Source organism: Paraburkholderia sp. WS6 (assembly GCF_030464835.1).
Classification (GTDB): Bacteria; Pseudomonadota; Gammaproteobacteria; order Burkholderiales; family Burkholderiaceae; genus Paraburkholderia; species Paraburkholderia madseniana.
This window is the reverse complement of sequence record NZ_JALQCK010000034.1, coordinates 57,672-106,568: the sequence shown is the minus strand read 5'-3', so window position 1 is coordinate 106,568 and position 48,897 is coordinate 57,672. Positions and strand designations below refer to the sequence as shown.

The 48,897-nt window shown below is 62.1% G+C and carries 34 protein-coding genes (1 of these 34 cut by a window edge); 20 read left to right on the top strand and 14 right to left on the bottom strand.

What is annotated here, in order from left to right:
• Nucleotides 1-665: 665 nt before the first annotated feature.
• A complete protein-coding gene (locus tag M0D64_RS31800) occupies nucleotides 666-1,649 on the bottom strand; it encodes a helix-turn-helix domain-containing protein (protein WP_266260702.1) in 984 nt (327 codons plus the stop codon).
• A 324-nt stretch (nucleotides 1,650-1,973) separates the two neighbouring features.
• Between M0D64_RS31800 and M0D64_RS31795 the strand changes: the two genes are divergently transcribed.
• Both M0D64_RS31795 and M0D64_RS31790 read left to right on the top strand, forming a co-directional pair.
• Nucleotides 1,974-2,750: an SDR family NAD(P)-dependent oxidoreductase gene (locus M0D64_RS31795; RefSeq protein ID WP_266260701.1), complete on the top strand. Its 777-nt coding sequence runs from the start codon at nucleotides 1,974-1,976 to the stop codon at nucleotides 2,748-2,750.
• 68 nt (nucleotides 2,751-2,818) lie between these two features.
• Entirely contained in the window at nucleotides 2,819-4,357 is a 1,539-nt protein-coding gene (locus M0D64_RS31790) for an amino acid permease (RefSeq protein WP_154559523.1), read from the top strand.
• 128 nt (nucleotides 4,358-4,485) lie between these two features.
• On the opposite strand, the gene M0D64_RS31785 is transcribed toward M0D64_RS31790, so the two are convergent.
• Complete coding sequence (locus M0D64_RS31785; RefSeq protein ID WP_266260700.1) at nucleotides 4,486-6,429, bottom strand: hypothetical protein; 1,944 nt, start codon at nucleotides 6,427-6,429, stop codon at nucleotides 4,486-4,488.
• 853 nt (nucleotides 6,430-7,282) lie between these two features.
• Between M0D64_RS31785 and M0D64_RS31780 the strand changes: the two genes are divergently transcribed.
• Nucleotides 7,283-8,368 (top strand): glycosyltransferase family 4 protein, encoded by a 1,086-nt coding sequence (locus M0D64_RS31780; RefSeq protein WP_168435629.1) that lies wholly within the window; start codon nucleotides 7,283-7,285, stop codon nucleotides 8,366-8,368.
• A gap of 25 nt (nucleotides 8,369-8,393) precedes the next feature.
• On the opposite strand, the gene M0D64_RS31775 is transcribed toward M0D64_RS31780, so the two are convergent.
• The 4 genes from M0D64_RS31775 to M0D64_RS31760 form a co-directional block, all read right to left on the bottom strand.
• Complete coding sequence (locus M0D64_RS31775; protein ID WP_266260699.1) at nucleotides 8,394-10,784, bottom strand: PIG-L family deacetylase; 2,391 nt, start codon at nucleotides 10,782-10,784, stop codon at nucleotides 8,394-8,396.
• 152 nt (nucleotides 10,785-10,936) lie between these two features.
• Nucleotides 10,937-11,389 carry a GDP-mannose mannosyl hydrolase gene (locus M0D64_RS31770; protein ID WP_154559520.1) on the bottom strand — a complete coding sequence of 151 codons (453 nt, stop codon included), beginning with the start codon at nucleotides 11,387-11,389 and terminating at the stop codon, nucleotides 10,937-10,939.
• A gap of 67 nt (nucleotides 11,390-11,456) precedes the next feature.
• Nucleotides 11,457-11,603, bottom strand: a complete 147-nt coding sequence (locus M0D64_RS31765; protein ID WP_266260698.1) for a hypothetical protein — start codon at nucleotides 11,601-11,603, stop codon at nucleotides 11,457-11,459.
• Between the two features lie 180 nt (nucleotides 11,604-11,783).
• Complete coding sequence (locus M0D64_RS31760; protein WP_266260697.1) at nucleotides 11,784-14,090, bottom strand: hypothetical protein; 2,307 nt, start codon at nucleotides 14,088-14,090, stop codon at nucleotides 11,784-11,786.
• 810 nt (nucleotides 14,091-14,900) lie between these two features.
• On the opposite strand from M0D64_RS31760, the gene M0D64_RS31755 reads away from it, so the two are divergent.
• The 9 genes from M0D64_RS31755 (at nucleotide 14,901) to M0D64_RS31715 (ending at nucleotide 27,345) form a co-directional block, all read left to right on the top strand.
• Nucleotides 14,901-15,887, top strand: coding sequence for a helix-turn-helix domain-containing protein (locus tag M0D64_RS31755; RefSeq protein WP_154559532.1), 987 nt, complete (start codon nucleotides 14,901-14,903; stop codon nucleotides 15,885-15,887).
• Nucleotides 15,888-15,989: 102 nt separating this feature from the next.
• The gene (locus M0D64_RS31750) at nucleotides 15,990-17,579 is read left to right on the top strand and encodes a sugar phosphate nucleotidyltransferase (RefSeq protein ID WP_266260696.1); all 1,590 of its coding nucleotides are present in this window, start codon (nucleotides 15,990-15,992) and stop codon (nucleotides 17,577-17,579) included.
• Nucleotides 17,580-17,636: 57 nt separating this feature from the next.
• The gene (locus tag M0D64_RS31745; RefSeq protein WP_266239576.1) at nucleotides 17,637-19,022 is read left to right on the top strand and encodes an undecaprenyl-phosphate glucose phosphotransferase; all 1,386 of its coding nucleotides are present in this window, start codon (nucleotides 17,637-17,639) and stop codon (nucleotides 19,020-19,022) included.
• Nucleotides 19,023-19,095: 73 nt separating this feature from the next.
• Nucleotides 19,096-20,235 carry a polysaccharide biosynthesis/export family protein gene (locus M0D64_RS31740; protein ID WP_266260695.1) on the top strand — a complete coding sequence of 380 codons (1,140 nt, stop codon included), beginning with the start codon at nucleotides 19,096-19,098 and terminating at the stop codon, nucleotides 20,233-20,235.
• 49 nt (nucleotides 20,236-20,284) lie between these two features.
• Nucleotides 20,285-22,519 carry a polysaccharide biosynthesis tyrosine autokinase gene (locus M0D64_RS31735; RefSeq protein WP_266239577.1) on the top strand — a complete coding sequence of 745 codons (2,235 nt, stop codon included), beginning with the start codon at nucleotides 20,285-20,287 and terminating at the stop codon, nucleotides 22,517-22,519.
• Between the two features lie 78 nt (nucleotides 22,520-22,597).
• Nucleotides 22,598-23,716 (top strand): GDP-mannose 4,6-dehydratase, encoded by a 1,119-nt coding sequence (gmd, locus tag M0D64_RS31730; protein WP_266260694.1) that lies wholly within the window; start codon nucleotides 22,598-22,600, stop codon nucleotides 23,714-23,716.
• Nucleotides 23,717-23,721: 5 nt separating this feature from the next.
• Entirely contained in the window at nucleotides 23,722-24,681 is a 960-nt protein-coding gene (locus M0D64_RS31725) for a GDP-L-fucose synthase (RefSeq protein WP_154559513.1), read from the top strand.
• A 113-nt stretch (nucleotides 24,682-24,794) separates the two neighbouring features.
• A complete protein-coding gene (locus M0D64_RS31720) occupies nucleotides 24,795-25,937 on the top strand; it encodes a glycosyltransferase family 4 protein (RefSeq protein WP_154559512.1) in 1,143 nt (380 codons plus the stop codon).
• Nucleotides 25,938-25,992: 55 nt separating this feature from the next.
• Complete coding sequence (locus M0D64_RS31715; RefSeq protein WP_266260693.1) at nucleotides 25,993-27,345, top strand: glycosyltransferase WbuB; 1,353 nt, start codon at nucleotides 25,993-25,995, stop codon at nucleotides 27,343-27,345.
• Nucleotides 27,346-27,376: 31 nt separating this feature from the next.
• Here the strand turns inward: M0D64_RS31715 and M0D64_RS31710 are convergent, their stop codons facing one another.
• Nucleotides 27,377-27,874, bottom strand: a complete 498-nt coding sequence (locus tag M0D64_RS31710; RefSeq protein WP_171926925.1) for a hypothetical protein — start codon at nucleotides 27,872-27,874, stop codon at nucleotides 27,377-27,379.
• A 176-nt stretch (nucleotides 27,875-28,050) separates the two neighbouring features.
• Here M0D64_RS31710 and M0D64_RS31705 point away from each other — a divergent pair, with 176 nt between their 5' ends.
• Both M0D64_RS31705 and M0D64_RS31700 read left to right on the top strand, forming a co-directional pair.
• Nucleotides 28,051-28,671 carry a putative colanic acid biosynthesis acetyltransferase gene (locus M0D64_RS31705; RefSeq protein ID WP_171926926.1) on the top strand — a complete coding sequence of 207 codons (621 nt, stop codon included), beginning with the start codon at nucleotides 28,051-28,053 and terminating at the stop codon, nucleotides 28,669-28,671.
• A 229-nt stretch (nucleotides 28,672-28,900) separates the two neighbouring features.
• A complete protein-coding gene (locus M0D64_RS31700; protein WP_171926927.1) occupies nucleotides 28,901-30,643 on the top strand; it encodes an FAD-dependent oxidoreductase in 1,743 nt (580 codons plus the stop codon).
• 49 nt (nucleotides 30,644-30,692) lie between these two features.
• On the opposite strand, the gene M0D64_RS31695 is transcribed toward M0D64_RS31700, so the two are convergent.
• Nucleotides 30,693-31,910: a glycosyltransferase gene (locus tag M0D64_RS31695; protein ID WP_266239581.1), complete on the bottom strand. Its 1,218-nt coding sequence runs from the start codon at nucleotides 31,908-31,910 to the stop codon at nucleotides 30,693-30,695.
• The gene (locus M0D64_RS31690; RefSeq protein WP_266260692.1) at nucleotides 31,907-33,400 is read right to left on the bottom strand and encodes an O-antigen ligase; all 1,494 of its coding nucleotides are present in this window, start codon (nucleotides 33,398-33,400) and stop codon (nucleotides 31,907-31,909) included. The genes M0D64_RS31695 and M0D64_RS31690 overlap by 4 nt, the downstream gene beginning before the upstream one ends.
• Before the next feature lie 282 nt (nucleotides 33,401-33,682).
• Between M0D64_RS31690 and M0D64_RS31685 the strand changes: the two genes are divergently transcribed.
• Nucleotides 33,683-34,831: an acyltransferase gene (locus tag M0D64_RS31685; RefSeq protein WP_266260691.1), complete on the top strand. Its 1,149-nt coding sequence runs from the start codon at nucleotides 33,683-33,685 to the stop codon at nucleotides 34,829-34,831.
• 11 nt (nucleotides 34,832-34,842) lie between these two features.
• Here the strand turns inward: M0D64_RS31685 and M0D64_RS31680 are convergent, their stop codons facing one another.
• Nucleotides 34,843-36,033 (bottom strand): glycosyltransferase, encoded by a 1,191-nt coding sequence (locus tag M0D64_RS31680; RefSeq protein WP_266260690.1) that lies wholly within the window; start codon nucleotides 36,031-36,033, stop codon nucleotides 34,843-34,845.
• Nucleotides 36,034-36,382: 349 nt separating this feature from the next.
• On the opposite strand from M0D64_RS31680, the gene M0D64_RS31675 reads away from it, so the two are divergent.
• Together M0D64_RS31675 and M0D64_RS31670 are read left to right on the top strand one after the other, a co-directional pair.
• Nucleotides 36,383-37,636, top strand: coding sequence for an oligosaccharide flippase family protein (locus tag M0D64_RS31675; RefSeq protein ID WP_266260689.1), 1,254 nt, complete (start codon nucleotides 36,383-36,385; stop codon nucleotides 37,634-37,636).
• A complete protein-coding gene (locus M0D64_RS31670; RefSeq protein ID WP_266260707.1) occupies nucleotides 37,636-38,715 on the top strand; it encodes a glycosyltransferase in 1,080 nt (359 codons plus the stop codon). Before M0D64_RS31675 ends, M0D64_RS31670 begins: the two co-directional genes overlap by 1 nt.
• Before the next feature lie 47 nt (nucleotides 38,716-38,762).
• On the opposite strand, the gene M0D64_RS31665 is transcribed toward M0D64_RS31670, so the two are convergent.
• The 3 genes from M0D64_RS31665 to M0D64_RS31655 form a co-directional block, all read right to left on the bottom strand.
• On the bottom strand, nucleotides 38,763-39,614 hold the full coding sequence (locus M0D64_RS31665; protein ID WP_266260705.1) for a hypothetical protein: 852 nt from the start codon (nucleotides 39,612-39,614) through the stop codon (nucleotides 38,763-38,765).
• A 233-nt stretch (nucleotides 39,615-39,847) separates the two neighbouring features.
• Nucleotides 39,848-40,417: a hypothetical protein gene (locus M0D64_RS31660; RefSeq protein ID WP_266260688.1), complete on the bottom strand. Its 570-nt coding sequence runs from the start codon at nucleotides 40,415-40,417 to the stop codon at nucleotides 39,848-39,850.
• Nucleotides 40,418-40,703: 286 nt separating this feature from the next.
• The gene (locus tag M0D64_RS31655) at nucleotides 40,704-44,291 is read right to left on the bottom strand and encodes an indolepyruvate ferredoxin oxidoreductase family protein (protein WP_266260687.1); all 3,588 of its coding nucleotides are present in this window, start codon (nucleotides 44,289-44,291) and stop codon (nucleotides 40,704-40,706) included.
• A 98-nt stretch (nucleotides 44,292-44,389) separates the two neighbouring features.
• Here M0D64_RS31655 and M0D64_RS31650 point away from each other — a divergent pair, with 98 nt between their 5' ends.
• Together M0D64_RS31650 and M0D64_RS31645 are read left to right on the top strand one after the other, a co-directional pair.
• Nucleotides 44,390-45,295 (top strand): LysR family transcriptional regulator, encoded by a 906-nt coding sequence (locus M0D64_RS31650; protein WP_154559499.1) that lies wholly within the window; start codon nucleotides 44,390-44,392, stop codon nucleotides 45,293-45,295.
• Between the two features lie 229 nt (nucleotides 45,296-45,524).
• Nucleotides 45,525-47,411, top strand: a complete 1,887-nt coding sequence (locus M0D64_RS31645) for an alpha/beta fold hydrolase (protein ID WP_266260686.1) — start codon at nucleotides 45,525-45,527, stop codon at nucleotides 47,409-47,411.
• Nucleotides 47,412-47,427: 16 nt separating this feature from the next.
• Here the strand turns inward: M0D64_RS31645 and M0D64_RS31640 are convergent, their stop codons facing one another.
• Nucleotides 47,428-47,949: a phosphatase PAP2 family protein gene (locus M0D64_RS31640; protein ID WP_266260685.1), complete on the bottom strand. Its 522-nt coding sequence runs from the start codon at nucleotides 47,947-47,949 to the stop codon at nucleotides 47,428-47,430.
• A 630-nt stretch (nucleotides 47,950-48,579) separates the two neighbouring features.
• Between M0D64_RS31640 and M0D64_RS31635 the strand changes: the two genes are divergently transcribed.
• Nucleotides 48,580-48,897: the start of a sigma-54 dependent transcriptional regulator gene (locus M0D64_RS31635; RefSeq protein ID WP_266260704.1), read on the top strand. It continues 1,290 nt past the right edge of the window; only the first 318 of its 1,608 coding nucleotides appear in the window; its start codon is at nucleotides 48,580-48,582; its stop codon lies beyond the right edge, outside the window.

Sequence of the window (48,897 nt, the reverse complement as noted above, 5' to 3'; positions counted from 1 at the left end):
AATCCGTGTTCTCGCACATTCCGCGTTAGTGACAAAGGACTCATCAGCTCCCACTTCGCACTACGTGCGTCGCGGACGGGTATGCATGGGAAACCATGGGCTTCGGTTGAGGTATGTGGGGGCCATCGGCTTCGCCTCGGCGACGCGCCTCCTCACTTATGAGCGAACTCCACTTCAAATGAAATTTCGACCAGTCCCACTTACACTCGCAGCGGCCATGCAATGACGAGTCACGGCGCCGGGCAAAACGCAAGAGCTCGAGCCCAAAAGCCCAAACGCGAGAGCACAAATGCAAGAGCACAAACGTGTGGGCGCGTGTGAGCTAAAACGTAGCGGGTGGTTTTGAGAAGTACTCTTCGGCGCGCGTAGCGCCGCCGGAAGTATGACGCCCTTGTCACTGGCGCATGCAGGTGCACGAACCCAGATTCCAGATGCACCACTACCCGTAGCAGACCACGGTGCCCACTTAGCAGTAGCGGTTTGAGCTGCTTTCTTTTGCCTACTTTTCTTTGCAGCCGGCAAAGAAAAGCAGGTGCCGCCCCGCACAGGGGCAACGCTAATAGACCACTAACAATTCAAGGAAAGGCACTAAAGCCAGATCAAGGAAAGGCCAACACCCTAGGACCACTGACAAAAAGCGCCGCACAGGCAAAAAAACGCCATTTTCAACCCGCACGCCCCCTACTGCGCCGCCAAGTCTCCGACGGCAATTCCTCAAACTGCCCCCGATACTCGTTCGAGAAATTCCCAAAATGCCAAAACCCCCACCGCGTAGCGACTTCAGTCACCGAAGCAGAACCTCGCAACTCACGCCGCACGTGATCGAGCCGAACAGCCCGTATATACGCTGAAGGATTCACCCCAAGCGTATCCTCAAACGCATACTGCAAAGTGCGCCGACTCGCGCGAAACCGAGCACATAGCTCGGCCACTGACAGCGGGCAATCCGGCGACTCTTCCACCAGCTCACGAACGCTGCGCACAAGTTGCCAGTTCCGCGCGGTACGCGCTTCGACATTCCCATGTGGATCCGCATCCCGCACTCCTTGCAATACCTCGGCAAGACCAAATATCACCGACTTCTCGAACGCCGCCGCCACGCCGCCATCATCGAGCAACGTCGGCGTCGCAGCCACGGCGTCAAGCAATTGCTTCAGCACCTCGCGAAAGCCCTGCAAGCGGACAGGATCGACATTCAACACACCAGGCCTCGCGCCCAGCCGCAACCCAATTTCATCGAGCTGCGAGCGCAGTAAGCGATCGCCAATCGCGCCAGGTTCGATCTCCAGATTCACCACCAGATGCGTGTCAGGCGATAAAAACTCGAACCCGCCATCGCCGGAAAACACATGCAGGCCGTCACGGTGACTCGTCTGCCCGCACAGCAGCGCATGCCCTTCGAGTTGAAATGGAACGCCCACGGCGAGCTTGGACCGCGCCACCTGGCCGCGTTGATAGACCGTGCGGTTCAGCCGCTCCACCAACACCCGCACGCCGCCCGCGGCGAACGAACTCACCGAGCCGTCGAAGGCGCCGCGCGAAATCTGGCAATAGCTTTGGTTCCACGCGTCGAGCAACATCGCCTGCTCGTCGATGTTCCGGCAACAGCGAATCTCGACGGCGCTGCTTGTCTGATTGACCGGCTGCATAGCTTCTCCCGATTCTACTGGCGCTCCCCGAAAAGCCTCGTGCCGGTCAGTGTATGCGAAAAAAAATTTACGTCGCAGTGTTGGAGCGACCCATCCGGGCCACTCATGCGGCTTCCTGCGCCATGTCCGCGCAGGTCACGAACACGGCGACCGCCAGATACGGCAAGCATTCAGGTCCAGATGTAATGCATTTGTCAGAAATCCGGATTTTTACGGGATTTTTACGTTTTTGCCAATTTTGGATAGTCGCCGCTTTTTGCCGCCCCTACTTTGTGCACAACGCAATGCAACACAACGCACTGGACACTGGAACGGGAGTCACGCATGAGCAGATCGGCAGGCAGGCTGGGAGGCAAGATCGCAATCGTGTCAGGCGGCGCGACCGGCGCGGGCGGCGCGGCGTCGCTGCTATTCGCGCAGGAGGGCGCGCAGGTCGCCGTAGTCGATATCAATACCGATGCGGGCGAGGAAGTCGTGACGCGAATCCGCGCGGCAGGTGGCACAGCCGAACTGTTTGCCGCCGATGTATCGAAGCGCGCAGCCGTGGACGCCGCCGTGGCAAACATCATGGCGCGCTTCGGCCGGATCGACGTGCTGTTCAACCACGCCGGCAGCATCGTCGTGAAGCCGTTCGTCGATACCACCGACGAAGATTACGACTGGCTCATGAACGTCAACGTGAAAAGCATGTTCATGATGACCCGCGCGGTGCTGCCCCACATGCTCGCCGCGGGCGGCGGTTCGATCGTGTGCACCGCGTCGATCTCGTCGGTCGCGGCCACGCCGCTCGAAGTGCTGTACTGCACGACCAAAGGCGCGTGCGCCATGTTCGCGCGTTCGATTGCCGTCGAGTATCGCGACCGTGGCATTCGCTGCAACGCCGTATGCCCCGGTTTCATCGATACGCCGCATGGGCGCCGCGAAATTAGCGCGCTCGCGAAGTATGGCTTCGATGCGAGCGAAGCGGCGCTGTCGGTGCAGCAGGGCCGTCTGTGCGCGCCGGAAGAAGTCGCGCGCGCTGCGCTCTTTCTCGCCAGCGACGACGCCAGTTTCGTCAACGGCGCACATCTGTACGTGGATAACTGCTTTACGGCTGCGTGAGCCGGTCCTTCGTCGCGCGGTCACGCCAGTTTGCCGCTTCGTCATAACCCTGTTCAAAGGATCGCGTCATGGACATCAACACGGCCGTGCCGTCGGCGGACCCCGCCGACAACGACGTCAAGCTGTTGCACAAGATGGGCTACGCGCAGGAACTGTCCCGGCGCATGGGGGCGTTCTCGAACTTCGCGGTGTCGTTCTCGCTGATCTGCATTCTGTCGGGCGGCATCACGTCGTTCCAGATGGGCTTGTCGGCGGCGGGCGGGGCCTCGATCGGACTCGGCTGGCCGCTCGGCTCGCTGTTCGCGTTGGTCGTGGCGGCGGCGATGGCGCAGATCGCGTCGTCGTATCCGACTGCCGGTGGCCTCTATCACTGGAGTTCGATTCTCGGCGGCAAAATGTGGGGCTGGCTCACTGCGTGGCTGAATCTGCTCGGTCTCGTGTTCGTGGTCGCCGCGATCAACTACGGCACCTATGATCCGTTCTTTCGCACGTTGATCGCGCCGATGTTCGGTGTAAGTCCCGATTCGCTCGGCTGGTGGCAGCAGACGCTCTTTCTGACGGTGATCACCGCTTCGCAAGCATTCCTGAATCATCGCGGCATTCGCATCACCAGCAAGATCACGGACCTGTCGGGTTATCTGATCTTCGTGGTGACGGTCATGCTGGTGGTGTCCCTGCTGGTGTATTCGCCGGTCAAGATCGATCTGTCGCGGCTCTATACGTTCACCAACTTCACGGGTATCGATGGCGGCGCATGGCCGAAGCAGACCATCGCCATGGCGTTTCTGTCCGGCCTGCTGCTGACCGCTTATACGATCACGGGCTTCGACGCTTCTGCGCACACCTCGGAGGAGACGCATCAGGCAGCGCGCAATGTGCCGCGCGGCATTGTCGGCTCCGTGTTCTGGTCGACCACCTTCGGCTACGTGATGGTGTGCGCGTTCGTGCTGGTGATGCCGGATATCACTGCGGGGGTGAAGCAGGGCACCGGGTTCTTCGAAGCGATTCTTGCGCCGATTCCGGGACCGCTGCGCATCCTGATCGAATTGCTGATGTTCTTCATCAACTACGTATGCGGTCTCGCAGCCGTTACGTCGACCTCGCGCATGATGTTCGCGTTTGCCCGCGACGGTGGCTTGCCCGGCTCGAAGTGGCTGCGCAAGGTGAATGCGGCACACCGCACGCCGGGCGCTGCGATCTGGACCTCGGCAGTGCTGGCGATCGTGGTGACGTTGTACGGTGATGCGTTCACGGTGCTGAGCGCGGGAAGCGCGGTGTTCCTGTTCATCTCTTACGCGATGCCGATTGCAGCCGGTATTTTCGCCGAAGGGCGCACGTGGAAGGAAAAAGGGCCGTTCCAGTTGGGCATGCTGTCGAAGCCGTTCGCGGTGGCGGCGGTGTTCGGCGCGCTCGTGCTCGCCTATGTCGGCATGCAGCCGCCTAATCAGAAAGTGGTGTACGTGATTGTCGGTTTGCTCGCGATACTGCTGGCGATCTGGTACGGCGCGGGTGTGCGCAAGAGCTTTGCGGGCCCGCCGATCGGCAAGGTGTCGAAGGAGCGCGAGCAAGAGTTGAGCGGGATGGAGGGGCGACTGGGGGAAAGCTGAAGGAAGGCTGAAGCTCTGCGAGTGCGCGGCCAGACGCCGCTACCCATGTCTGAAAAAAATAACGTCAGCCGGCCCTGAAGCCGGCTGACGTTTTTATTACATCTACCGCATGATGAGGCGGTTGCTAATTAGATACCGACGTATCCCACCGGCACCGTCGCGTTGGATTTGGCAACCGACGCGTTGTTTGACACCACATACACCGGCGATTCGGTCAGGTTGAGCGTGAGCGTACCGTTGCTGTAATTCGCGCTCGACGCATTGCCCATCATGTCGACCACCTTCACCGTGCCGCTCGTGCCCGGCGCATCCACCGTGAGGCTATACGGCACGCTATAGCTCGAGCTGAAGCCCACGCTGGCGTCCCACACGCTATTGTTGTGCGCCCACAAGGCGGTGATCACCGCGCCATTGCCCACCTGCTGGAACGCGTAGGCGTAGACGCCGGTCGGCGTGCCGTTCACCGCTCCGAGCGTGTGCGTGCCATCGAGCGTGTGCGTCATCGCGCTGATCGCCATCGCAACCGGCTTCGGACTGATGTTCGTCGCGCCGAATGCGCCTTGCGCGTCGTTCAGGTCGAAGAACGTGCCGTAGCCGACTTCGCCCGGATAGTCCGCACCGTAGAACACGTAGGTCTGATCCGCGCCTTCACCCAGCGTGATGATGTGCATGCGTGCCGCGACCGCCGCTTGCGCGTACAGCACGTTCGCGCTCGGATAGTTCGGACCGTACGAGGTGCCGAGGTCGTAGCTGATGCCGGCTTCCGTCGAGAACAGCTTCATGCCCGTTCGGTAGTCGGTGGCCATTTCAGAGCGCAGAGCGCGCATCTGGCCGCGCAGCGAACCTGAGGCGGTCGACGGGTCACTGTCGTAGCGCTCCGGCGGATGCGACGGCGAAGTGCCCGCGTCGTAGTAGCCGTGCGTTGACACCGCGTCGATGTATTTGCCGAAGCCGAGCGGCGCGAGGCGCTTCAGACGCGTCGTGGTCAGGCTCGGGAACGCGTCGGCCGGGCCCATCACCACCGCGCTCGAATCGGTCGAATGGATGCCTTGATAGACGGACTGATACAGCGCGATGAAGTTGGCGTCGGTGTCGGTCCAGAACTGGTTGGGCTCCCACGTCACCTGATAGTAGTTCGCCGACTGGGTCGGGAAGTACGCCGCGCGAATCGCGCTCGATTCCGTGCCGACGCGGCTCATGTAGCTCTGGTAATACGAAAGGCTGCTCGGCACGCTCGTGTCGTCCTGGAACGCACCGGTGCTGCTCGCCCAGGCGGGGATGCCGTCAAGACGGATCAGGCGCATCACGTTGCCGGTCTTGTAGAACGGATCGAGATTGTTCGCTGACGGATTGAAGGTGTTTGCTCCGTTCGGCTCCATCGTCGAGAGCTGGCGGTCGTCGATCGTCGACGAGATGCCGAGGTCGGCCAGCAGGGCGCCGTTGTCGTTCGCGCCCTGCATGCCGAAACGGTGCTGTTCCTGATGCGCGTAGGTGACCGCAGGCACGACCTGGGACAGGTTCGGCAGCACACCGAAGGTCGCGATGCCGACCGGACGCGTGCCGGCCTGTGGCAGTTGACCGCCGTTCTGCGCCAGCGTGCCCGTTGCGGCGAAATAGCCGGCGAGCGTCGAGGTGCAGCTGAGCGTGATGGTCTTCGAACCGCTCGGGACGGCGGTGCTGCCGCTCGCCGCCACTCGGCCGATGGTGTCCGTGACGGCCCAGTTCAGCGTGTCGGCGTTCGGTACGTTGGTGCTGAAGGCGAGCTGGAACGCGCTGCCGGAAGCGAAGATGCGTGTGCCATCCGCGCTGGGCGTGTCGGCGGAAATGGTGGCGCTGCCGGAGCCCGCCGAGACGGCCGGCGACGTGCAACTGAGTGTCGCGACGGTGTTGCCCGCGCCGTTCACCGTGGCGGTGCCGCCGGTGCTGCTGTTGCCGGCCGCAGTCGAGTTGGACGAGCCGGAGCTGCCGTTGAGCTGGGTTGTCGCGTTGTTGCTGGCGCCGTTACCGCCGCCGCCACCGCAGCCCGCTAGCGCGAGAGAAAGTGTCGAGAGTAGGAGTAGTTGTGATTTCATCAATCTCTAACCAATGCGTTTTCTGAACATTCGTTGGGCTCTTCGCGCAAAGCGCGTTGGGAGACGGAACGAACATCGGGGTTCAATTGCAAGCCAGCCGATAACCGAGGCTTCGACACTGGCCGTCCTGGATGCGCAAACCATTCGTTCGCGCGAAGGTGTGATGCCTTCCCGGGTTGTCGGCCCCGAACGCATTTCTCTGCAGAGAAATTCTTATCGTACGAATCCATGCCACTCGTCATGGCGGATCTGGCGGAATCGGACGACCGGGGAAGGTGTGACGAAAACAACGAACGTCTTGAGGAACAGCGCAATCCACATCGAAGTGCTTGAGTCCATCGCGCCATTCGATGAACTTTTTACTGTCCTGTAAGCAAGAAAGGCTCTGATGGGAAGAATCGACAGCAACAATACGCATTAGTATGTTTAAAAGAAGTAACGAGTCGTTACGTATGAACATTGATGCAGTACTAATTGCATTGATCGCATCAAAAAATACGTACGAGGAGACCAGTCTTTATCCGCCACACGAAAGTGGGGTCGAAAAGATTTGTAACGGATGCCTAACTATACGAATCGGGATAAACCGCGGAGAAATGGGTGATAGCCCTCATTCCATAGCCGATTGAGTCTTGGAGATGGCGGAAAAGTGCTGGGCCTTCGGTGTAACGTTTCCTCGCGATAGTGACTTCGCGGCGGAACTGTCGCTGTTTTACGGAGACGAGGCTGCGTCCCGCGAAAGGGACGCGCCAGATAAACGACGATGGATGCCGACATTTTTTCGGGACCGGTACTTGCTGCTCGGCTTGTCCATCCGCTGCGCAAAAAAGGCGGTTATCCAGAGAGATAAATCGTGAGAATTCTTCAGTTGGTTCACGCACCGCGACTATCCGGGGCGGAAGTACTTGTAAAGGGGCTCGCGATTCAGCATCAGCGCGGCGGCCATGAGGTCTGTATTACGTCGCTGCTTCCCCAGCAGGACGATTTCGTCGGCATTCGTGCCGAGCTGGAAGCCGCGGGTGTCACCTGTCTGTTCCCGAGTAGCCCCCACGGCAGGGTGGGCAAATTGCTGCACCTGTATCGCGTGGTACGCCAGTTCCGCCCCGACTTCATCGTGGCGCATGCCACGCTCGCCGCACTCTATGTCCGGCTTCTGCCCGTGCACACACCGATCGCCTGGGTGATGCACTCCGGCGTCAACGATTTCGAGAACGGCGCGCTCAAGCAGGCCGAGCGCCTGCTGTCACGGCGGGCGAGAGCGATCATCGGCGTGTCGCAGAAAAATATCGACGACTACCTGCGAGAGATCGGCAAGCATCCGGCGATGGTTGTGATCCCGAATGGCGTTGACGCGTCGCTGTTCGCCGAAGACAACAACCCATCCGCACCGGATATCTCAGTGCCTGCGAAGCAGATCGTTCAGCTAGGCCGCTATATAGAGGGGAAGAGCCAGTTGGACACGATTCGCGCGTTCGAGCGTGTCGTGCAGAGCGAGCCTGAAGCGCGCCTGCTGCTGTGCGGAGTCATCGAGGAGATCCCCTATTACGAGGCGGTGGTGTCGCTGGTTCATCAGCTTGGCCTGGACAGCCGCGTGACGGTATGCGGGCCGCGCCTGGATGTCGCCGCGATTCTTCGCTCCTCGCGTGTCTTTGCCATGCCTTCGCGTTTCGAAGCGCAGAGCATTGGCTTTCTGGAGGCGCTCGCGTCGGGTATTCCTGTCGTGGCGAGCCGGATTCCGTCGTTCGGCTTCGCCAGCGGATTTGCCGGCGTCAATCTCGTCGACACGGCCGATCCGGAGGCCTATGGCCGCGCATTGCTCAAGGCGCTCGACATGCCGCGAGCGAACCGGCAACTGGCGGGATACACATTGCGCGACACGGCAGACCGCTACATGACGATCGCGCGGCAGTTCGTTCAGCCGCTGCGCGTTTCGACCTGAACCGCGTCGGGTCGATCGGCTCGCGCTACTGCGTCAACCGGTCGATCCGCACCGTCTCCGAGAACAGCCCCGGCAGTTCGCCGAGATCCTGGGCTGCGCCCAGGGCGAAACCATCGCCTACCGGATAGCGCGTCAGCGCCGGTGCGCCGCCGGTGAAATAGAAATCGCCGAGCGTCGCGTCGATTCTTCTATAAAGCACGAGTGCCGCGTTGCGCTTGTCACGCACGAAAGCCGGAAAGACATCCGACCACGACATGCCGCGCAAGGCCGCCGCCTGGACCGGCACGGCGTTTGCATCCGCTGTGTCGAGCGTGGCAATGTCGACGACCGCGTCCTCGTTCGTTCCGTCGAGATGCGGTGTCAGAAGAATCAGCGTATTGCTCGCTTTGCCGTGCACGGCCCCGACCGTCACTTTGACGAAGTCGGGCAGGAAACTCGTCGGCAATAGCTTGCGTTCGCCGACGGTCATGCGCGTGCCGTCGTTGGCGATTAGCGTGATCGCAAGCCGGTCGTCCGCACCCTCCACCGCGACCAGTGACGCGCGTGATCCTGCAGTCTGGACTGCCAGAAGATTGGCGTTTTGCCGCAGGGTTTTTGCTTGTGCCATGAGCGTCGGCGCTGAGGCCACTGAGCCCGCTGAGCCTGTGGACGACGCCATCCAGAGGTCGAGCCCGCTATCGGCGCGTTTCTGTGCGATCAGCACGCCGGCACGTCCTGTTCCGCCGAAGTCCGCCGCCACATATTGCTCCGTCAACGCAGGCCTGAACTCACGGCTGGTCTGAAGCCAGAGACGTGGGGCCTCGAAGCGCTCGCCTGTGCTGCGGAGCAACCAGAACGCGGTGCCACCCTGGCGCGCGGTGATGACCATCAGGTCCGCCTTGCCGTCGCCGTCGAAATCGCCGAGCAGGAAGCGCGCGCTATCGAAACACAGCTTGTCATCTGCGCAACTGGGCGCCGTGGCGCGGGGATCGAAAGGGACAGTGCCGGCGTACCAGAGAGCGGGGGGCGACGCTTTCACAAGCGACGCCGCGTACACGTTGAAGCCGGGTCCGTCGTGTTGTCGTTGCACATAGACCACGGCTTGCTCCCCCGTGCTGCCGATGTCGCCGACCATCGCGGTTGCGAGCCGCAAATCGGTCGCCTGAGTGCGTTGCGTGGTCGCCCAACGGTAGCGTGTGGTGAGCAGAGTGCAGCCGCGCATGGTGAGTTTGGCGTCGTTTTCGCCAAGACAGTGCCGCAGCGGCGTGTAGACGAGGCCGAAGTCCCACGGCGTCCAGCGCTGCGCCATGTCCCATTGATCGCAGGTCTCGGAGATCAGATAGCCGTCGCGTTCGGCGATGCATTGCGAAGTCGCGACGCTGACGAGCGCGGCGTCGCGCGTATTGCCGGGATAGACAGTCACGGGATCCCAGCGCCATTGTTGCGTGGATGAGCCCGTGCACGCGGCGAGTGTCGGCGCCTGGCCGCTGCCTGCGGAAGTTAGACAACGGCTCGCCGCCGCGTTGAAGAGCTGAATGGGATGCGATTGGAAATCCGCGATGCGGCGATCGCTGCGGTCGGCGAAGGCATAGCGGCGCGCGACCCAATTACCGTCCCACTGAAACTCGCCGAATACGTGCGAAAACTCGCTGCCGTCGACAGAAAAATAGCTGGCGACGATGTCGCGCTTGCGCTGAACTTCGGCCGCCGGCACATTGCCGGGCCAGTCGCCCGTCGGATAGGTGATGTGGTATTCGATCGGCACGCTTTTGTTCAGCGTCTGGGCGACGTGACGCGTGATGCGCGCGGCGTAGATGTGATCGGGATGCTCGAGAAACGGTACGGTGTCCGGATTGAGCGTATAGATCTGCGACGCCCCGGCAAGTATCACTTTCAGTGTGGCCGACAGCGAGGCCCGATCGTATTGCGCACGCACGGAACCGTCGGCGTTCATCGGATAGGTGGAAAGCGTGGCGTGCTGTTCCCACAGGAGGCCGAGCGGTTCGCGGCCGCCGCGCACGGCGCCGCCGGGCAGGCGGAATTCGAGCAGACGCACTTGCGGCTTGGCCTTCAGCACCATCTGATGCACGAGCTTGCCGGCGATCGGAATATTCGTTTCGATCCATTCGTCAGGCACCCCCGCCATGCGCGCATACGCGAGCCGCGAGGCCCGCTCGCGGGTCTGCACGTAAGCGAAATCCGCACCGTTGGCGCCGCCGATCAGATGTACCGTGGTGATGCACCAGCCGGCGTCGAGCCGTTCGCTGATGGCGGGGTCCACAAAAAGAAGATCGTCATCGAGGTGGGCGACGACCGTGACCAGCGTCCCGGCGCCGCAATCTGCCGCGCGCGCCGCACCGGAAAAGAGAGTGAAAAAAAGTAGCGCTAGAAAAGCAATGGATGAATCGCGAACGAGCCTGGCTGCCGATGATCGCATGTTTGATTCGAACCCTGACGGTGAGCTCGATCATACTGTACTGGCGTGGGCCGCCACGTTGGCGAACTCACAGTAAGCAGCACTTTGCGTGCCGGCAATGGGTCATGCGGATGGCGGGGCTGTTGGCGCGAGCGGTGGCCCTAACTCTGCCGCTAACGGAAGTAAGCCTTGGTGTTCTCGTGAACATCGGCGCGTGCGAGCAGCTCCGAAGGTGCTAGCCAGAGATAGTCGCTGTGCTGGTCGAGCCGGCCGACCGAGATGGTGCTGGTGAACTGCAGCGCATAGGCGAGCACGATGTAGTGCGTCGAGACGTCAGGCTCGGCGGCAAAATTGTCTTTGTAGTGGTGCTCGAAAACGCCCTCGAAGCGCGCGGTCGAGCGGTTCAGCCTGCCGATGCCCAATTCGGCGTCGGCAATGCGGGTGAACGCTGCGTCGAGCGTTTCGTCCTTATGAATGCGCCCGCCGGGAACGAACCATGTGCCGCGGGCAGGGCGATTGCGCCGGTGGCCGATCAACACGCGGCCCTCGGCGTCGCTGACGATCAGATCGATCGCGACCAGCGGCGTCAGACGCACCACGTCCAGGAAATCGATCTCGGTCAGCATTCCATCTCCTGCAGGGCGCGCGTCGCGTTGAGCGCGTGGTGATCGTGAGGCGATGCTGAAGGCGCTATTAGTCGCCATGGTGCTCATCATCCCGGGTGAGACGGCTTGAGACATTCGCCAGCAGCAGTGCGACCAGAATCGCGCCGACCGTGGCGAAGAGAAACGCCCCAACCATCGCGGCCAGCACCAGCATTGTCCATGCGAGGCCGTTCATTTCTCGGCTCCAGCGCGTTGATATGCATGCGAGGTAGTCTCCGTCTGGATTCTACGGGTGTAAGAAACGACCTGCCCTGTCACATCACGCCGAAGTATCGTCGCGTCTCGACAGTAAGCGTTGCCTATCGAAGGATCCACGGCGGCGCGCCATGCGCACCCCGCACTCCGCGCGGCACATCTAGCGAGGCACGTAACCCTCCGGAGTCGTGACCGCGTCCTTGAACACGCCGGCGTTGGCGGACACCACATAGATAGGCGTCGGTGACAGCTTGAGGCTCGCGACACCGTCGCGATACGGCAAGCTCGATGGGTTACCCATCATGTCGAACACGGTCACTTCGCCCGACGTGCCGGGCGCGTCGACACGCAGACGATAGTCCGCGCTCTGGCTCGCGCTGAAGCCGGTTTTGGCATTCCACGCGTCGTTGTCATGCGTCCACAGCGCCGTCACGACCTTGCCGCCGCCGAGCCGGCGGAACGCGTACGCGTAGACACCTTTGGGCAGACCTTTGAGGGGCCCGAGCGTATCCGTTCCGTCGATGATCCGCGTCATCGCCGCCACCGCGAGGGCGGCAGGTTTGGGGCTGATGCGAGCGGCGCCGTAGGCGCCATCCGGATGATCGAGTTCGAAGAAAACACCATAGCCGGGCGCGGCGTCCGGCATGTCCGCGAGGTAGAACACGTAGGTCATGTCCGCGCCTTCGCCGAGCAGGATGAGATGCGTGCGCGCCACGACCGCGGCTTGCGCATACAGCACGTCCGCGCCCGGATAGTTCTTGCCATACGCCGCACCAATGTCGTAGCTGATGCCGGTTTCGGTGACGAACAGCGGCGCACCGGGTTTCAGGTATTGACGCAACTCGTGACGCAGCGCGCGCATTGCGGCGGGCAGCGCGCCCGGCACGGTGCCCTGGTTGCCTGGGTCGGCGACGCGCTCGGGAGGGTGCGACGGTGTCGTGCCGATGTCGTAATAGCCGTGAATGGTCATGCCATCCATATAGCGGCCGATCCCGAGCGGACCGAGACGGCGCATCTTCTCGACATTGACTTGCACCGAGGCATACGTCACACCCATCACCACGGCATGCGGGTCCGTCTGATGAATGCCCTCCCAGACGGCCTTGTACATCGCGACGAAATTCGCGTCGGTATCGCGCCACGGCAGGCCGCCGTCGGCGTCCGGTTCCCACGTCACCTGATAGTAGTTGTCGCGCTGTTTGGGGAAGTAGGTCATCCGCGTGCGGTTGGACTCGGTGCCGACTTTGGCCATGTAGTCCTTCATTTGCGCGAGCGAGGTCGGCGCATAGCTGTGCGTCTCCTTGCCGGTCGGACTTGCCCACTGAGGAATACCGTCGAGCTGGATCAGACGCATGATGTCGCCGCGCCGGAAGTAGGGAAGCAACTGCTTGCTCGCGGGATCGAACGTGCCCCCGGTTTTTGGCTCTTCCATATACCAGTTGCGATTGTCGTTCGCCCACGAAAGGCCGAGCGCGGTATAGGCCGGGCGATAGCCGTCGCCGTCGCAACAATGCTGTAGAGGCGCCAGGTAGGCGGTGCCCTGTCCGCCGAATCGATGCAGATCTTCATACGGAAAGCGTACGGCGGGTAAGGCAGCGGAGGTGTCAGGCAGCACACCGAAAGTGGCGATCCCTGCAGGACGTGTGCCGCGCGATTCGAGCTGGCCGTGTGCGCGTTCCAGCGAAGCGGAAACGGCGAAGTAGCCGGCAACGGTCGAGGCGCAACTGAGGGTCGACAGCGTGGCGCCCGCCGCAACGGGGAAGCGGCCGCTGGCCCGCACGGCATTCCAGCTATCGCGGATCTGCCAGTTGAGCGTGTCGTTTTGCGTAGGTCGTGTCGTGAAGACGAGCGCGAAAGGTTTGTCCGCTGCGAACAGGCGCGTGCCGTCGCTCGGCGTGTCCGCTTCCAGCAGATCGCCGTTTGCGGCCGCGCGCACCTGCGAGGCGGGCGCGGCGCAGCGCAGACCCTGCCCGGGCGGCGCCTTCAATGAAGTGGGCACCGTGGCGGCAGATTCCGTCGCGGCGGCGGGCGCTGCGTCTTTTTGCGCCGGGACGGCGGCCTCGGCCTTGGCCGCCGTACTCGAATCAGCCGCAGTGACCGCAACCGCGCAGCGCTTCTCCACACCGGGTGCGGGATCGCCGAACACACCGTTATTGCAATCGGCGCTGGTCGTGAACGTCTTGATGACATGTTGCTCGACCGTGCCGTACAGCACGTCGCGCGTACCACTGAACCGGCAGGTTCCATATTCCGCCGCGCATGCTGTCCACTTTCTGCCGTCGATCGTCAGATCGGCATTGCTTGCGCTGTCAGGACCGGCTGAAGCCGCTGCCGCACTACACGAGGAGGCCACGATGCCCAGCAGGATAAACACCGCCGCCCAGGCGGCAACGCGCAGCACTAACGCATGGGCGGCACAGGCGCCGAAGCGTGGTTGCAGCGCGCGATATTCGCATACATCAGACATGTGTTCCCCGTGTCGTTCGACGCATAGGTTCCGGCATGTTCCAACGATAAGGCGTCACCGGATGGCTAGTTGACCAGGCCATACCCGCCTCAGGTTACCTCGTGTCGCAATGTGTTGCGGAAACCGCATAGGCTATTTCCGCAATTCGATGGCGGAAACATACCGGCTCTCATCCGACAGAATCCGCCATTGGCCCGTCTATTGCCGGGCGGGCTAAAGTTGTCTTATTGCAGTGTTTCACGTTTGAAACATTAATCGTCGTGTTTATATTCTCCAGATCCTATAACAGCGAATTAAATAATTTTGTCTCTCGAAAAGTGCTTATATTAGAACCTGCTTTACATGTCTCCGCTGACCGAATATATCGTCAGAAGAAACCTCATCGGGCATCTGGTAAGAGCAATGAGTGGTGCAAGCAAGGCGGCTGCGCTCATTCTGACGACGTGATGGAAAGAAGTCACTTCAAATCCGCGAAATGATGGGCGGATCAAATTGCAACTCAAGCATTTCGAGTAGCGATTGTATGTGCGTCAACGCACAAAAAATCACATTAAATTAGCATTAAGATTCGCAGAATGTGAATTCATTCATATGCAGAATCGGCTTTTAATTCATTGAAAAAATAGTAGTGGAGTGCTTGTTCCGAAAATCACTGGCTGGCCACCATATCGAAACGCCAACATGTCTGCACTTTCGGTCATGGCGGCTAAATGCTTGATTGGGGATGACTATGATGCACTGCACAGAACATTCGTCTGTGTAGGCGTTCAAGGTTGAAAAGTAGATCCGTATTCTGTTGAGAGGATGACTATGACCTGCGCGAGTCTCGAGTCTGCAATGCTGCGCTGGGTGCACGCACCGAACAAAGGTATGCGTCGCATCGCAATCCTGATGTTCAACGACTGCTCGCTGCAGGGCGCGGGCGTGGTTGCCGAGGTGTTTCAGGCTGCCAACGAACTGGCATCGTCCGGCTCGGGTGGCTGGTTGTATGACGTTTCCTTCCTGTCGGCCGACGGCGGCATGGTGACCTCGTCATCGGCACTGCGGGTCTGGACCGACGGGCTCGACGCGCGGCATTACGGCGGCTTCGACGCGTTGTATGTAGCCGGTGGCAAAGGCGCTTTCGCCGCAGCCGGCGACGAGCGGCTGATCGCCTGGTTACGGCGCGTGCGCCGCAACACCGGCATGATCCGGCCGATCGCGGAAGGGCGCGCGCTGCTCGAGGCGGCTTATGTGCCGGACATCAAGGAAAGCGCCGAATTCCACCAGCCGCAGTCGATGTCTTCGCGCCAGACCGAGCAGAACGGCGATGCGGGTGACCGGCTTGAATCGATGAGAAGCGCGCTCGCCATGATCAAGCGCGATCTCGGCGGCGCGACCGCCCGCACGGTGGCCGAGCGTCTGCTTGCAGATTCGTGCTCGAACCTCGCACCGCTGCTTGGTGAAGACGGCGGTTTGAGCCCCGGCGACAAAGTGCGCGCGGCGGCCCGCTGGCTGCAAGAGAATTGCCAGCAATCGATTTCGATTGCCGATGCGGCTCAGTTCGCCGCGATGAGCGAGCGCAACTTCCTGCGCCGCTTCAAGATGGAAATGGGCATCACGCCCTCGAGTTTCCTGTTGCATGAGCGCCTTGCGGTGACCTGCAGCCTGCTGACCGAGTCGGAATTGCCGGTGGACAAGATTGCCCGGCGTACCGGCATGGGTAACGGTGACCGCCTCGCGAAGGTCTTCCGCAAGCGGATGAGGATTTCCCCGACTGAGTTCCGGATTCAAAGCCGCCGCATGGTCGGCGGATAGCGCGCGCCGCGAACCGCGCTGAGCGCGCCCAACACGCAGTCGTTTCGTACCGTGCTTCGGTAAGTATTTCCTTGACCTCAAAGAATTATAAGGATTCCGAATATGTTGACTAAGGGATTTGTGAGCGCTGCGTCGGCGAACCCGGACGGCGCCAGTGCCGGGACCGCCGGTGCGCGTTGCGCGCGCATCGTCCCGGTCATTCTTGCGGGTGGCTCGGGCACGCGGCTGTGGCCGGTGTCGCGCGAAAACTTTCCGAAGCAACTGATCGACGTGGTCGGTTCCGACTCGCTGCTGCAGGCGACCGCGCGGCGTATGGACGGCTTTCCCGCCGGATGGAACGTGGACGTGTCGCCGATCATCGTGTGCGGCGAAGAACACCGGTTTGTGATCTCCGAGCAGCTTCTGGAAAACGGCGTGGACGCGCGTCTGATCGTCGAGCCTGCGCGGCGCGATACCGCGCCGGCGTTGACGCTCGCGGCGTCGCTCGCGTGCGCGGACGGCAACGACGCGATTCTCATCGTGATGCCGGCCGACCATTCGATTGCGGATGTGCCTGCGTTGCAAGGCGCGCTGGAACGCGCGGCCAGGTACGCGGAACGGGGTTCGATCGCGACGCTGGGCGTGCCGCCCACTCGCCCCGATACGGGCTTCGGCTATATCCGCATCGGCGCGGAATTGCCCGACGGCGGTCATGCGATCGACGGCTTTGTCGAGAAACCCGCCGAGGAGATTGCCGCGCAGTACGTCGCTGCGGGCACGTATTGGTGGAACGCCGGGATCTTTGTCGTGCGGGCACGTGTGTGGCTCGATACGCTGAAACGCCTGCAGCCCGAGATGCACGCGGCCTGCGAACGCGCATTCGCGAACGGCCGCACCGAAGGCGCGTATTTCCGTCCGCTGGTGGACGCTTTCCTGAGTTCGCCCGCTGACTCGATCGACTATGCCGTGATGGAGCGTCTCACTGACGTGGACGATGCGAGTGACGCGAGCGCCACGGATGAAACGGCCGCGACCCACGTCACCGACCCGCAGGATTCCGGCGCGAATCCCTCCGGCGTCGTCGTGCGGCTCGACGCGGGCTGGTCGGATCTCGGTTCCTGGGACGCCGTCTGGGCCGCAATGGATAAGGACGCCAACGGCAACGCCGGGCGCGGCCGCGTGACGTTCGAAGGCGCGGTGTCGAGTTATGCCCATTCCGAAGGACGGCTCGTCGCCTGTGTCGGCACGACCAATGTCGTGGTCGTCGAAACGGCCGACGCCGTGCTGGTGGTCGACCGCTCGCACGTGCAGGACGTCAAGGGCCTGGTGTCGCGCATCAAGGCGCAACACGCACCCGAGGCCGATGCGCATCGCAAGGTGCGGCGCCCGTGGGGTTTCTACGATTCCATCGACCACGGCGAACGCTTCCAGGTGAAGCGCATCGTCGTCACGCCGGGCGCGAAACTTTCGCTGCAACTGCATCACCACCGTGCCGAACACTGGGTCGTCGTGCGTGGCACGGCGCTCGTCACGCGCGGCGAAGAGCAGTTCCTGCTGAGCGAAAACGAATCGACCTACATTCCGCTCGGTACACGTCACCGGCTCGAAAACCCGGGGAAAGTACCGCTCGAAATCATTGAAATCCAGTCAGGCACCTATCTTGGTGAAGACGACATTGTGAGGTTCAACGACAACTACGGCCGCTGCTCCTAACAGCGCCCCCGGAATCATGTGCGGAAAAGAACGAACGGCAAGAACGAGGTAAGCAAAATGCGCAAGTTTCAGGATTTGCTCGCGCGAGTTTTCGATGTCGCGTTGGTACTAGTGGGTGCGGCGGTGGCGTCGCAGATTCGCTTTGATTACCTCGCTCAATCCGGGTTCTATTGGGCGCTCGTGATGTTTTCCGCCGCCTTTGCGCTGGCCATCTTTCCAGCGTTCGGTGTGTATGAATCATGGCGCGGCCGCTCCAAGCTCTCGCTGGCCGGGCAGGTGTCGCTCGCGTGGTTGATGGTGCAGGGCAGTGCGCTGGTGCTGATGTATTCGCTGCACCGCATCGACTTCGTCTCGCGGCTGTGGTTCTCGTATTGGACGGCGGTGACGGGCGGCCTGCTGATCGCTTACCGGCTGATCACGCATGCGGTGCTGGCGCGTGCGCGCAGTGCCGGTCTGAATCTGCATCAGGTCGCGATCGTCGGCAGCGGCTCGCAGTGCGACGCGATCATCCGCAGGATCGATTCGGCGCCCGGCACAGGCTTTCGCGCGACGGCCGTCTACAACACGCGCCCTGACGTGTCTGCTGTGACCAGCACGCGGGTTCCTGTCTGCGAGACGGTGGATGCGCTTGCCGACTACATTCGCACCAACGACGTGCACGAGCTTTGGCTGATGTTGTCGCTCGCCGAAGAGCCCCTGATCTGCAAGCTGATCAGCGAGTTTCGCGACGATCTGGTGAATATCCGCTTCATGCCGGACGTACGCAGCATTGCGTTGTTCGATGGCAGCGGCGTGATCGATCTGCTCGGCGTGCCGGCAATCAACCTGGTCGCCTCGCCGCTGTCGGCAAGTTCGATGTTGAAGAAGGAAATCTTCGACCGCCTGTTCGCCGCCACGGCGTTGATCGGCCTCGCACCGATCCTGCTCGCCATTGCGATCGCGGTGAAGCTCTCGTCGCGCGGCCCGGTTCTCTTCAAGCAGAAGCGTAAAGGCGCGGACGGCCGTGTCTTCACGATCTACAAATTCCGCTCGATGCGACTGCATCACGAGCCGAAGGGCACGCTCAAACAGGCGACGCGCGACGATCCGCGCGTTACGCGCGTCGGCGCATTTCTGCGCCGCACGAGCCTCGACGAACTGCCGCAATTCTTCAACGTGTTGCGTGGCGACATGTCGGTCGTCGGACCGCGTCCCCATGCGCTCGAGCACGACGACCTCTATCAGAAAGTGGTTGCCGGCTACATCAATCGCTATCGGATCAAGCCGGGCATTACAGGCTGGGCGCAGATCAACGGCTTTCGTGGCGAAACCGACCGCATCGAGAAGATGGAGCGTCGCGTCGAACATGACCTGTACTACCTGGGGCATTGGTCGTTCGCACTCGACATGCGGATTATCGGCGCGACGATCGTTGCCGGACTGGCGCATCGAAACGCCTACTGAGTACTAAGTAGTTAACAAGCACGCTGGGCTCTACCTCCCCCGAGGACAGTCCCTGGCGCAAGGAGGAAACACCATGAGCTCGCTTGGCATACGCACGGGAAGTCTCGTGATTTTCACAGTTACAGCACTGCTTTCCGGATGCGGGATCGTACCGGGTCAACAGATGATTACCCCAGCCGCGGTTCAGGACACGGGTGGGGACTACAGCACGGAAGCATCGCAGCAACAGCAGATTCCGATTACCGATATCAACCTCGCGCTGCTGCGCAAGATGAACACGACGCGGACGTCCGCGACGCTGCCGCCGGAGACGACGGCGCTGTTCGGCAAACCGACCGCATACAAGGTCGGCCCGGGCGACGTGCTGCAGATCGTCGTGTGGGATCACCCGGAACTCGCCGCCGCGCTGGGCCAGCCCGCGCAGAATGCAAAGACGACGGATGCCGCGCCCGGTTTTCTGATCGACGAAAACGGCGACGTGCAGTTTCCGTATGCGGGCACGGTGCACGTGGCCGGCAAAGACGTCGGGGCGATCCAGAAGGAACTGCACAAGCGTCTGAGCAACGTGTATCAGAAGCCTGAGGTGACGGTGCGGGTGGCCTCGTTCCGGAACGCGCAGGTCTATGTCGACGGTGAAGTACGCACCCCTGGCGCGCAGTCCGTCACCGACATTCCGTTGTCGTTGACGAGCGTGATCAACCAGGGCGGCGGCTTCAGCGCAAATGCGGATCGCAGCCGCGTTGAGCTGATCCGCAACGGCGTGACGTATCCGCTCAACGTGGACGACCTGATCAAGCGCGGCCGCAATCCGTCGGACATCTACCTCCAGGCCGGCGACATCGTGCGGGTGGCTTCGCGCGAAGACAGCGGCGTGTATGTGATGGGCGAGGTCAACAAGCCGGCGACCATCCTGCCGATGCGTAACGGCACGCTGACGCTTTCGCAGGCCATTTCCGACAGCGGCAGCTTCGACTCGAACACGGCGGCGGCCAGACAGTTGTTCGTGATCCGCAATTCGACCAGCGAATCACCGCAGGTCTATCACCTCGATGCGACCTCGCCGGTGTCCATGATCCTCGCCAATCAGTTCGAGCTTCAACCGAAGGACGTCGTGTATGTCGGTCAAGGCGGACTGGTCCGCTTCAACCGTGTGCTGAACCTGCTGCTGCCGGCGATCAATGCGGCTGTAACGGGTGCCGTTCTTGCGAAATAACAACCGTGCAACGTGACCTTGAACCGCCGGGCTTTGTTGGGTGAACAAAATGGCAATTAATTTCGAAAACCGCTATACCGACGTGTCCGGACCGGACGAGCTGCACCTGTCGGACTATCTGCGCACGATCGTGAGAGGTTGGCGCACGATCGTGACGGTGACGCTGATCGCACTCGCGCTGGGGTGCGCGTATGCGTTCCTTGCACCGCCGACGTATCGCGCGGATGTGCTGTTCCACGTCGAGGACAAGACGGCCAACGCCAACGCGAACGGCAAGGATTCCTTGCCGCCGCTCACCGGCATGTTCGACACCAAGCCCTCGACGGCGGCGGAGATCGAGTTGCTGAAGTCGCGTCTCGTCACCGAAGAAACGGTCAAGAACCTGCACCTCGACATTTCAGCTTCGCCGCGTTATATGCCGTTTATCGGCGGGATGATCGCGGGCCTGGTGAACGGACATTGGGGCTTCAAGTTGCCTTCTTTCATCAACCTGTCGGGCTTCGCATGGGGTAACGAGAGCATTGCCGTGTCGCGCTTCGACACGTCGAAGGACTTTTACGACACGTCCTTCACGCTGATTGCGGGCGATGGGGGTTCGTACGTGCTGCGCGACAAGAACGGTATCGCGATTCTTTCCGGCCGCGTTGGCGAGACCGTGGAAACCGACACCGCCGACGGCCCGATCGCGTTGCGTGTCGACAAACTGGTCGGCGAGCCTGGCGCGCGTTTCGAACTGCAGCGCGCCTCGACGCTGGGCACCGTGGACCGCTTGCAAAAGGCGCTCGTGGTGGCCGAAACCACGCTGCAGTCCGGTGTGATTCGCACGAGCCTCGAAGGCGGCGACCCCGCGCTGACCGCGGCGATCGTCAACAGCATGGCGCGCGAATTCGTGCGTCAGGACGTGGAAAGCCGTTCGACCGAAGCGGAGCACATGCTGGCCTTCCTAGACCAGCAACTGCCCGGCTTGCGCAAGGAACTCGACGACGCCGAGCAACGCTACAACAAATTCCGCAACGCGCACGGCACGGTCGATCTCGGTGAAGAAAGCCGCCTGTTGCTCCAACAGGTCGTGGACAACAAGACGAAGCTGCTCGATCTGCAACAGCAACGCGCGGAGATGTCGCAGCGCTTCACGGCGAATCACCCGGCGGTAGCCGCGCTCGATGCACAGATCGCGGCGTTGCAGGGCGCGGCGGCCACCATGAACCGCAGCGTGGCCGTGATGCCGGATACCGAACAGACCGCGTTGCGCCTGCTGCGCGACGTGCACGTCGATACGGAGCTCTATACCAATCTGTTGAACAGCGCGCAGCAACTCCGGGTGGCGAAAGCCGGCCAGGTGGGCAACGTGCGGGTGGTGGACTTCGCCGAAACGCCTGACGAGCCGGTGCGCCCGAAACGCGTGCTGGCGATCCTGATCTCGCTCGGCGGCGGCTTGCTGATCGGCATCATGCTGACCTTCTTCAAGCGCGCGATGTACGGCGGCGTGGAACGTCCGGACGAACTCGAAGCGGTGCTCGGCGTGCCGGTGTTCGCGATCGTGCCGCGCAGCCAGACTCAGTTGCGTTTGCAGGAAAACGTCATGCTGCGCCGGCGCGGGCTGCATGTGCTCGCGCAGCAGGCGCCGGAAGACATCGCCGTGGAAGGCGTGCGCAATCTGCGGACCTCGTTGCAGTTGTCGCTCGATCACGCCGAGAACAACGTCGTGATGATCACGGGTTCGCGGCCCGACACCGGCAAGTCGTTCCTGTCGGTGAATCTGGCGGCGCTGGTGGCGTCGGCGAACAAGCGGGTGCTGATTATCGACGGCGACATGCGGCGCGGCGACGTCCATTCGCATTTCGGCATTGCCCATCAGCCGGGGCTCTCGGACGTGCTGAGCGGTGGCGATCTCGCGTCGATGGTCCAGCGCGACGTGCTGCCCGGACTCGACGTGCTCGCCAAGGGCACGCTGCCCTCGCATCCGTCTGAATTGCTGATGAGCAAGCGTTTCCAGACGATGCTCGACGAGTTGAAGTCGCACTACGACATCGTGATCGTCGACACACCGCCGGTGCTTGCCGTGACCGACTCGACGGTGATCGGCAAGTACGCCGGCACGACGCTGCTGGTGGTGCGCCATGGCCGCCATCCGCTGAACGAGATTGCCGAGACGGCCAAGCGGCTGCTCAACGGCGGCGTATCGCTCAAAGGCGTGCTGCTTACCGATGTGCCTCAGGAAGGGGCATTCCTCGGTTCCGGCTATCAAGGCGGTTATTACGGATACGACAGCATCGCGGGTTGAAATGGCGGCCCCATGACGGGGCCGCCATTCGATCGTGATGTTGCATTGCATCGCAAAGTTCAACGAGGGGAGGGGTTCATGAAACGCAAGGTCGCGCTGATCACCGGCATTACTGGACAGGACGGGTCGTATCTCGCCGAGCTGCTGCTCGCCAAGGGTTACGACGTACACGGCATCAAACGCAGGTCATCGCTGTTCAATACGGACCGGATCGATCATCTCTATCGAGACCCGCACGACCCGGACCAGCGACTCTTCCTGCATCACGCCGACCTGACCGACTCGACCAGCATTCTGCGCGTGATTCAGCGTGTGGAACCCGATGAGATCTACAACCTCGCGGCGCAGAGCCACGTGGCGGTTTCGTTCGAGGAACCGGAATACACCGCTAACGCGGACGGCCTCGGCGCGTTGCGGATTCTCGAAGCGATCCGCATTCTGGGGCTTCAGCACAAGACGCGTTTCTATCAGGCCTCGACCTCGGAACTGTACGGCCTCGTGCAACAGGTGCCGCAGTCCGAGACCACGCCGTTCTATCCGCGCAGCCCGTATGCGGTCGCCAAGCTGTTTGCGTACTGGACCACGGTCAATTACCGCGAGGCGTATGGGCTCTATGCCTGCAACGGGATTCTGTTCAATCACGAATCGCCTGTGCGTGGCGAGACCTTCGTGACGCGCAAGATCACGCGCGCGGTGGCGCGCATCGCGGTGGGCATGCAGAAGATTTTGTATCTCGGCAATCTGTCGGCGTTGCGCGACTGGGGCCATGCGCGCGACTACGTCGAGATGCAATGGCGCATGCTGCAACAGGAACAGCCGGAGGATTACGTCATCGCCACCGGCGTGCAGTACAGCGTGCGCGAGTTCGTTCAGCATGCCGCCGCTGAATTAGGCGTCACGGTGCGTTTCGAAGGCACCGGTGTGGATGAAGTCGGCATCGTAGAAAAGGTGGAAGGGCGCGAAATCAAGATGTCGCCCGGCGATGTGATCGTGCGTGTCGATCCGCGCTACTTCCGGCCTGCCGAAGTCGAGACGCTGCTGGGCGATCCGTCGAAAGCCCATGCGCAGCTCGGCTGGAAGCCGACTACGCCGTTCAGCGCGCTCGTCAAGGAAATGGTGCGCTCGGACTATCAGATTGCGAGACGTGACGCGCTTGTCACGCTGGCCGGTTTCACGGCGCTGGAACATCACGAGTAACGGCGATGAACAAACAAGCACGCATCTTCGTGGCGGGCCACCGTGGCATGGTCGGCTCCGCGCTGGTCCGGCGGCTCAATGCCGAGGGCTATCAAAACGTCGTCACACGTTCGAGGGCGGAACTCGACCTCACGGATCAGACTGCCGTGAACGGCTTCTTCGAGCGGGAAAAGATCGACGTGGTACTGCTCGCGGCCGCGCGCGTGGGCGGAATTCTCGCCAATGCGTCGCAGCCGGGCGAGTTCATCTATGAAAATCTGGTGATCGAAACCAACGTGATTCACGCCGCGTATCGCGCGCAGGTGGAGCGGCTGGTGTTCTTCGGTTCGTCGTGCATTTATCCGAAACAGTGTCCGCAGCCGATCCGCGAGGAGTATCTGTTGACCTCGCCGCTCGAGCCGACTAACGACGCCTACGCGATTGCGAAGATCGCCGGCCTCAAGCTGTGCGAGGCGTACAACCGCGAATACAACACGCAGTACGTCTCGTTGATGCCGACCAACCTGTACGGCCCCAACGACAACTACGACCTGAACAGCAGCCATGTTTTGCCGGCTCTGCTCAGGAAGGCGCACGAAGCGAAGGTGGACGGCTCCGCGACCTTGACGGTGTGGGGCTCGGGCACGCCACGCCGCGAGTTTCTGCACGTCGACGATCTCGCCGCGGCCACGCTCTTCGTGCTCGAACACAACGTGACAGAAGGCCTGTTCAACGTCGGGGTGGGTGAAGACCTGTCGATTCGCGAACTGGCCGAATGCATCTGCAAGGTGGCCGGCTTCGAGGGTGAGCTCGTGTTCGACGCGTCCAAACCCGACGGCACACCGCGCAAGCTGCTGGACGTATCGCGGCTCGCGCAAATGGGTTGGCACGCGACCATTGGCCTCGAAGAGGGCATCACGTCCACGTATCGGGAATTCGTTGAATTACACGCCGGCTCGACCGCCGCCGCCGTCATGCACGTTTAGGCGCGCATTGAAGGGCTGCTGGGCGCGATTCCGGCAATGAGGGAGCGCGTGGAGCGTTTCGCACGAATAGCGTGCAACGCACACAGGGACGATTTTCGAGGAGTGGCATAAAAATGACTGCGTCAGTCACGATCTTCCACAACGTCGTATGGTCGCGTCACAAGGGTGTCGTGTTCTCCGCCTTGCATAACATCTCGGCATCCGGCGCGATTCGCTACTCGATGGTGCAGATTGCGGATACGGAGCACGACCGTATTGGTTTTTCGGACGTCGACTATTCGTACCATCGCTATCCGATGCACAAGCTGTTCGACGGTTGCTACGAAGATGTGCCGACGTTGAAGATGATCGCGCGGCTCACCTGGGAAGTGTTGCGGACCAAGTCGGATCTGATCGTCCTGCCGGGTTACCACCGTCCGGAATACTGGGCGATGCTGGCGGCGTGCATCGTGACCGGCAAGCGGCGCGCGGTGTTCTGCGATTCGACCGCGCGCGACCGGCCCAAAAAACTGCTGACGTCGATTCCGAAGCGTGTGTTCTTTTCGCTCTGCGACGGCTATTTCGGTTTCGGTGAACGTAGCCGCGAGTATCTGGAGTCACTCGGCGCGAAGCGCGACAAGATTTTCGTGCCGTGCCAGGCCGCGGCAATGCCTGGATCGTTTGCGCCGGAGCGCGCGCTGGTCGAGCGGGTTGCGGCGCGCGCCGGCAATCCGCCGGTGTTTCTGTACGTGGGCCGTCTCTCGGAAGAGAAGGGCATCGGCACGCTGATCGAGGCGTTCGCCGGCTTGCGGCGCCGCATTCCGGCGGCGAAGTTGCGCATTGTGGGCACGGGACCGATGGCGGACGCGCTGCACGCGAAGGTGGCCGATCTCGAACTGGGCGACGCGGTAGCTTTCGCCGGCAGTTTGCAGGACGAGCCGCTCACCCGGGAATACTACGGCGCGACCTGCATGGTGTTGCCCAGCTATAGCGAGCCGTGGGGACTCGTCGTCAACGAGGCGCTCGCGCATGGTTGCCCCGCGGTGGTCAGCGAGAGTTGCGGCTGTGTGCCGGAACTGGTGATCGATGGCGTGAGCGGCTATGCATTCACGGCGGGCGATGTCGCCGGACTGCAGCGCACGATGCTCAAGGCGATGGAGGCATTCGCCGACGCCGGCGGCACGGCGCGCCGCTGCATGGATGTGATTCGCCGTTTCGATCCGCCTTCTGCCGCCGCCAATATCGCGCGTGGCTGCGCGCTGATGCTGAGCGACTGAGGCGCCTCACGGCCCCGTCGCACATGCGAAGCTCTAACCCGTCCTGGCAGCCACAATGAAGATTCTGATCTACGGCCTCAATTACGCGCCTGAACTGACGGGGGTGGGTAAGTACACCGCAGAGATGGCTGTGCTTCTGGCCAGACGCGGCCATGAGGTTCGCGTGGTGTGCGCGCCGCCTTATTACCCTGAGTGGCGCGTGGCGGCGAACTATGTGTCATGGCGGTATCAGCGCGAGACGCGCGACGGTGTGACGATCTGGCGCGCGCCGCTGTGGGTGCCGGCGCGTCCGAGCGGGCTGAAGCGGATGCTGCATCTGGCGAGCTTCGCGGCGAGTTCGTTGCCGCTGCTCGCCCGGCAGGTGCTATGGCGCCCCGATGCCGCGATGCTGATCGCGCCGACCCTGATGTGCGCGCCCGCTACGCTGGCGCTCGCACGTCTCGCGGGCGCGAGTGCGTGGCTGCATATTCAGGACTTCGAGGTCGATGCGGCCTTCGATCTGGGTCTTCTGAAAAGCTCGCTCGCAGCGCGCGTGGCGCGCTGGATCGAAAGCACGCTGCTGCGCCGCTTCGATACCGTATCGTCGATTACGCCGCAGATGGGTTCGCGCGCGGCGGTCAAGGGCGTCGAGCCTTCGCGGGTCGTGTGCCTGCCCAACTGGGTCGACGTGTCGACCATCTTTCCGCTGACGCGCGCGAGCGACTACCGGCGCCTGTTGGGCATTCCGGCCGGCCAGAAAGTGGTGCTGTACTCGGGCAACATGGGCGCGAAACAGGGCATCGAAACGCTCGCCGATGCGGCGGCATCGCTCGCCGCACGTACCGACCTCACCTTCGTTTTCTGCGGCAGCGGCGCGGCGAAAGAGAGTTTGCTCCAGCGCTGCGCAGGATTGACGAACTGCGTGTTCATTCCGCTGCAACCCATGGAACGTCTGAACGAACTGCTCAATCTCGCCGACATTCATGTCCTGCCGCAACGCGGCGATGCGGCGGATCTGGTGATGCCCTCGAAGCTCACCGGCATGTTCGCAAGCGGGCGCGCGGTGGTGGCCATGGCGCGGCGCGGCACGGGTCTCTACGACGCGGTGGCACCGCGCGGCGTGATCGTGCCGCCGGATAACGTCAAGGCTTTGGCGGCGGCGATCACGGTACTGGCAAGAGATCCCGAACGCCGTGCGGCGCTGGGTAAGGCGGCCCGCAATTATGCGGAGCGCGCGCTATCGCCGGAGTCGACGATCGGCACGTTCGAAGCTCGGCTCGCGACGCTGGTTCATGGCGTGCGTGGTTCACGTGGCTTAAGTGGCGCGCATGCAAATGGGGATACGCCGTATTTCGGTGTTCCGAGGTCTTCAACCTCCCCGACCCGGCGGCGCAAGCCGGCTACAACGGAGGAAGCCGCGCCGGATTGATCCGGTACGCGGCCATCTCATGAATGCGATATCACCACGGGGATTTGTAGACGGCGTGCTTGCCCGCATCGAACGGATCGGCGTAAGTGGTTTTCGCTGCGCCGTCGGGCATCAGACGGGCGGCCGCGTTCGGACCGCCTGGCTGACCGGCCGCGCGCACCTTGCCGTTGCCGGCGGCCTGCGCCTTGTTGGGCTGCTTGCGCACGGCAGGCTGCGCTCCGCCCAGCACCGTCATGCGTTGTTCGTCGAGCAGGGCCGCCTGCTGGGCGTCGGCGGTATTGCCTTGCTGCGCGTCTGGCGAGCCGTAGTCGCGTGGGGCGCCGAGCAACTGCGCTTCGCTGTTGCGATGCGCCGCACCCGGGTTGGCGCGCGCTGCGGGGGCGGGGGTGCCGTAGCTGGTCGCAGCCGTAGCGGCAAGGGCCGGCGCAGCGGGCGCGGGCGCTGCTGCGTTCTGCGCGAGCGCCGGTACGGCATAGGTCGCGATGGCGAGAACCAGCGGGGGTGTTATGTGCCGAAACGAGATGGTCATCGCATGCCCCAGGAAGATGCGGTCGCAATAGCGCTATCGTGCGCCAACCAGTACGCGTGCAGCCGCCAAAACGCTTGCTCGTACGGCCATGAAGCCGGCTTCAGTAAGGAGTCGCAACATAATGTGAGTGTGACGCAGGGGTATGTCGATTCCCGTTCGTGGTCTGGAGAAATCTGATGGGTAACGCCGCCGACGATCCGCAGATCGGGCGTATGCCGGAAGTCGAAGGCGTTCGCGAGGATGGCCGTGTCATCGATCTCAGTCTGGCTGGAAAGGGGAACTATCGCGCGAAGCGCGGTGCCCTGATCGAGCTCATCTGGTTTGTCACGGAAGCCTGTGTGATCAACAACAAGCTGCTTCCGCTCTCGTCGGTCAGGGTTGCGTTGTTACGCCTGTTCGGCGCGAAGATCGGCACGGGTTGCCGCTTCGTGCATCCATTGCGCGTGAAGTCGCCGTGGAACCTGGAGGTGGGGGATAACTGCTGGTTCGGCGTCGACGTCTGGATCTACAACCAGGCGCTGATCCGCATCGGCTCGAATGTCTGCATTTCCCAAGGGACGTTCCTCAGTGCCGGCTCTCACGATATGAGCACGACGATGGATCTGCGTGTCGCACCGATCGTCATCGAGGACGGTGTCTGGATCACGTCGAAATGCGTTGTGCAGATGGGTGTGACGATCGGCCGGTCCGCCGTGGTGACACCCTTGTCCGTCGTGCATCGTTCGCTCGATCCAGAGGGCGTGTATGGCGGCAATCCATGTCGTTTTATCCGGAACCGTTTCGATTCCGTGACCTGAAGCACAGAGAGAGAACCGCAGCGTTTATACGCTGAGGAGGCCAGGTCGTTGACAAGCCGGAATGTCGGCGACCGCAATCGGATTGTCGATCGATGCCCTTGATCGACACCTGCGGCGACGCCGGTGATGCGTTCGGCAACGACGTGTGCGTGGTTTGCTTGCCAGCCCCGGTTGGATGAGTAGCCGGATTGACGCACTCAGATATGCATGAAGAAGATGGGGAGTAGGGATGTTCATCGATACTCGCACTGTTGAACACAACACGGTCATTGAAACGACGGTCTGCATCATTGGCGGAGGGGTCGCCGGGATTACGCTTGCGCTGGAGATGTCGAGGGCCGGGGTCGACACCTGCATGCTCGAAAGCGGGGGCTTCGGGCCAGATGACGAAACCCGCGATCTCTATCGCGGCGAGAACGCCGGGCTTCCCTATTCATTTGCGGACGGCTCGCGCAGCCGTTACTTCGGCGGCAGCAGCAACTGCTGGGGCGGCTGGTGCCGTCCGCTCGATCCGTGGGATTTCGACAAGCGCGACTGGATCCCGCACAGCGGCTGGCCGTTCGGTCTCGACGAACTGGCGCCGTACTACGCGCGTACGCATGAGCTGCTGAAGCTCGGCCCGCAGAATTTCGACCCTGCCTACTGGGAGCGCGAGATCGGGCGCCATGACGTGCGCCGCATACCGCTTGCGACCGGCGATATGCGCGATACCGTCGCGCAATTCAGCCCTCCTGTGCGTTTCGGTAAGGCCTATCGCGACGAGCTGTCGCGTTCGGCGCGGGTGCGCGTGTTTCTGCATGCGAATGTGCAGAATATCGACGCCGATGCTGAGGGCACGTCTGTTGCGCGGCTTCAGGTGGCGACCATCAGTGGGCGCAAAATGACGGTGACCGCGAGGATTTTCGTGCTCGCCACGGGCGGCATCGAGAATGCGCGGCTTCTACTCGCTTCGAACAACGTGCAGGCGGCGGGACTCGGCAATGCCAACGATCTGGTGGGCCGTTACTTCATGGATCATCCGCGGATGATGTCCGGCAAAGTGCGTTTTCGTCCGGGCAACGCGCGCAATAAGCTGTATGACATCAAGTATCACTATCAGAATGCCGCGGTGTCCGCGCACGGCACGAAGATCTCCTCACAGTTCGCGCCGAAGCAGGAGTTGATGGAGCGCGAGAAGCTGCTGAACTCGCGCGTATGGCTCTATTCGCGCTGGTACGGTGAAGGAACGGCAGGATCCGAGGCGCTGATCCACTGCAAGGAAGCGCTGTTGCAGAAGGACCAGCCGGGCCGCAGCCTGAAAACCGATGTCGCGACGATGATCGCGCATCCGCTGCACACCGTCGGCTACGGTTTGACGCGGCTTTTGCAATGGCCGGCGTTGATCACGGACGTGACCTTGCAGGCGATCGTCGAAGCGGTGCCCGACCCCGATAGCCGGGTCACGTTGTCGGCCGATAAACGCGACCGGTTCGGCATGCCGCGGGTGAAGGTGGAGTGGCGTCTGGGCGAACAGGTGCAACGCACCTTCGACAAAACCTTCGCGTTGCTCGCGCAGGAGTTGCAGATGGCGGGCATCGCGGACGTCGAACTCGACGCGCCGCTCGAAGGCCGTAGCTGGCCGGCGAAGCTGGAGGGCACGTGGCATCACATGGGCACCACGCGCATGCACGATTCGCCACGTGAAGGCGTGGTCGATCGCGATTGCAAGGTGCATGGGATGAGCAATTTTTATGTGGCGGGCAGCTCGGTCTTTCCAACAGTCGGCGCCAACTTTCCGACCATCACGATCGCCGCGCTTGCGCTACGTCTTGCGGGTCATCTGGTGCGGCAACTCGATGTCCCGGATATCGTCGGCGATACGCGGGGCGACGCCGCCAACAGTTCCCTGATATCGATTCAGACGCAGCAGCCTCAAGTCGAAACCCTGCCGATCGCAGCCTCGACCTTGACGCCGTTGATGAAGGAGCAGTGAAGAACAGCCGGTGACAGGGCGCGCCACGCGGCGCGCCGTTATTCCAACGTCACCGGCTCGGTTGAGTCGTGGCTTCGCGCAGCGTCGTGAGCGTGTTTTCGCGCGTTTCGCCGATGCTGCCTTTCGTTTCCAGCAGCGCGGTCAACGCGCTGACCATGGTTTCGACCCGGAAACGTGCTTCGAAAGTGCGAGTTGCCTGAGCGCGCATGGCGGCGCGTGCGGTGTCGTCGAGCTCGAGCCAGCGCACGAGATTCTTTTCCGTACCGTCTACTGTGTCGGCAGCCACCATTCCCGCACCGTCCGCTTCGATCTCGCGCCACACGTTGACCTTGTCGGAGATCAGCGCCGGCAGTCCGCAGCCGAGCGCTTCGGCAACCGCTACGCCGAAGTTCTCCTGATGCGAGGGCAGAACGAACACGTCGCTTGCATGGAACGCGCCCCACTTGAGATCACCTTGCAGCATGCCCGGCAGGCTGAGGCGGTGCGCGATGCCGGCTGCCTGAGCCTGGGCGCGCAAGCTGGCCACCCAGCCGGTCTCGTCGGGACCCGCAATCATGAGATGCAGCGACGGGTCGCGGCCGGCGATACGCGCAAACGCATCGATCAGCAGATCACAGCCTTTCTTCGCGTGCACGCGGCCGAGAAACAGCACGATGCGTTTGCCGCGCAAGCCGGGCACGGCTTGCAGGAACGCTTCGCGCAGAGGCTCTATGTCGAGCGGCGGCACGGTCGCGCCGTACGGCACGATCCGCTCATGCGCCCGGTACAGCCAGAACGATTGACGGGCGCGCGCACGTTCTTCCTCCGTCGTAAAGATGACGGCGCGTGCATCGCGCAGTACCCGGTATTCGGCCCAAGGCCAGTACAACCACTTCTTCAGATGCTTGAGCGGGTAAGCCTGTTTGAACCAGGGGTCGAGCATGCCATGTACGTACACGTAGTAGGGCACGTCGCTTTGGCGCAGCGCTTTCCATGCCGCGAAGCCGTGGTACTGCCACAAGCCGTGCACGATGACCGCGTCGAAGCGCTTCGCGTTGGCGGCGAGCCACGGCGCGAGTGGCGCGCTGTAGCTATAGCGGCTGTTGACGGGGCCGAATGCGTGGACCGGAAACGGAAAGGACGCGAGGTAGGCGTCGCCGGGCGCATCGCAGGTGGCCACTTCGATTTCGTGCCCGGCGTCCTGCATCGCCGCGCCGCTGCGGCGAACGCCTTCAACCGGGCCGCCCGCGCGGGGATCGACGCTTGCAAGCAAATGGAGAATTTTCATCGGACGATATTCGGTCGATTGGCGTTTTGCGTCGACGTGGGGCGCGACACGAGGGCGCCGAACTGGCCGGAGCCGGGTGCGGTGCTTGCCGCGTGCGAGATGCCGAGGGTCGTCGCGAGATCCGCGCGACCCATGCCGGGCTGGATTCTGCCCGGCAATTCAGGCATGGCGGCTGGGTGCAAATGCGGGGGCGTAGGCGGGCGTTTCATCCGCGCTGGCAGTGCGCGCTGCAATCGCGCGTGCGTGGCGATCATCAGGCCGAGGGCAACGCCGAATATCAGTCCGGAGAAACGCGGCCCGAGCGGATTGCCACCGATCGACGTAGCCGGCAGCGCGGCGAACAGCATGATGGCGCGGCCTAACACCGGAAGCATGGGCGCGTCGGGAACCACCACGCGCCAGTAGCGGTACGAGAAAAAGCAGATTGCCAGCGCGGCCAGGGTCGCCAAAGGCATGGCGATGCCGAACAGCAGTCCGCCCGCGAAGAGCTGATAGACCCAGAAATTATGACCCGCCGGCCATTCGTTGATCGCGTAGAAGTCTTTCTCGCTGATCTGGCCGGCAAGGTCCGGCAGGTAAACGGGGGAATAGCGGTAGTAGTGCCCGTAGCCTTCGCCGAACAGCAGCGTTTCCGGCGACGCCGTCACCTGGTCGTACTGATCGCGCATCTCGGCGAGACGGGTGATCGTGGTGGGATCCTTGCCGGTGACGGTTTCCTCGGACGCGAAAATGCGCTGCGTCCAGTGTTCGGTGACGGTCGGGAAAGTGACTGCCACGATGCCGACCACGCCGGCCAGTACCGCGCCGGTCATTACGCTGCGGGCAGCCGTGCGCCAGACAAGCTGGATCGACGGTGCGCTCAGTGCCATCGCGAACAGGAACAGGAAGACCGTGCCGATCATCAAACTGCGCGTCACGCTCAGCAACTCGACGATCACGCTGACCGCGAACACCGCGATGGTGAAAAACGAAAAGCGTCTGGCGACGACGAATTCGTGCAGTAGCACTGCTTGTAGCCCCAGCAACGTCACGGAGATGATACGAAAGCGCGCATCTTCGAGGTCGCCGCTCGTGGCGAGGCCATAGGCGAAGGTGAACAGGAGACAGATCACGTTGGAGACGAACAGGGCTTTCTCGAACTGCGAGATTCTGTATTCGCTCCACGGACGGCAGGCCACGAGGTAGCCCAGCAGAAACAGCACGAACGGCAGGAGCACGCGCAGATAGTTGCCGGTGTCGTTATCCTGAACAAACTGGGCGACGATGCTGCCGAGCACGCACAGCAGCACGCTGAAGGTGATCACCGAGCGCAGCCGCGAGCCGTTGTGAAAGCGCGGCGCGATCAGCGCGAGAGCGAGCCCCGCGGCGATCACGGGGATGACGAATACGAACTGGATAAAGTGGCCTACGTTGGCGTCGGGCGCTTTATAGTCCAGTGCAAGCGGTAACAGAAATAACCATATCCAGAGCGTCGCATACTGATGGCGCATTGCTGATTCCTCCCCGTGCTGTCGATCCGCCGTTGGTCTATAGCGGACGGTCTCGCATCGGGTCATTGTGCGGGAATATCCCCATGTGGCCGTTCCACCTGGCCAGTTTCGTCGCCCATTGCCTGGGTTCTGGCGACAGTGGCAAGGGCGGTCCCTGCAAGACGCGCGCACACTTGTCGATGTTGTCGGCCAATGCCTTGATGTTGGCGCGCGCGCACGCGTGCCGCCACCGAAGATGCAAAAAGGAACACGCGCCCAAGAATGGCGACAGGGGAGAACAACATGAAATTATTCGGCGGGGCGAAATCCGTAACAGCTGGGCGGGCCATCGAGCTGGATTTCGTGCGCGGCATCGCCATTATCATGGTGATGGGCTTTCACTTTCATGTCGTTCAGACCGGCAACATCCTGATTGAGATCATCGAGTACCCCCTGAAGAATTTCGGGCGGGAAGGCGTCAACCTGTTCTTTACGCTGAGCGGATTTCTGGTTGGCGGCCTGCTGCTTCGACAGTACGCCGAAACAGGTAACGTCGACGCGAAGCGCTTTATCGTCCGGCGGATTTTCCGCATCTGGCCTGCGTATTACGTGCTGATCGCGTTTCATGTGCTGGCCGGGCGGCATCCGTGGAATACGTTTCTGGTGCAGAACCTGACCCACCTGCAGAACTATCTGGGCACCTCGATTACCCAGACCTGGAGCCTCGCGGTCGAAGAACACTTTTATCTCGTCCTGCCGGCGCTGCTGTTGCTGTTCGCGCGCTGGCGCCTTGGCGCATGGACGATTGTCGGCGTGCTCACCGGAATCTGCGCGGTGGTGTTCACCGCGCGCTGCTTCGCGGTGGCGAGCGGCAACCTGGAAGGGGCATTCGCGTACACGCAATATCGCATCGACAGTTTGCTGGTCGGCGTGATTCTGTCCGCGATCTACTGGATGAAACCGGGCGTCTATCATCAGATCGCAAAGCGCAAATGGCTGCTGGTCGCCAGCATCGTGATTCTGTGTGCGTGGCTCGCCCTTGCGACGAAACACATCGCGCTCGACGAAAGCATCGGCTATACGATTCAGGCGCTCGGTTTTGCCGCGCTGATCGTGTTCGTGCTGGAGTATTCGGGATCGTTCAAGACGTCGTGGGTGTATCGCGGGATTGCCTGGATCGGCCTCTATTCGTATGGCATTTACCTGTGGCATTCGCTTGCGCTCGCTCCGGGCGACATGCTGATTCGGAAAGCGACTGCCATGGGTCTCGCGCCGAGCGTAATCTGGATCGTGGCGCTTACCGCGCAGTTCGCTTTCGCGATTGCGATTGGCTATGTGACCACGCGCGCGATCGAGTATCCGTTCCTGCTGATGCGCAACGCGCTGTTCCCGGCGAAGCGCAACAGCTCGGTGCGCGAGGAAGTGCCTGTTGCCGGCGGCCAGTTGTCCTGAGTACGTTCAAATCAGGCCATCTGCTGAAGCAAGGTCTGCTTGAATTGCCCGAGCGTATGCCGTGACAGCAGGTCTTCGCGTGCCGCCGGAACGGCCTCGGGCTCGTGCGGCCACGAGGTCATGGTCTCGGTGATCGCCTTGCCGATCGAGGCGGAGCTCAGGTCCTTCAGAATCGGTCCCAGTTCGCAGCGCCGGCTGAACCAGCCGATCAGTCCATCTTCCGTTGCAATCACGGGCTTGCCGAAGCGGTACGCCTGCACGAGCACGCCGCTCATGCCGTAGTGCCCCTTGTAGCCTAGCCAGACCGCGTCGCAGGCGGAGAACAGATCGCGCTCGACGTCGCTCGCAATGAACGAGTCGAGTACCAGCGGCGCGGGCGTGAGGTTGCGCACATGATTGCGCATGAAATGGCGAGTGCCCGCATCCTGCTCGCCCGCGACGATCAGCGTGGGCGCATGCTCCAGACGCGTCAACGCGTGGACCAGTTCGTAGATGCCCTTGCGTTCGGTGATCGAGCCGTACACCAGCAGATAACGCTGCGCGGGGTCCAGTCCGAGCCGCTCACGGGCCAACACTGGATTTTCCGCATGCTCGTCCGGAAACGGGTCCGCGACATAGGCGACGGCCGCGCTGTTTTTCGAGGCGTTGTGCGCGGACCATTCCGGCAGAGTCGGGTCGATCGTCAGCAGTGTGCGCAGCCCGACGGAGCGGATTGCACGCTTGAAAAGCAGCGCTTTGACCGCATTCACAATCGGTCGGTCGGGCGACTTGATGCCGACCTTGTGATGATGGAAGGTCGAGCGCATCGTGATGCCGATCCAGGGTGTCTTGCGAAAAGGCGAACCGAGAAACGGCAACGCGTAGAAGAAGTAATCGACATAAGGCACAACCACCAGCCTGATCGGCTGCGCGTGGCTGACGATGCGATGCACGCGCTTGAAATAGCGGTGAAAGCGTGAATACTGGTTCGACTGGCGCAACAGCCCGCGGGGCCGCTCCTCGGGGTCGACGAAGGCGATCTGCAGATCCGCGCGGTTCGCGGCGACGATCTGTCTGGCGAGCCGATGGTCTTCGTTGGCGGATTCCGTTGCGAGGATGCAGGGATAGCCGGCTTCCGTGCAGGCCTGCATGGTCCATTCGACATAACGCCAGCGGTGGCCGGTGAGGTTGGGTTCCACAATCAGGACGTAGTCTTGTTCCATCGATGCAGTGGTCTTCAGTGGTCGAATGCGTTGTGGAAAAGCACCCTTGCGCCGGCTGTCTGAGGCGCTAGCTGAACAACGTTAGCATCGGCGGCGTCAGTGAATCCGTCTATTTGACCCGTTCTGTGGGTAAACGTACTAGAGCGCAATGGCTTCGGCTGAACTGACCTAGCTGATGGCGGTTGTTGCCGATTGTCTCGCTGTAAGGTCGTATATGGGATTCGATGAAAAAACTCGCCAGCTTGCTGGTGCAATCTAACAATTTATGCGCCGGCGGCGTTTCGCAGCGATGCATTGAATCGCTGCTTATGGCCGAGTCAACGGCGCTCCGATTCGACGGAGAAACAGCTTGCGGGCGATCAGGCTTCCGGCGCTCTCGATAGCGGCCAGCTTCGGCGCGAGCGCGGCGACATGGGTGCTATTGCAGCAGTTCGCCGTGCGTGGACTCGTAGCCATCAAATTTCTTGCGATTGGCCGGATGCTCGGGCCGGCGGCGATCGGCAGCGTGAGCGTGGCCTTGCTCGCGGTGGCGATTGCCGAGGCGTTGTCGGACACGGGTCTCGCGCAGGCGGTCATTCAAGGCGAACATCCACCGTCGCGTTCGCAACTCGGCGCGGTGTGGACCACGCTGACCGCGCGCGGCGTGCTCATCTCGCTGCTGCTGGTCGCGCTTGCACCATTGCTGAGCAGTCAGTTTCATCTGAACGGTTCACTGGTGCTGATTCAGCTTGCCGCGTTGCTGCCTCTGTTACGCGGTCTCGCATCGCCCACTTACTACCTCGTGCAGCGCGAGCGGCGCTTCCAGCATATTGCCGGCGTCGAGGTCGGGGCGGCATTTGTCGATTGTTCGGTGGGACTGGGCCTCGCGTATTTCGGTGCCGGTGCGGCCTCGGTGCTGCTTGGCCTCGTGGCCGGCGAGAGCCTGAAAAGCATCCTGACCTGGGCGACGATGAAACCGCGTCCGCCGATGCGCGCCGTGTGGTCGGGCATTGGTCACTACGTCGGCTTCAGTCGCTGGATCTGGGCGAGCAGTGTGATCAACCTGCTGCTCAACCAGTTCGACAAGGTCGTGGTCGGCAAACTGCTCGGCCCGGCGCAACTGGGTGGCTATCAGATGTCGTCGCGACTCGCGCAGATGCTGCTCGCCGACGCCGCGATCGCCATGTCGCAATACCTCTTTCCCACCTTCGCGGCACGTCATCGCCGGAGTCCGCAGGCCGCATCGCGGCTGATCAAGATTTATCTGCTCGTGATCGCGATCGGGCTGGCGGGGTTCGTCGCGGTGCTGAGGCTGATCGCCGAGCCGCTCTTCTCGCTGATTCTCGGCGCGGCCTGGTTGCCTGCGGTGCCGCTGTTCAGAATTCTGGTGATCAATATGGCGATCGGCGCGTTGATTGCCGTGCTGGTCGCTTATCTGCGCGCGGTGGGTGACGCGAAGGCGACGGTGCATGCGTCGCTGATTCAGGTTGTCGTGCTGCTGGCGAGCGTGCCTGCGGCGGTTCATTGGTGGGGCGTGACGGGTATTGCCTGGTCCATGACCCTTGGCCTTGGCTGCGCCGCGGCGTGGATGCTGTTCAGAACGTTGACTGCAAGGACTTCATGATGCGCGTCTTACATCTGGTTCTGGCGCCGCGTTTGTCGGGCGCCGAAGTCCTCGCCAAGGATCTCGCTATCGATCAAAGCGTCGAAGGCATGGCCGTGTGTGTCGCCTCGCTGTTGCCCGTGCACGCCGAATTCCTGCCCTTGCAGGACGAACTGCAGCGGCACGGCGTGCAGTGCTGGTTTCCGTCGCGGCGCAGGCGCCTCGCCGGCAAACTGTCGAATCTTTTCTTCACGGTACGGCGATTTCAACCGGACGTGATTTTCGCGCACGCCACGATTCCTTCGTTTTATGCGCGCGCGTTGCCAATACGGGTGCCGGTCGTCTACGTCATGCATTCGGCCGCCAACGATTTCGAGCGGCCGCTGTTCCGGCGCGTCGAGCACATCCTGTCCGGACGTGCCCGGGTCGTGATCAGCGTATCGCAACAAGGCATGACCGATTACGTGCAGGCCATCGGACCGCATCCTTCGATGACCGTGGTGCCCAACGGGGTCGACCTCGGCCGCTTCACGTTCACCGACGGTGCCGGATATAGTGGCCGGGCGCCCCAGGTCGTGCAGATCGGGCGATATGCGTCGGTGAAGAATCAGCTTCTGACGGTGCGTGCCTTCGGCCAGGTGCTCGAGCAGGTGACGGACGCGCGCCTCGTGCTGTACGGCGTGGTCGAAGATCCGGCTTACCAGCGCACCGTCATTGGCCTCGTGCAGGAGTTGGGGATCGCGCACCGCGTCGTGGTGGCGGGTCCGCGCACCGATGTGGCGAGCGTGCTGTCGGAGTCGAACGTGTTTGTCATGCCCTCGCGCTCCGAGGCGCACAGCGTGGCGTTTCTTGAAGCGTTGGCTTCCGGTATCCCGATCGTCGCGAGCAGGATTCCGTCGTTTTCCTTCGCGAACGGCTTTCCCGGTGTGCAGTTAGTCGATACGGACGATGTGCCGTGCTATGCGGATGCCGTGGTCGCGGCGCTGGGGCAGGCGCGGGCGCAACGCTCGCTTGCCGGTCTGACGCTTAGCGATACGGCGGCTCGCTATCGGGCGATTGCGCATCAGGTCAGTAGCCATCTCGCCGTGCCGGCCCGTTAGTTCTTCGGCTGGACCTTGCCTGTTGCTTGCGCCGGGACACCTGACGTTCAATGGTGACTGATCGAGAGGCCGCGTTCGTCGAGCGTCGTCTCGGGTGCGGGCGTCGACGGCCACGCGCTCGCCAGTTCGGACTCGCGCATCGCGAGGGTCAGCAGGCGCTGGGCTTCCTTGCTGCTCGAATCGACCTGCAGCGCATCGCCGGCTTTGTGCCAGACGCACGCCCATCGTGCGACATAGCCGCAACCTCGCGCCACGCTCAAAAGAGCGTCCCGCTCTTGTTCACGCGCGGTCACGGTGTCGCGCATGCGCAGTGCGTCGGGGTTGTCCGGCTGGGCCGCGATGGCTGCCTCCAGGCGCGCTTTCGTCGCCGACAGATTGTTCTGCTGCAGATTGGCGCGGGCGGACCTGATCTGCTTCGAGGCGTCTACGCCAGCTTTGACGGGCGGGTTGTAGGTCTGGCCGCCCGGGTTGTGCTTCGCCTCGGCCGATGCCGTAATCATGCGCCGCGGAGCCGGCGGCGGCGCAACCGGTGCCGGGACAGGAAGCGATCGCACGGGCACGGGCTTCACGGGCCGTTGAGCAACGAAGACCGGCGCGGACCCCTGAGCGAGGGCAAGCGGCGGTTTCACGTTCTGGGTCTTCACTTTGCCGGACACCGCGATAGGGGTGCCGTCGTCCGAGTCGTTGCTGTGAATGAAGCCCAGGTACACGGCGGACGCGACAACCAGCATCGAGACGCCGAGCACGACGGGCTGGCGCAGTCTGTGCACGACGGGGGCGGCGACCGGTGTCTCGCTGGTGACGGAATACGGATCGGTTAACTCTCGCGAAGTCGGGCGCCAGATTCGCGGCGTCATCAGCCGGGTCACTAGCATCGGCTGGGTATCGCCCAGCGGCATTTTCAAGGGGGGAGGCGGCGGTCGGCGCGTGCCGGGCGAATCGACTGGACGCGCGCCGCACTCGGTGCACGGCGTAAAGCGACCGGCTAGCGACGCACCGCAGTGCTCGCATTGGGGGTAATCATGCTGATCGGAAGTAAAGTCGCTAAGCATTGCCGTTTCGCAAACGGGCGTCGAATGCCGGCGCCACAATCAGGAAGAACCAGGCACGGCAGCGAGGCCTGCAATCGGGATTACTGTGCGACGACGTAACCCCGCGCTTGCATGCACGCGCCATACGCGGCCCAATACTGTGTCATTGGCGGCTCAGGCGCCGGCAGCGGCGGCAGCTTCACGCCGGATGCCGCGGCCGTTTGTGCCGCGCCGGCTGCTGCCGTCCCCGAGGCGCCGTTATCCGCGCTGGTTGCCGATGCCGGCGTGGCGGCCGCGGTCGAACTTGCTGTCTTTGTCGCTGCAGCGGTCGTTGCCGTGCTCACGCCGGCTCCGCTTGCGGCTGGTGCGGCTGCGGCTGCGGGCATGCTGGCGCCAGGCGGGGTCGCTGAAAAACTGCTGGAGGGCAAGGGTGGCCGTGAAGGGGCACCCGTCGACGACGTTTTGGTTGCCGCAGGTTTGCGCGGTGGAAGCTGCGATTCGTGCGCGATGTTGATCTTGGTCTGCTTGTTGGCAGTGGCGTAGCACATCGCGGTGTCGATGCTGCGCTGATAAGCGCTTTGACTTCGGATGGGATAGATGAGCGGCTGCCATGCGAAAGCAGCACTGCTAAGCACCGATAGCGTCAATGCCGTATATGTTCTGATTCTCATCGCAGTCGCTCCCGCAGCGATGTTTCGCCGTTCGCCGGCAATCGCGCTTCGCGGTATGTTCTCGTGGCTGCTGATTTTGCCGCTGAACGGCGGCTCACTGCCGCGAAGGCTGCTTTCTTGAGCCTAACACCGGGCACTGTCGACACAAGGCGCCTTATAGCGTACGAAAACGCCATCCTGCAGTCGAATCAAGACACTCCGGCGTGAAAGGGCGGCAAACGCGGCGAAAATCCAGGGGAATTCCCTGGACGCCGCGTGCCGCCACGCTGACTGAGTGACCCGGTTGTCAGATCGCCTTTCTCACCGGTTGGAAATCCACCTGGTCAGCCGCGTTGCGATATTCCGCCAGCCATTTGTCGTGTTTCGTCGCAGCAGCCAAGACGTTGCGCTCCTTGACGTGGCCGAAACCGCGAATCTCGTCGGGGAGATTGGCAAGCCGCATCGCGACGTCCAGACGGTTGTTGTCCAGCGTGCGACAGAACTCGTCGATCAACGCGATGTACTGGTCGATCAGGGCGCGTTCACCGCGCCGCTCGGCGGTCTTGCCGAACACGTCGAACGCACCGCCGCGCAGGAATTTGAGCTTCGCGAGCACGCGGAACATCGGGAGTGTCCATTGCCCGAAGCGTTGCTTTTTCAGGTGACCGTGTTCGTCGCGTTTCGCCAGCAAGGGCGGTGCGAGGTAAAAGCCGAGCTTGTAGTCGCGGCCGGGTTCGCCTTCGAACTGTGCCCGCAGTTTGTCGAAGTACGCCGGGTCGGCATAGAGACGCGCAACCTCGTATTCGTCCTTGTAGGTCATCAGCTTGGCCAGATTGCGCGCGACCACTGGCGTGAGGCGTAGCTTCGCACCCGCGGCGAGCGCGGTTTCCTTGGCTCGCATCCGGTCGACTACCGTTCGATAGCGCGCGGCATACTGCTCATTCTGATAGAGGCCCAGCAGTTCGACGTTACGCTCGATGAGCCGTTCAAGCGACTCCGGCATCTGCACAACGATTGCCTGTTGCTGATTGGTACGCGGCGCGAATGCATCGGCCGCTGCTTCGCCATGCTGCGCGACAAAGCGGCCCCATTCGAACGCGAGGCGATTCTTGTCGACCGCCACGCCGTTCAGTTCGATGGCGCGGTCGAGGCTTTCGTAGCTGACCGGCAACCAACCGCGTTGCCATGCGAAACCCAGCAGCAGCGGATTCGCGTACAACGTGTCGCCAAGCAACGCGAGCGCGAGGCGATTGGCGTCGATAAAGTCGCAGTCCTCGCCGATGCTGTCGCGCAGGTCGCCCTGGATCTGATCGCCGGGAAAGGCCCACTGCGGATCGCGCACGAATTGCGCGGTCGGTGTCGCGCCGCTATTGATCGCCGCCTTGGTGACACCGCGTTGCGTGCGCGCCAGCACTTCGGCGGACGCTGACACGATCGCGTCGCAGCCCAGAATCAGGCGCGCTTCACCGGTCGCGATGCGGGTTGCGTGCAACTCGTGCGGCGTTGCTGCGATCTGCACGTGGCTTAGTACAGCGCCGCCTTTTTGCGCGAGGCCCGCCATGTCGAGCACGCTCACGCCTTTGTTCTCGAGATGCGCGGCCATGCCGAGCAGGCCGCCGATCGTCACGACACCGGTGCCGCCGACACCCGTTACGAGCACGCCATAAGGTTTTGCAAGACCTGCGATCTCTGGGCGCGGCAGTGCGGTGAAGTCCGGAAGCGCGGTCCCACTGGCCGTCTTCGCCGGCTTCTTCAATTGCGCGCCTTCAGCGGTGACGAAGCTCGGGCAAAAGCCGTTCACGCACGAGAAGTCTTTGTTGCACGACGATTGATTGATCTTGCGCTTGGTGCCTTGCGGCGTTTGCAGCGGTTCGACAGACAGGCAATTCGATTTCACCGAGCAGTCGCCGCAGCCTTCGCAGACGGCGTCGTTAATGAACGCCCGCCTGGCCGGATCCGGATAGGTGCCGCGCTTGCGGCGCCGGCGCTTTTCGGTCGCACAGGTCTGGTCGTAGATCAGGATCGTGGTGCCTGCGACCTCGCGCAACTCGCGTTGCAGACGATCGAGCTCGTCGCGGTGATACACCTTCACGCCTTCCGGCAAGCGTACGCCCGTAGCGTATTTTTCGGGTTGGTCGGTGACGACGAGCACCTGCTTCGCACCTTCGGTCGTTACCTGGAACGCGATCTGAGGCACCGTCAGCACGCCGTCGATGGGCTGGCCGCCGGTCATCGCGACCGCATCGTTATAAAGAATCTTGTAGGTGATATTCGCACCGGCCGCGATCGAGGCGCGGATCGCCAGCAAACCCGAGTGAAAGTAAGTACCGTCGCCCAGGTTCGCGAACACGTGACGTTCGTTTGTGAAGTGCATCTGGCCGGTCCACGCGACACCTTCGCCGCCCATCTGGCTGAAGGTTTCCGTGTTGCGGTCCATCCAAATGGTCATGTAGTGACAGCCGATGCCGGCCAGCGCGCGTGAGCCTTCGGGGACGCGCGTCGACGTATTGTGCGGGCACCCCGAGCAGAACCACGGTTGCCGTTCGGTGACGGTGCGCGGCGTGGCGGCGTCGCGTTCCTTCGCTTCGATGATGGCGATGCGTGCTTCGATCCGGGCGCGTACGTCCTCAGGCAAATCGGCTTTCGCGAGACGCCGCGCGATCGCCTTCGCGATCAGCGCCGGCGACAGTTCGTATTGCATCGGCAACAGCGCCTGGCCGCGCGGGACCGACCACTCGCCGCCTGCATCGTCGCGTTGATCGAACTTGCCGAATACCTTCGGGCGCACGTCGTCGCGCCAGTTGTAAAGCTCTTCCTTTAGCGCGTATTCGAGTATCTGGCGTTTCTCTTCGACCACCAGAATTTCGTCGAGTCCCGTTGCAAAATCGCGCGCGTTCTGCGCATCGAGCGGCCACACGCAACCGACCTTGAGCACGCGAATGCCGATCCGTGCGCAGGTATCGTCGTCGAGCGACAGGTCCGCCAGCGCCTGGCGCACGTCGAGGTAGGCTTTGCCCGCGGTCATGATGCCCAGACGCGGCGTCGGGCTGTCGATCACCACGCGATTCAGTTTGTTCGCGCGCACATAGGCGAGCGCCGCATACCACTTGTGGTTGAGCAGACGCGCTTCCTGCGCGAGCGGCGGATCGGGCCAGCGGATGTTCAAGCCGCCGTCGGGCATTTCGAAGTCATCCGGCAACACGATCTGCAAACGGTCCGGGTCGATGTCGATCGACGCGCTGGCCTCCACGACGTCCGTCACGCATTTCATCGCAACCCATAGACCGGAATAGCGGCTCATGGCCCAGCCGTGCAGGCCATAGTCGAGATATTCCTGCACGCTCGCCGGATAGAGCACCGGAATGCCGCTCGCGACGAACATATGTTCGGACTGGTGCGCAACAGTCGACGACTTCGCCGCGTGATCGTCGCCCGCCAGCACCAGCACGCCGCCATGCGGATCGGTGCCTGCCGAGTTGGCATGCTTGAAGACGTCGCCGGTGCGATCGACACCCGGTCCCTTGCCGTACCACATGCCGAATACGCCATCGACTTTCGCGTCGGGCCACAGATTGAGTTGCTGCGTGCCCCACACTGCGGTGGCGGCGAGATCCTCGTTAACCCCAGGCTGGAACACGACGTCGTGTTCCTTCAGATGCTTCTTCGCTTTCCACAGTGCCTGGTCGAACGCCCCGAGCGGCGAGCCGCGATAGCCCGATACGTAACCCGCCGTGTTCAGTCCCGCGCGACGGTCCCGTTCTTTCTGCAGCATCGGCAAGCGGACCAGCGCCTGGGTGCCGCTCATGTAAACGCGGCCTTTCTCAAGCGTGTATTTATCGTCGAGTGAAACGGCGGCAAGTGCGTCCTGCAGCGGGGGCGATAGGGGGGCGTTCATGGGCGGCGTCTCCAGTAGCTTTATTGTCCTGGCGAGTATAGGAAGCCGAATTCCCATCGTAAAATCACAAATACCGAACCCTGCTATGCGAAAAACACATGTCAAAAGACGTCACGTTGCGGCAGATGCGTTACTTCGTTGCGGCCGCGCAAAACGGGCAGTTTTCGATGGCGGCGGCGACCGAACACGTGTCGCAATCCGCGATTACCAATGCGGTACTTGCGCTGGAGGAGACGCTGGGAACCCGGCTTTTCGAACGCCTTCCACAGGGTGTCGCGCTGACGCCGGATGGGCAGGACTTTCTCAATCACGCGCGTCACATCCTCGATTCGGTGCGCGACGCGATCTACAAGGCGCCGTTTCGCTCACACGACCTTAAGGGCACGGTGCGCATTGCTGCCTCGTACACCTTGCTCGGTTATTTTCTGCCGGAACTGTTGGGGCGGTTTCGCGCGACCTATCCCCACGTCGAGCTGGATCTGCGCGATGCCGATCGTCCCGAGATCGAGCAGGCCGTACTCGACGGCGACATCGATCTGGGCGTGGCGTTGCTGTCGAACGTGGATCATCTCAAACGGTTTCAGCATCACGTGCTGATTCGTTCACGGCGTCAGTTGTGGACGGCGCCGACGCATCCGCTGGCACAGGTGAACTCGCCGTCGCTCGCGGACATTGCGGCGTATCCGTATATCCTCATTACCGTCGACGAGAGCGAACGAGCGACGCTGCGTTACTGGAAAGAAAACGGCGTCGAGCCGAATATCGCATTTCGCACGAGTTCAATGGAGGCGTTGCGCGGACTGGTCGCGCATGGCTTCGGCGTGACGATCCTGTCGGACATGGTGTTTCGGCCCTGGTCGCTGGAAGGCAAGCGGATCGATGCCCGGCCAATTCTCAATGCGATCCCGCAGATGGATGCGGGGATGTTGTGGCGCAAGGGCGCGACGCTGGATGCGCCGGCTTTGGCGTTCCAGCAGTTTCTGATTCATGCGTGCGGCAGCTAGATATCGGCGCATTAGTTCTGAGTGGCCACATCGGTAGCGTCGGCCAGTAGCAGCGGGTGCCGGGACAGGAGGCGATCGCTCGGGCGCCGGATCGTGTGTGTGAGAGCGCACTTAACTTTGGCGGGGAACGGCGCTTACTGGGCGCGTTAGTACTGTCTGAGGTAACGCGCATGCCATTCAGTAATCCAACCCTGACGCGAGACGTTAACCGCTACCAGCGCTTAGAACAATGAAACCTGTCATTTTCAATGGGCATTTTGGCTGGCTGCATCCGGCCGACGGTAACAAGGGTGTGGTGCTTTGTAACCCCTTCGGGCACGAGGCAATGTGGCTGCATCAAGCGCTGCGCGAACTCGCGCAGCGTCTGGCCGCACGCGGCGTTCCGGTTTTGCGTTTCGATTATCGGGGGACAGGCGATTCCATTGATGGCGAAGGTCTGGTGTGTCCCACCGATTGGGCGGACGAAGTTATCGAGGCAATCGACTATTTGAGGAGCATCACCGGCATAGAGCGGGTTTCCCTCGCGGGGTTTCGCTTGGGCGCAACGGTCGCTGCATGGGCGGCGCGCAAGCGCGAAATCGAATCGATCGCCATGCTCGCACCGGTTCGGTCGACGCGTCTTTTTTGGCGCGAAATGAACATCCTGAATCAGACCTGGAAACAGACCGCAGGTGTTGGCGCAGACCATGAGCAGACGCAGCCTGGGGCGCGGGACATCCTGGGCCATAGGGTCAGTGCGCAGGCGCTTGAAACAATCGGCGACCTCGACCTGTGCAACGAGCCACAGGTACCCGCGCAGCGGATCCTGATCGCTCACAGCGGCCAGCGCGACGGCAGTCACCAGCTCACTGCCCACTATGAACGCAACGGCGCCTGCGTGGAGTCTGTAGCCTTCGAGAACTACACACAGGTACTCCAGACCGCATGGCTGACCGAGCTCCCGGAATTACTGCTGAACAGGGTGGCGGACTGGCTGTCGGAGGGAGGGGAGCGGTGCGTCCGGGCGCCGGCAGTGTCGGTTGACGCGAGCCCGGTTCTCGTCAGCACGTCCGCCATGGAATACCCGGTGCACGTGGCGGGCGGGCGTGTTTTTTGCATCCTGTGTGAACCTGCCATGCGGCGCACGGCGCGTGAGCACACGCCAGTGCTTCTAATCGCCAATACGGCCGCCACGCATCACGTCGGCGACGGACGTTTTGGTGTCGAGCTCGGACGGGAACTCGCGAAGCGCGGTTTCGCGTCGCTGCGAATCGACGCCGAAGGGCTTGGCGACAGTTGTTCTGCGGCACGCACCGGCGGTCCTGGCCAAACGGTCCTCGATGCGATGGGGGGGGATCTGTCCCGCGCGGCGGATTGGCTTGCCGGACGCGGTTACCGTGACGTCGTAGTGTTCGGCATCTGCGCGGGGGCATACGCGGCGCTGCAGGCGACGAGACTGCACCGCTCGGTGCGTGGACTCATTATGGTCAATCCGGTCGCCTTTGTCCTGCCGGACGGATGTACGATGCAAGGCGCGGCCGAGCGTAGGCCGGGGTCGCCGCGAGTCTATCTGCGCTCCATGATGCGCGCCGGGAAGTGGCTCGAGGTGATCCGCGGCCACGCGCGGCTTGGACCCGCCCTGCGCACGATGTGGCGACACGCAATTGCGTATGTACAGGACATGGTGGCGGCCTGGAGTGGCGAAGTGCTGTGCCCGGCGACGGAAAGCCACAAGGTCCGCAAACTGTTTCAGCGACTGGACGCGGACGGTGTTCACATTCGTCTGCTCTTTAGCCCGCGGGACCATAGCCTCGGCGAACTTCATATGCACTTTGGTGTGAATGGTCGCCGTTTGAAAAAGCTCTCGCGTGCGCATGCACTCATTGTTCGCAACATGGATCATGAGGTGCTGAGTCGAATTGCACGGGAAGATGTGATAGCCGTATGTGAGGAGCTGCTACGCGCAGTATTCCATAGCGCCGCCACAGACGACAAAGTCTCCCCTGTACCGAAAGCGGTCGGCGCCACAGTTGCATCGCGCCCAGCTCATGCCGGCATCGGCGCTGGAAAAAATAGAAGCGCGAGTCGCGGATCGGACGTCCCAGCAAGTTCTCCCCGGGCCAAAAACTCGGCATGACGCGACACAGTTCTGTCTAGCGCGGTTCAACCGCTTGCGCTTTGCTCCATTGCGTCACTTCGGACGCGTTGCTGTCGAGCCAGCTGGAAACGGGCACGACCTTGCCGTGACAAATCACGATGAGCGCCATAGCGACCGCGGCGAACGGCGTGGAGTCGTGCATCGAGAATTTCCCGACTGAAAAGGTGCGGACACGTGACTGAGCCATCAGGCTGCACGTCATGCCGGCGATAAGCGTGCCGAGCAGCCACCCGGTCACGACTTCGGCGGTTGAATGCAAGCCCATGAGGACCCGCGATACGCCGATCGCTAATGCGCAAGCGAGGCCGAAAAGATAAGCCAGCGCAATAGTGCGTGGTTTCGCCTGAGTCGCGCAGAGGCCAAAAGTCGTTGGATAGACCGCGCTGGCCAGCATGGAATGACCGCTGATGACCGCAAAGTTCAGCGCGGGTATTTCGACCCCCCAGGCTGCGTGGGCAATCCGGCTTGCTGCGACGGCCAATACTCCCACACTAAAACAGCACGTCCAGGCAAGCAATGGTCGCCACGCCCGCGTCGCTGCAAGCCACAGCATGACGACACCCGCGAGGAGCGACGTCAGGTAAGGATCGCCGAAGTTGGTGACATAAGATAGCAGCCGCACAGTAACTCCTTATGTCAGACAGATCATTTGTCTAGTTAGAAACTAATTGCGCGATTTGGTGCGACCTGGCGCAATGGCATTCCGCGCTATCCGGCGCTACGCAAGCGGGTAAATGCTGCGCTCAGCGGCCACACTACCCAGAGCGTTCGCGCCTGTCACACGCCGTTCAATTTTTTTCCATATAACATGGCTGCGTGACTCGCAACGCGCTGCACGCAACCCACAGGGACCGACCCGCTATGTCGACTCGCTCGGTGCGCCTGGTCATCATCGCAGCGCTGCCAACTGCATATCGCGATCTCCAGTGCGACCCCGGCGTTTCCTGTTGATTGGTTAGGAATGCGGTGATTCGCGCCCAGTTGGTCAGGCGCACGGCGCCAATAAGAGCGATAGTTTGGCGGATGGTGAGACGCATAATGGACAACCCTAAGTGGCGTGAAAAAGGTGTAATTCGTCTTATTTTATTAAAGCCTCCTACGGAGTCTGGAAGCTGCGTGTTTTGTCTGATAGTTAGCACCTGAGTTGGTGAAGTACAACTTACCCGACCAGTCGACAAGAATTGCTGTTGCGTGGAAATCGATTTTATTAACGGATCCGCATACGACAATTTCAACAATCCGCATACCAAATGGGGTGATAGTCCTGGCAGTCCTGGGTAAAGGATCATCAACAGGAAAAGGTTCCGATTTGGACAACCAATCTTATCGATCGTTAGTTTATGTGTCCCGTTCACCCGAGCGGAGTCTGTGCGACAAACTCGGACAACGTGGCTGGGAGGTTGCACCGCTGAGATCCGGTCGGGCGGCCAGGGCTTATCTCGCCGCGCACCATCCAACCGTAGGC

What these genes read in the sequence shown, in the direction of transcription:
- M0D64_RS31755 (WP_154559532.1), top strand. Translation starts at nt 14,901, where the DNA reads ATGACCTGCGCGAGTCTCGAGTCTGCAATGCTGCGCTGGGTGCACGCA.
- M0D64_RS31690 (WP_266260692.1), bottom strand. Translation starts at nt 33,400, where the DNA reads ATGCGCCATCAGTATGCGACGCTCTGGATATGGTTATTTCTGTTACCG.
- M0D64_RS31705 (WP_171926926.1), top strand. Translation starts at nt 28,051, where the DNA reads ATGGGTAACGCCGCCGACGATCCGCAGATCGGGCGTATGCCGGAAGTC.
- M0D64_RS31700 (WP_171926927.1), top strand. Translation starts at nt 28,901, where the DNA reads ATGTTCATCGATACTCGCACTGTTGAACACAACACGGTCATTGAAACG.
- M0D64_RS31680 (WP_266260690.1), bottom strand. Translation starts at nt 36,033, where the DNA reads ATGGAACAAGACTACGTCCTGATTGTGGAACCCAACCTCACCGGCCAC.
- M0D64_RS31725 (WP_154559513.1), top strand. Translation starts at nt 23,722, where the DNA reads ATGAACAAACAAGCACGCATCTTCGTGGCGGGCCACCGTGGCATGGTC.
- M0D64_RS31765 (WP_266260698.1), bottom strand. Translation starts at nt 11,603, where the DNA reads ATGAACGGCCTCGCATGGACAATGCTGGTGCTGGCCGCGATGGTTGGG.
- M0D64_RS31795 (WP_266260701.1), top strand. Translation starts at nt 1,974, where the DNA reads ATGAGCAGATCGGCAGGCAGGCTGGGAGGCAAGATCGCAATCGTGTCA.
- M0D64_RS31775 (WP_266260699.1), bottom strand. Translation starts at nt 10,784, where the DNA reads ATGCGATCATCGGCAGCCAGGCTCGTTCGCGATTCATCCATTGCTTTT.
- M0D64_RS31785 (WP_266260700.1), bottom strand. Translation starts at nt 6,429, where the DNA reads ATGAAATCACAACTACTCCTACTCTCGACACTTTCTCTCGCGCTAGCG.
- M0D64_RS31665 (WP_266260705.1), bottom strand. Translation starts at nt 39,614, where the DNA reads ATGCCGCTGGGCGATACCCAGCCGATGCTAGTGACCCGGCTGATGACG.
- gmd (WP_266260694.1), top strand. Translation starts at nt 22,598, where the DNA reads ATGAAACGCAAGGTCGCGCTGATCACCGGCATTACTGGACAGGACGGG.
- M0D64_RS31655 (WP_266260687.1), bottom strand. Translation starts at nt 44,291, where the DNA reads ATGAACGCCCCCCTATCGCCCCCGCTGCAGGACGCACTTGCCGCCGTT.
- M0D64_RS31790 (WP_154559523.1), top strand. Translation starts at nt 2,819, where the DNA reads ATGGACATCAACACGGCCGTGCCGTCGGCGGACCCCGCCGACAACGAC.
- M0D64_RS31670 (WP_266260707.1), top strand. Translation starts at nt 37,636, where the DNA reads ATGCGCGTCTTACATCTGGTTCTGGCGCCGCGTTTGTCGGGCGCCGAA.
- M0D64_RS31760 (WP_266260697.1), bottom strand. Translation starts at nt 14,090, where the DNA reads ATGTCTGATGTATGCGAATATCGCGCGCTGCAACCACGCTTCGGCGCC.
- M0D64_RS31645 (WP_266260686.1), top strand. Translation starts at nt 45,525, where the DNA reads ATGAAACCTGTCATTTTCAATGGGCATTTTGGCTGGCTGCATCCGGCC.
- M0D64_RS31750 (WP_266260696.1), top strand. Translation starts at nt 15,990, where the DNA reads ATGTTGACTAAGGGATTTGTGAGCGCTGCGTCGGCGAACCCGGACGGC.
- M0D64_RS31735 (WP_266239577.1), top strand. Translation starts at nt 20,285, where the DNA reads ATGGCAATTAATTTCGAAAACCGCTATACCGACGTGTCCGGACCGGAC.
- M0D64_RS31660 (WP_266260688.1), bottom strand. Translation starts at nt 40,417, where the DNA reads ATGAGAATCAGAACATATACGGCATTGACGCTATCGGTGCTTAGCAGT.
- M0D64_RS31800 (WP_266260702.1), bottom strand. Translation starts at nt 1,649, where the DNA reads ATGCAGCCGGTCAATCAGACAAGCAGCGCCGTCGAGATTCGCTGTTGC.
- M0D64_RS31770 (WP_154559520.1), bottom strand. Translation starts at nt 11,389, where the DNA reads ATGCTGACCGAGATCGATTTCCTGGACGTGGTGCGTCTGACGCCGCTG.
- M0D64_RS31710 (WP_171926925.1), bottom strand. Translation starts at nt 27,874, where the DNA reads ATGACCATCTCGTTTCGGCACATAACACCCCCGCTGGTTCTCGCCATC.
- M0D64_RS31685 (WP_266260691.1), top strand. Translation starts at nt 33,683, where the DNA reads ATGAAATTATTCGGCGGGGCGAAATCCGTAACAGCTGGGCGGGCCATC.
- M0D64_RS31715 (WP_266260693.1), top strand. Translation starts at nt 25,993, where the DNA reads ATGAAGATTCTGATCTACGGCCTCAATTACGCGCCTGAACTGACGGGG.
- M0D64_RS31650 (WP_154559499.1), top strand. Translation starts at nt 44,390, where the DNA reads ATGTCAAAAGACGTCACGTTGCGGCAGATGCGTTACTTCGTTGCGGCC.
- M0D64_RS31720 (WP_154559512.1), top strand. Translation starts at nt 24,795, where the DNA reads ATGACTGCGTCAGTCACGATCTTCCACAACGTCGTATGGTCGCGTCAC.
- M0D64_RS31745 (WP_266239576.1), top strand. Translation starts at nt 17,637, where the DNA reads ATGCGCAAGTTTCAGGATTTGCTCGCGCGAGTTTTCGATGTCGCGTTG.
- M0D64_RS31695 (WP_266239581.1), bottom strand. Translation starts at nt 31,910, where the DNA reads ATGAAAATTCTCCATTTGCTTGCAAGCGTCGATCCCCGCGCGGGCGGC.
- M0D64_RS31740 (WP_266260695.1), top strand. Translation starts at nt 19,096, where the DNA reads ATGAGCTCGCTTGGCATACGCACGGGAAGTCTCGTGATTTTCACAGTT.